Genomic DNA, 57,671 nt, shown 5'->3' on the forward strand with positions numbered 1-57,671 from the left:
GTTATAATCCCCGCCACTTTTTTGCAACTGAATCAAGTTATGGTTCTACTGCTGAGTTGAAAAATTTAATTGATGAGTGCCACAATAGAGGCATTCGGGTAATTATTGATGGTATTTATAACCATTCAGAAGCATCTGCTCCCTTAACACAAATTGACCACGATTATTGGTATCATCACGAACCTCGTGACCCTGATAATAACTGGGGGCCTGAGTTTAATTACGAACATTATGACGAAAAATTAGATGTTTATCCAGCGCGGAAATTTATTGGTGAAACAATCCGTTTCTGGATATCAGAATATCATCTTGATGGTATTCGCTATGATGCCGCACGGCAAATTGCTAACTATGACTTCATGCACTGGATTGTTCAGGAAGCCAAAAAAACCGCTAGCATGAAGCCTTTTTACAACGTTGCAGAACACATTCCTGAAACTACCAGCATTACCAATGTAGACGGGCCAATGGATGGTTGCTGGCATGATAGTTTCTATCACTGCATTCTAGAACATATCTGCGGTGATACATTTGATTTAGAACGTCTCAAAGATGTCATTGACTGTAAGCGCCAAGGCTTCTTGGGTGCTACTAATGTGGTAAATTATCTCACCAACCACGACCACAACCATATTATGGTGGAACTGGGAAACCGTGAGATTTTTGACGAAGAAGCCTTCAGGCGGGCTAAGTTAGGAGTAGCCATTTTGATGACTGCTGTTGGTGTACCTCTAATTTGGATGGGAGAGGAATTTGGTGAGTACAAACCTAAACAACCTGAATCAGCCAAAATCGATTGGACACTATTAGGTAACGATCTCAATCGTAGTTTATTTGAATCATACAAAGGTTTAACCAATCTGCGTAAAAGTAATCACGCCCTCTACACAGAAAATATTGATTTTATCCACGAAAATCCAGAGGCAAAAGTATTAGCTTATACCCGTTGGAATGATGAAGGTTCTCGTGTAGTTGTGATAGCAAATTTCTCAGAAAATTTCCTAGCTGGCTATCATGTTCCTAACATTCCTAGCGCTGGTACATGGCACGAGTGGACAGGTAATTATGATGTCGAAGCTGGTGACGATGGTATCATAACTGACTTAGGCCCATACGAAGCTAAAGTGTTTGTGTGGCAGTAATTATATACACCACTGCTGATTCAGTAATTTAATAGCAACAAAAAGGGGGAAATATTCTCCCTTTTTCAGTTATTACTAGGAGTTACCCAAATAATAGCCAAAACCCTTACTTTCAGATAGGGGCGATTCTGTTGTTTTGCATAAGCATAAGTTATAATTAGCTTATTTAGGTACAGTTTAATTAGCAATTTGTCAAGTAAAAAATAAGCTATTTTAAAATTTCATCGGTTTATGTTACACTTTTGAGTTGAAGTGCGTATATAAAATTTTCAAAGCATCCCTATGCACAACAAATTACTTAATAGTAATATCGACAACGCTAACATCGAGAACGATCGCATTTTATTAACTCCTAATGAAATTAAGTCAAAATTACCTTTAACACAATTAGCTGAACAAAGAGTTTTAGAATACAGGCAGGAAATAGAAGCTATCTTAGATTTTCAGGATCGGAGAAAGTTTATAGTAGTTGGCCCATGCTCAATCCACGATCCCAAAGCAGCACTTGAATATTCTGAAAAGCTGAAAGCATTGTCCGAACAAGTTCAGGATAAACTGCTCCTAATTATGCGAGTGTACTTTGAAAAACCAAGAACAACTGTTGGCTGGAAAGGATTAATCAACGATCCAGATATGGATGATTCTTTCCATGTAGAAAAGGGTTTATTAATTGCACGGGATCTGTTATTAAAAATTACAGAATTAGGATTACCTGCCGGTACAGAAGCACTAGATCCAATTATTCCTCAATACATTAGTGAACTAATTACGTGGTCTGCTATTGGCGCACGGACGACTGAATCACAGACTCACCGCGAAATGGCAAGTGGACTTTCGATGCCTGTGGGTTTTAAAAACGGTACTGATGGCAATATTCAAGTAGCTTTGAATGCCTTGCAATCAGCGGGAAATCCGCATAATTTTCTGGGAATTAATCAAAACGGACAAGTCAGCGTCTTTCAAACTAAAGGTAATGGCTATGGACACGTAATTTTAAGGGGTGGTAATCAACCCAACTTTGATACAGCAAATGTCAAACTGGTAGAAGAGAAGTTGAAACAGGCAAATTTACCACCGAGAATTGTGATTGACTGTAGCCACGGTAATACTAATAAAGATTACAGATTACAAGGTGCTGTTTTAGAAAATATTATTCAGCAAATAGTGGATGGAAATACATCAATAGTTGGCATGATGTTGGAATCACATTTATACGAAGGTAGTCAACCAATTACTGGTAAAGAAGAATTAAAATATGGTGTTTCTGTAACTGATAAATGTATTAGTTGGGAAGAAACCGAAAAAATTATTTTGGCTGCTTACGAAAAACTTAATTGAAAGAGGCACAAGGCAGGAGAAGCAAATCAGTAGGGTATTTTCCACGCGAATTTTTTAAAGCCATTGCAGCAAAAATAGTTAGCCTTTATTTGTATCTAACTGCATCTAAAGTTTTATGTGTCTCTGGTTCAAAACAGAGCAGCTATTGTCTTGTTATTTTGGTAGATCCCTTTGCAAAGTTAATTTTATTACCTGCAATAGCAATAGATTTACTAATAATCTTTAAGAAAATTATGCATATATCAACTTCAATGAGACAATCTGACCTAATCTTCTCAACCTAAAGGAAGACATGAACGATCGCACAAAGGCTCTCCAGGCTCTCGCGGCTGAACGTTGGCGAGTATCCCTGATTCTCAGTGGAGCCATGATGTTTATTTACTTTGGCTTTATCTTACTAATCGCATTCAATAAGCCTCTGCTAGGGTCATTAGTAGTTCCTGGCCTCAGTCTGGGAATTTTACTAGGGGCGCTGGTAATTGTCTCAGCATGGGTATTAATTTTTATCTACGTGCGTTGGGCAAATAGCAGTTACGACGATCAAATCGCAAGATTGACACGTAAATGAAAATTGGGCATGGGGGAGCGGGGGGCAGGGGGCAGGGAGCAGGGAGAAATAATCAATGCCCAATGCCCAATGCCTATTAGCAATTTTTAGTCCATAATCCAAAATACTAAACCAAAAAAGCATGAATAGTGTGTGGTTGGATCTGCCACTCGCGGCGGATATTACCAGTCTTGGTAAGTTTAACCCGTTAGCGATCGCTTTCTTTTTTCTCTTTGTTGTAAGTTCTTTAGGCATTACCTATTGGGCGGCAAAGCTTACCAAAAATACTGCCCACTTCTACACAGCTGGCGGCAAAATCAGTGGTTTCCAAAATGGGCTAGCCCTAGCAGGAGACTTTATGAGTGCAGCTAGCTTTTTAGGTATCGCTGGGCTGGTGGCACTCAACGGTTTTGACGGCTTAATTTATTCAATTGGCTTTTTGGTAGGCTGGCCGATTGTGATGTTTTTGATTGCGGAACCACTACGTAACTTAGGCAAATATACCTTTGCTGATGTGGTGGCTTATCGCTTACAACAAAAACCTGTACGCATCGCATCTGCAATTGGAACCCTAGCAGTGATTAGCTTTTACTTAATTGCCCAGATGGTAGGGGCTGGGGAGCTAATTAAACTGCTGTTTGGCTTTGATTATGAATTAGCCGTGGTCATCGTCGGTTGTGTGATGATGGCTTATGTGATTTTTGGCGGGATGATTGCCACCACTTGGGTGCAAATTATTAAAGCAGTTCTGTTGCTTGGCGGAACAATCTTGCTAGCTATCTTAGTATTAGCACGATTTGGTTTTAACCCACTTGCTCTTTTCGCCGCCGCCGCAGATAAATATACAGGTGTATTAGCTCCAGGTAAACAGGTTTCCGATCCCTTTGATGCTATCTCCTTGGGGATGTCGTTAATGTTTGGCACTGCCGGATTACCCCACATCTTGATGCGTTTCTACACAGTACCGGACGCTAAAGCAGCGCGGCTCTCTGTTACTTATGCTACAGCTATTATTGGCGTTTTTTATCTCCTTACCTTCATCCTGGGCTTTGGAGCGATGGTGCTGGTAGGGCAAGATGCCATCAAGCAAATTGGGACTGGTGGTAACATGGCTGCACCGATGTTGGCAGAATTCCTCGGTGGCGATGCTTTCTTAGGCTTTATTGCTGCTGTTTCCTTTGCAACGATTTTGGCGGTTGTAGCGGGGTTGACACTCTCAGGAGCGGCTGCACTGTCTCATGATTTGTGGGTGAACGTGGTGCGATCTGGTCATGCTGACGAGTCAGAACAACTGAAGGTAGCTCGCGGTGCGACAATGGCTTTGGGGTTAGTAGCGATATTTCTAGGTATTTTATTTAAAGGGCAAAACGTCGCTTATATGGTAGGTTTAGCATTTGCGATCGCAGCTAGTGCTAACTTCCCAGCGTTGCTACTATCAATGCTTTGGCGGCGTTTCACTACTAACGGGGCGGTTGCGAGTATGTTAGTCGGAACTTTCTCCTCGTTACTGCTGATTTATTTATCACCTACTATTCAGGTGACAATTCTCAAGCACGCTTCTGCACCTTTCCCACTCAAAAATCCGGGATTAGTCACTATTCCCCTAGCATTTATTGTGGCGATTGGCGTTTCCCTATTGACTACTGAACAACAAGCACAGGAAAAATTTGCAGAAGTTGAGGATCGCATTCACATTGGTTCTGGGATGTGATTTTGTCATTGGGCATTGCGAATGGGGAATGGGGAATTGGGAATTGCTTATTTCCCCCCTGCTCCTCTGCTCCTCTGCCCCTCTGCCCCCCTACCCCCTCTGCCTACTGTCCAAGTTCTTTGATGTTTTTCATCACTTGTTCATATAAATCGTTGTTACCCTGACTTTGAAAAATGTTTGCTGCTTGTTGTAAGTCCTTGAGTGCCCCTTCTTTATCTCCATTAGTGGCGCGGGCGTTTCCTCGATTATTGTAGGCAGGGGCAAAGTTAGGGTTGAGGCGGATGGCTTGATTGTAATCTGCGATCGCACCCTGTGGATCTCCATTGGCAGCACGGGCATTGCCTCGGTTATTATAGGCGATCGCGTATTTGGGATTAAGACGAATAGCTTGACCGAGATCGTCTATTGCCCCTTTTCTATCTCCATTGGCGGTGCGGGCATTTCCTCGGTTATTGTAGGCTTCGGCATAGTTGGGATTCAGGCGAATTGCTTCACTGTAATCTTTAACTGCTTCTCTGTTACCTCCTAGCGAGGCGCGGGCATTCCCCAGGTTATTGTAAGCTTCAGCGTCGTTAGGGTTGATGCGGAGGGCTTGATTGTAATCTGCGATCGCTTTTTCTTTGTCTCCCAAATCAAAGTAGGCTAATCCCCGCCCGTTGTAAGCAGCGCCATATTGAGAGTTTTGCTCAATTGCTTTACTATAGGAAGCGATCGCAGCTTGTAAATCACCGTTTAAATGCTGATTCTTTCCCTGAAGATAGAATTCCCCACCTCTGGCTGCTGTCGCTGAACGACGGTTAGGTGTATTAACTCCTATTTCTGTCACCAATACACTCTCATTCTTGCTACAAGAAACACTGCTAATTGCTGTCAATGTAGTAAAAATAATTATGGTAAATACTTGATTTACTTTTGTTCGCTTTTGCCTAAATAAATGCCATCTCATAATTTAATATTAACTGTCATAACACCTGAACACACTTAGTAGCAAAATCTAGATTTTAATTCTTTAAGTCAATAGTCATTTTAACTTTTGATAGACGTTTAAACTCAATTAACAAATTTATCAGATATTCAATATATTTATCGAACAGAATTCAGGAGTTAGGAGTCAGAATGGGCTAAACGCCCCGCTAGCGCTAACAGCTTGGGTATTCTGTATGACTGGCGGATAGCGACGCTGAAAGCGAGTCCGCGATAGCGCAGCGTTAGCGAGTCTTGCCTACGGCACGCTGCGCGAACGAGCGTCGCGTCTTGATTTTGACTCCTGAATTCTGACTTCTGAAGTCTTTTTCAATTCATAGTTATATTAAATAAAAAATCTGAATTATAAAGTATAAAAATTATCAATACTAATTTTTGCTATTGTCATCTCTCTACTTCTCGACAATGCATTTATGAGCAGCAAGCTACTGTCGCTCATGTTTTTTACAATACTTTTTGAAAAAAATATATTGGAAATATTAAGATTTATTCTAAATAATCACTCCATAAATTCTGGCATTTGTAGCTTTATGGACAATTTACTCATCTTCTGTTTCATCTTGAGTTTTGGGAGTTAGCCGCCAAGAGGTAGTTTTTTCAATATCTACAGATAGTTGTTCCAGATTTGTCCCTAAATCTTTTTGGAGTTTCTGCGTTAGTGTGATAGGGAAATCCAAATCAATATCTTGGGTTTGGGCTAGCCTTGCCAATTCTGAAAAATTAGCTTTAACTGTAGTGCGATCGTAACTAGTCAGCTTATGATAAGAAGTTTCAGATATATTCTGAGCTTGCATAGCTTTTTTCATGCGTTCTTGCAAATGCTCAAATTCTGAATTCAACAACTTGTATTGTTGCTCAATTTGTGAATATCTAGTACTTAGTGATATTAAATCTTCTGTGGCAGGTTCCGGGCTAGCTTGGGCTTGTAAACCTAACAAATTTAAGTGGATTTGAGCAAGATAAATACAATCTAAGTAAGCATACTCTATCTGTTCTTCAGTTAGGGGGCGTTTTGCCCAATCGCTTGTTTGTTCTTGTTTGTCGATATTATTAAAGCTACAAAGTGCGGTAGCTATGGTTTTGAGTTGGTAATTAGGTAATGGCAAGAGATAGTAGGGAATTTTTTTTGCCATTTCCAGAGTGCAAGTAATATTTTTGGCTTTCTTGTTACTGAGAAATTTTAGATCGTAACTGGCATTGTGAAAAACTTTTTCAATAGCTGAATTCATCATAATTTTTTCAATAAATTCAGCTATAATATCAGGCTTATCTAGGACATCTAAAAGGTAGACGCGATCGCCACTCATATCTTGAGGATCGTCTAATACCTGAATCAGCGATAGTCTAGGATTACGACTTTTATAGTCGGCTACTTCTGTATCTATCCACAGCGTTTTTGCGTTGGTATATTCAGCAACAATGGCACTAATTTCGCTGACGGAAGTAAGGTATGGCATTGGCTAATATTCCCTGATATTTAAGGCATTGTAAATAAGCCATAGTTTTCTAAAGTAACATTTTGTTGGTAATTTTGCTGGCATGGAATTGCAAAAACGCTGATCTTTTGAGTTGCATAAGCGTAGACATCGCCAAACTGACTTAAATCTGATAAAATGAGTCACTAGTATAAGGCTGCATAGTCTATCATTCAAAAAGCTCCTCAGCATCTACATGAAATTCATAGGAGCTTCAGACCGTATGCAGACTTATCCTAATTAGCAACCGTCAAGAAAATTGAGTTGGCGCTTCTCAAAAATGGCTGCAAAATCTTAGCCTCAAGAATTGTCCAAGCTTCAATTTTCAGTAGCCTGAGTTATTGCTTAGGCACTTTTGCTACTTCACATTTAATTGCTTTTTAACATCTGCTCCTCACCATGACACACAAATTAATTGCTTCCAGTAATCAATTCGGAGATAGATAATGAAAAAGCTAATTCTATTACTAGTTAGTAGCATTTTGGTAGTTGGTACTTTTGGCTGCCAAGAGGCTCCTAAAACTGGTTCGGAAACTCCTAGCACTACTAATGAAGCTGCTCAAGTACCAGCAAAACCAGCTTCTGTGACAAATGAAACTGCCAAACTTCCAGCAATACAAACAACTCCTTTAGCAGCTGGCACAGATACTAAAGTTAAAACCAGTTCTGAAAAAACGGCAGCAACAAAAGTTAAGAGCGATTTAAAAACTGAAGTTAGCACCAAGTTGAATAAAGGCTTACCAGGCAATAAGTTACAAGTTGAAAACAAAGAGGGTGAAATCATCCTCAAAGGCACAGCGACTTCTGCTGAAGAACTTAAGAAGGCTGAAACCTTGGCTAAAGAAGTTCAAGGTGTGAAGACGGTGAAGATAGAAGCAAAAGTTGAAGCTGTGAAAAAGCCATAAAAGAATAACTGAATCTTTCAGTTAACATCGGCATCAAAGCCAAACAGGACTTACATCTGCGTAAGTCCTGTTTTTGAGAATAAAGTTGCACTCTGAGGAATACCCACTATCAAAGCTTGGCGAAATGCTCCCGTAACAAGTCGTGTTTGAAGCGATAGCGCCCACCAACTTGGATGATAAACCCTCGTTCAGCCGCATAGCCAAGGAAGTTGGCATAGTTCCAGGGAATAGAGCCATTACGCCAGAGAATAAAGCGCAGAATACAATGTTGGATGACAGAAAGACCTCCAAAATTAAATCCAAGTGCCAAACCTAAAACAAGGCCAATAATCAGAATTTCGATTGCTTCAAACCTTATTCCTCGAATTAGCCTAATCTGTATATTAGTCATGGTCAAAATAGGAAAAGTAATCATGGCAATAATTAAACCATTTTTGGCAGATTTCCAAATACCTTGGTTGGGAATTGTTCTGTTTTTTATATCAGCTTCTAGCCCATTAATTAGCCCCATAATCAGGCCAACAATCAGCCCAATAATCAATCCAGAAATCAGGTTACTAATTATAATACCAGTAATCAGCCCAAAAATCAGCCCAGTAATCAGCCCAATAATTAGCCAAAAAATCAGCAATTCAATTATTTTTTTCCAATTATCTTTTATTTTTAACCAAGATATTTGGAAGGCCTCTTGAGGTTCTATACTTTTATCATCCAGCCCAGTAATCAGCCCAAGAATCAGCCCAATAATCAGCCCAAAAATCAGCCCAAAAATCAGCCAAGTAATCAGCCCAAGAATCAGCCCAGTAATCAGCCCAATAATCAGCCCATATAGGAATTTTGATAAAAAATTATCTAATAAATGAGGCTGCATTTTTTCAATTAAAAACTCTGTCTGCTTATTATCTTTTAGCTTCTTAGCCAACCACACTAACCAAAACTTAGTATTTTCTTTACTTGGCTCTTTTCCTACTTTATATAACTTGCTTGGTTGTGTCTCATCTAACTTAACTTTGATATAAGCATCGAATAAATCATCAAGATAAGACTGACAACAGGCTTCAGGAGAACTGAAGTTTTGCAATTTTCTAGCTGGGGCTTGTTTATAAGCCTCTACCATAAACTTCAACAGCAGAGGCGACTGTGCTAACTCCAATAAATCAGGGTTGCTTTTAATTCCATTCCACAAATATGAACGATTTGCAAGACTAAAATATACTTCAATCTGAGATTGGTTTAACGGTTGGACACATACTGCATTCAGCCGCAGCAGTGTATTACCACTATCGTATTCTTGGGAGCGACAGCAAACAACTAAATGGAGCGGTTGAGGCTCTTGATTGATAAAATTATTAATAGCATGAATACACTCTACTTGATCTTCTTTCAATTCATCTAAACCATCAAAAAAAGGCAAAATTTGATTAGTATTGAGCCATTCTTTAGCAATATCTTCAGAGATGCTATATTGATATTTGAGTTGCTCTACTAGCCAATCAGTAATTTTTTGTTTCTTTTGCCAGTTAGTTAGTTCAAACACCACCGGGATAGGTTTATTTTCATCGACTTCAGCAGTCGCGATCAATTCCTTTGCCAGTTGCAGAAGCAATGTTGTTTTGCCTGAACCTGGTGTACCCAAAATTAATAACTTACCTTCTTCTTGACTAAAAATATCAACAATTTTTGTTTCTGGAGGCAAAGGAGTATTTTGTCCATTGCTTATCCAAGATAAAAAAGGTTTAATTACAGTTAATAGGGGATTGACTTGTTTGTTTTGATTCACTGCCTGGGGAAGTGGTGACTGATTCCCTAGTTGTTCTATATTAAGGGGAATGAAAACTGTGTTGTTGTACAACAATTTTTCTAGCCGTTCCTCAATATCCCCTTTTAAAACCCTTAAAAACTTACCTCGTGAATCTTTGAGTAATTGGGGAGTAACTCTGTTAATAGGTCTTTGTGTCCCACTGTTGCTATTATTCTGAATTAGCCAGCTTAAATAAGCAAACAGCACCGACATCATGAAAGCTAGCAGCCAGATTACATAATTTGGAATTACATCTTTCCATTTATATCTGTCTGATAGTTCATTGAGAAGCAAACTCAGACAATTATTAACGAGTACAGTCAGCAAAGCAATAATAAATAGCCAGATTAGCTGCGAGTTACGTGGCTGCATATTTACAACATAAGCACTAGTTAATTAATATACATTATTAATTAAGTCCAGTCTTTACTCAACTTTCCTCCTTTCTCTGCGTCTCTTGCCTCGTGCGGTTTGATAATCCCTAATTTTCCGCTACCCTCTTGCGAATTTTTAATTACTTGATACACTTGTTCTTCATTAGCCCAGTTAACCAGCGCCTATGGTTCATATCAAGCGCGTGGAACTTACCAACTTCAAATCCTTCGGCGGTACTACCTCAGTCCCTTTGCTGCCGGGGTGTACTGTCATATCTGGGCCAAATGGTTCGGGTAAATCTAACATTCTCGATGCACTGCTATTTTGCCTCGGACTCTCCAGTTCTAAGGGAATGCGAGCCGATCGCTTGCCAGATTTGGTAAATAACACCCAAACATCTAAAGGACGGGCTTCTATTGAAGCTAGCGTCACTGTAACGTTTGATTTGTCGGGGGAGGATATCTTACCCAAAACCGCAAAGGTGCAAAGTGAAGAAGATGTAGAGACAGTTGAGGAAGCAGAGGAAGAAAATCCAAAATCCGAAGTCCAAAATTCCAAATCAGCAGAGTGGAGTGTCACTAGAAGGCTGCGTGTCACTCACCAAGGAAGTTACACGTCAAATTACTATATCAATGGTGTCTCTTGCACCCTGACGGAATTACATGAGGAATTAAGTAACCTGCGGGTTTATCCTGAAGGCTACAACGTTGTGCTGCAAGGAGATGTCACCAGCATTATCTCGATGAATGCGCGGGAACGGCGAGAAATTATTGATGAATTGGCAGGAGTGGCGGCGTTCGATCGCAAAATCATTCAAGCCAAATCAACTTTAGATGAGGTTAAGGAAAAAGAAGACAGCTGTCGGATTATTGAGACAGAATTAACTGCACAACGCGATCGCCTTTCCCAAGATCGGGCAAAAGCTGAGAAATATCAAAAACTCCGCACAGAATTTTTAGCGAAACAATCTTGGGAAGCTGTACTATCATGGCGATCGCTACAAGCACAACAAGAAAAGTTAGTTCACGAAATTCAAACAGGCGATCGCAATTCTAGTGAACTCTCAACCCAACTCACAAATCTAAATTCCGAAATCGTCCAAAAAACTGCTGAACTCGAACAACTCAATGCCCATGTCAAAGCATTGGGAGAAGATAAACTTTTGGCAGTACAATCTACCCTCGCCACCCAAGAAGCAGAACGAAAACAACTCCAGCGTCAGCTAACAGAATTAGAAACAGCTTCCCAAGAAACCGCCAAACGTCTGCTTCAAACTCAGCAAGAAATTCAAAAACACCGTCATTCCCTAGAAGAAATTGCCGAAACCCAAATTGTAGAGACGCGATTCATCGCGTCTTCTTCACAACAAAGAAACGAAGCGCATCAAGCCTTAGAAACCTCCCGCGAAGCCGCCGCCGAAATCGCCTCAGCTTCCGAAGCGTGGGTGCAGCAACAAACGGCATTCAACCGTCAAATTGAAACTCTGCTGCAAACTCTCGAACCCCAACGCACAGAAAAAGCACAACTAACAGAACGCAATAATCAGTTACAGCAATTAATTTCAGAGCAAACCCAGCTAATTGAACGCGACGAACCCCTATTAGCCCAAAAACAAACTGAATGTAGTCAAATTGAAACAGAATTTAACACCTCTAGCGAACCCATCCAAAATTTAGCCCAAAATCTCTCAGCCACAGAACAAGAATTACAAATCCAACAGGAAACCCAAAAGCGGTTACTTTCTGAACAACGGGAAAAACAACGCCAATTGGATAAAATAGAGGCGCAAACGCAAGCACAGCAAGAAGTCCAAGGAACCCAAGCGAGCAAAGTTATTTTACAATCGGGAATGCCTGGACTTTGTGGCTTAGTTGTGCAGTTAGGAAAAGTGGAACCCCGCCATCAGCTAGCTTTAGAAATGGCTGCCGGTGGACGCTTGGGACATATTGTGGTAGAAGATGATGGTGTAGCCGCCGCCGGGATTGAACTGCTCAAACAGAAGCGTGCTGGGAGAGCGACTTTTTTACCACTTAATAAAATTCACGCTCCTAAATTTACTCAAGATGCAACCCTGCGTTTTGCCAGTGGCTTCGTTAACTATGCTGTTAATTTAGTTGATTGCGATCGCCGTTACAAAGATGTATTCAGCTATGTTTTCGGTAACACAGTCGTATTTTCCAGCCTGGAGACGGCGCGGAAAAATTTAGGATTGTATCGCATCGTTACTTTAGACGGTGAGTTGTTAGAAACTAGCGGTGCAATGACTGGTGGTAGCAACACCCAACGTTCAGCCTTGCGGTTTGGTACTGGTGAAGCGGCGGAATCTGATGAAGCGATCGCTTTAAGAAGTCGTTTGGTGGATATCGAACGAGTTTTAGAGCGTTGTACAGAAGCGATCGCAACTTTGTCAGCCAGAACCAAAAAACTCACCCAAGAACTCGCAGAAGCGCGTCAGGCGCGGCGCGAACAGCAGTTGCAATTGGAACAGTTGCAGAAAGACATTAAGAATTTAACAGCGCAATTAGAGGGGACGCGATCGCAACTCGCCCAAAACACCGAAAAATTAGCCACCGCTCAATCCCGATTAGAAATCTTAGATCGGGAATTACCGGGGCAAGAAACTCGATTGCAACAATTGCGACACGCTTTAGCCGAGTTAGAAGCATCCCAAACCCCCAGTGAATGGCAACAAATCCAGGCGACAATTAAAACTCAAGAGCAACAATTACAACAACGCGAGACAACATTACGCGAAGCCGAACAAAGATTAAAAAATTTGGAAAATCAGCAACAGCGATCGCAAGAAAAAATCCAAGAAGCAGAAACCCGCATCACCGAATACGAAACCCAACAAACCTCTTGTAGAGACGCGATTCATCGCGTCTTGAGCCAAATCACAACGATAGACGACCAAATCACCCAAACCCGTTTATCGTTAAGTCAAATGGAGCAAAATTTAGGAGAAGAAAAACAAAAACGCGACGCAACAGAACAGGAAGTGCGATCGCACCTTTTACGCCAACAACAATTGCAATGGGAAATCGAAAAACTCAAAGAAACCCAAGAGAAGCGGCGGGAAGAACTAATTGCACTGCAAAGCCAGTTACGGGATGTGGGAGCAGAATTACCAAATCCCTTGCCAGAGGTTCCAGATAAGGTAGATTTAGAAGAATTGCAAAAAGAATTGCGATCGCTTACCAAACGCTTACAGGCAATGGAACCTGTTAATATGCTGGCGTTGGAAGAATACGAACGCACTCAAAACCGTCTCCAAGAACTGACGCAAAAATTAGAGACACTAGAAGGGGAACGCACCGAATTACTTTTGCGGATTGAAAACTTTACTACATTACGGCAACTTGCCTTTAAAGAGGCTTTCGATGCTGTTAACGAAAACTTTCAATCAATTTTTGCCATTCTTTCCGACGGCGACGGCTTTTTACAACTCGAAAATCCCGAAGATCCCTTTAGCAGTGGACTAAATTTAGTCGCTCACCCCAAAGGTAAACCCGTACAGCGCCTAGCTTCCATGTCTGGGGGAGAAAAATCACTTACAGCCTTGAGCTTTATCTTTGCCCTCCAACGCTACCGCCCATCGCCCTTTTACGCCTTTGATGAAGTGGATATGTTCTTAGATGGGGCAAACGTAGAACGATTAGCTAAAATGATTAAGCAACAGTCGCAACAAGCGCAATTTATAGTTGTGAGTTTGCGTCGTCCGATGATAGAATCAGCCGAACGCACAATTGGCGTTACTCAAGCACGAGGAGCTTACACTCAAGTTTTGGGGATTAAATTACAATCATCCAATACATCTGCTTGAGTTTTTGTTAATAATAGTGTATAGACAAACCGGATTCGAGATCAGGACTCGGTATAGAATGACCTCCGAACAGATAATTAGACGTTCCGATATATTAAACACTCAGGTGATCACCCGCGACAACGGCAAGCGGCTAGGCATCATCAGTCAAGTCTGGGTTGATATTGATCAACGAGAGGTAGTGGCTCTTGGTTTGCGAGACAGCCTGATCTCCATTTCGGGCATACCGCGCTATATGTACCTCAACAACATCAGCCAGATCGGTGATGTTATCTTAGTTGATAACGAAGATGTCATTGAAGATATCGAAGTTGAATCTCTCAGCAATCTGATTAACTGGGAAGTAATTACAGAAACAGGTGAAGTACTAGGTAAAGTTCGGGGCTTCAAATTCAACGGCGAAACCGGGAAGCTTAACTCCATAGTCATCGCTTCTTTAGGATTGCCCCAAATTCCCGATCAATTTTTGAGTACTTACGAGTTCTCAGTAGATGAAATTGTCAGTACTGGCCCCAATCGGTTGATTGTGTTTGAAGGAGCCGAAGAACGGGTGAATCAGTTGACAACTGGTTTACTAGAGCGTTTGGGTATCGGCAAAGCACCGTGGGAGAGGGATGCAGAAGAAGACTACGGCTATACTCCACCACGCCAAGTTGCACCAGCTAATCAACTGCCTAGTGGAGTGCCATTGCAGCCACCGAGACAAAAAGTTCGCGCCCCCGAACCTGTAGCGCGGGAAGAGGAATGGACAGAAGACTATGTGGAAGAAGAAAGGCCACAGCGTCAGGTAATGAAGGCGCGGCAGTATGAATCTATTCAATACGAAGAAGATGAGGAAGAAGATAACTGGAGTGAAGCAACAGGTAGCGACAAGTATCAACAACCTCAGCCGCTAAAGTATGAAGCCAAGCCTTATAGCAAGCCTTATGTTGATGAATACGATGATTATGACGACGTAGACGGCGATGCTTGGGAAGATGAGCCGAAGCCTGTGAATATTCCTAAGAAAGTTAAGGAAAGACAGCCAGAATACGAAGAAGAAGGCGGATATTAATTCGTAATTCGTAATTCGTAATTCGTAATTCAACCGGAAAATTAGGAAGTATTTTAAGATTAATTCAGCCTTTTCCTTACTTACAAGGAGAGGGCTAATTTTTTAGCGAGGTTCGAGCCAGTTTTCTACTTTTATAGCAAGGGACTGGGCAATACGTTTCGGATAAGCATTAGACTTCTTGCAAAAGTCGGGAAAAGGGGAAGGGGGAAGGGGGAAAGGTTTGTTATTTTCCCTTTCCCCTTTAACCTTTTCCCTTTCCCCAGAAAAGTGCTTTTTGCACTTTTGCAAGAGGTCTATTTTTCATTTTCCTTGTGGTTTGGGGAATGGGTTTGCGGGTAAAGGGTAAAGGATGTATTCAAAACCTTTCCCCTTCCCCTTTAACCAAACCGTATTGGGGGACTATCTAAAATTAGTTCAAGTTTTTCTAAGTAGGTAGTCTGAAAGATGCGACGCGATCGCTAGATTGAGCCACTTACTCGTGCCAGTGGATTATCAATCAATCACAGTATCCGCAGGTAGAAACTCTTTGAGCGCTTCGGCCTCAGCAGCTTTCGCTACTGCAAGAGAAAGGGGTACTGAACTGGCGATCGCAAATAACTGTTCTAGTTGACTCAAACCTGTCAAGCTACCACATAATAATACTTGGTCGCCGACTTGCAAATCCATGCCACCATCGGGATAGCGGATAAATTTACCATCTCGCCGGATCGCCTGTATCTGTACTCCAAATTGCTTGCTATCTAAATCTGCAAGGGTTTTTCCTAGTGTCGGCGCATCTGCATTGACTGTAACCCACTGGCAGGCACTATTTTCTCCAGGAACCGCCGCCTGTCCCTTAGCGAATTCTGCTAAAGCTGCTAATTCTTCATCTGCTCCCACTACTAAGAGGCGATCGCCTGTTTCCAATTTGGTTTGATTCTTGGGATAATCGATTTCATCGCCGTTAGCGCGGCGAATCGCCATCAAACTCGCTCCTGTTAAGTAGCGCATATCTGCTTCTTCTATAGTCATGCCAATTAAAGGCGAATAATCCGGCAGAGGATACCAGCGCTGATTTAGATCGCGAGTCGCTTGACGTAAATCACGAGCAACTTCAGTTGCAGAACGTTCTGGCCGAAAATCTAAATAATGATCGTTGCGGATTTGCTGCATTTCCTTTTGGACTACATCGGGCGACAACAAGCCTAAGCTAGTTAATAAATGAGTTGCCATTTCTAAGCTGGCTTCAAACTCTGGTTGCACAACTTCTTTGGCTCCCAATTGATACAGCACTTCAATATTTTTATCCTGGGTAGCACGGACAACCAAATCTAATTCTGGGCGCAATTCCAGAGCGCGTTTTAAGCAAAGACGGGTACTTATGGGATCGGGGAGTGCGATCGCCATTCCTTTGGCATGATTCACGCCCGCGGTTTCCAGAACATGTAAACTGACGCAATTGCCATAAACATAAGACACCCCAGCCTCACGTAACTGCTGAATTCTCCTCTCTGATTGGTCAATTACCACCACAGGTAAATCATGTTGCAGCAACAACTTCACCAAATTCTTGCCGACTCGCCCATAGCCACAGACTACTACATGGTCTTTAAAGGGCAAATCTTCTGATACATCGAGCGCTTCTTGTTCTTCTAAGTACGGTTTCAACCAAGGCATTGATTCGGCAAGGTTAAATAAAAATGGCACTAACCGCAATACAAAGGGAGTCAGCATGAGAGTAACTGCGGTGGTTCCCAAAATTAATAAGTATACCTGGCGGGACACCAACCCTAAAGATTGCCCCTCACTAGCCAGAACAAAGGAAAATTCTCCAATTTGTGCCAGTCCCAAACCGGCGATTATGGCTGTTTTTAAAGGGTAGCGGAATAGTTTCACTAAGGGGGTGACAATCAAAAATTTACCTACGAAAACTAGCGCCACCAACCCTAAAATCAATTCTAGGTTGTTCCACAAAAACACTGGGTCAATTAACATCCCAATGGCGGCAAAAAATAAACTGGCAAAGATATCTCGCAGAGGTTCCACATAAGTCAGGGTTTGATCGGCGTACTCCACCTCAGAAATCATCAAACCCGCGACAAATGCCCCCATTTCAATGGACAGCCCCAAATGCTCTGTCAACAGGGCAATGCCCAAACATAAGGCTACAACCCCTAATAAAAATAATTCTCGGCTTTCGGTACGGGCTAACAGTTGCAACAAAGGCGGTATTATCCACATCCCCGCAGCTACCGCACCAGCAGCAAATAAAGCAATCCACAGTAGCGCTGTCAGTACGGCGATGCCAATAGTTTCTGCTGGTTGGTTAAGGGCTGGTAAAACTGCTAACATCAATCCTAGTGCCAAGTCCTGTACTACCAAAATTCCCAGCATCACTTGTCCGTGAGGGGTTTCTGTTTCATTGCGTTCCATCAAGCACTTGAGGACAACCGCCGTGGAAGACAAGGAAAGAATGCAGCCCAAAAACATCCCCTTAGCGGGTAAAGCTCCCCAAGCCCCGCTTAAACCGCACACCACAACTGTTACCAAAATCGTTAAAGCAATCTGGAGTCCACCTCCACCAAGAGCGATCGCTTTTACTTTCTTGAGTTCCGCAAAGGAAAATTCCACACCCAAGGCGAATAACAAAAAGGCAACCCCAAACTGTGCCAGAGTCTCTACTTGAATAACTTCTTTAATCAATCCCAGTCCGGCTGGCCCGATAATCATCCCGCCGATGAGATAGCCTAGCAGCACGGGTTGTCGTAAAAGTGCTGCCAGCAGTCCGCCACAGGCTGCAACGCCCAAAACTAAAACTAAATCAACAATTAGCCTAAAATCTTCTTGCACCAGTTTTAAAAGAACTATTTATTAAGACCTATTAATTCAGCATACAAAGTTTTGGGCATTGGGCATTGGGCATTGGGCATTGGGCATTGTTCACAAATATTAAAGGTGGATTCATCCAGTTCAAATACTAAGTGTCAGGTACGTTATATCTGCCCCAATTGCGATCGCAAACAATTAGTTTGCAATACTTAATATTAGATAATCTAATAATTAGTATTTCATGATATTGTGTTGGTCAGTACATATTTTTTTGTATGCAATCGTGTAGACTCTATCTGCAAAGTAAAATTGCTACATAAATTTATGGTAGTTCGAGCGCCAAGCAGCAGCAACCTTATTGCTGTGCTATTAACCTAACTTACAGACAGTTTGGTTATTTCATTCCATGTAAAGCAACTGAAGCGTAAATTTAGTTGCTTTGAAAGCATTCAATTATTACATTTCAGTATTGAGTTAGCAGTAAATGCTAGCCAAAAGCTTTGTATGGAAAGATTTGAGTAATCTGCCATCAGAGTCTTTTTTTGCTGGATGTCAGTAGTTGAAAGTAAGCATATTGTTGTCTACTCATCAGACATTTGCCACGTAGCCATAATTTGACAAACAGTTAGGAAAAAGCCAAAGCCTTGCGATCGCACGCTGAGGTTACATAAAAAACCATTAGTTATACGCAAATCAGCAATCAACTATAGAAAAGAAAAAGCATGAGTACAACACGCAAGTTTCGTTTAGGTGCATTCATTCAAGCCACCGGTCATCATGTTTCCTCTTGGCGACACCCCGATGCACAAGCAGATGCTGGATTGAATTTCGAGCATTACAAGGAAATTACCCAGACTGCCCAACGCGGCTTGTTTGATGCAGTTTTTCTCGCAGATAGTCCAGGAGTCTGGGGTGGCTCTCCAGAAACTCAGTATCGTAACGGTAAAATTGCTCATTTCGAGCCGGTCACTCTCTTCTCGGCCTTGTCCTCCGTTACCCAAAATATCGGCTTCATTTCCACCGCTTCGACTACTTATGAAGAACCCTACACCCTAGCTCGGAAGTTTGCCTCTTTGGACTACTTGAGTAACGGCCGCGCGGGCTGGAATGTAGTGACCACAGGCAATGAGAACGCTGCCCGTAATTTCGGACTTGAGCATCACCCAGAACATAGCCAGCGTTATGAACGCGCCGAAGAATTTGTGGAAGTGGTGAAAGGACTGTGGGATAGCTGGGAAGATGATGCTTTCATCCGTGACAAAGAATCTGGTGTCTATTTCGACCCAGATAAACTGCATACACTCAACCACAAGGGCAAATATTTTTCTGTACAAGGCCCTTTGAACGTCGGTCGTCCGCCTCAAGGCTACCCCGTGATTGTTCAAGCTGGAGCCTCAGAATCGGGGCGGGACTTAGCTGCACGTACCGCCGAGGTGATTTTCACTGCCAATCAAACCCTAGCTGATGCCCAAGAATTTTATGCTGATGTCAAAGGGAGACTAGCACAATATGGGCGATCGCCAGACGATCTTAAAATTATGCCTGGTGCTTTCCCAATCATTGGCCGTACTGAAGCAGAAGCTCAAGAGAAGTACGAATTCCTGCAATCTTTGATTCATCCCGATGTCGCTTGGGGAATTTTAAAGAACTATTACAAAGGTGTGGATCTATCTAAATATTCTTTAGATGATGTGGCTCCTGAATTGCCTAGCGACACCAACACTAACAAAAGTCGTCTCAAACTAGTCAGAGATTTGGCGACTCGTAACACTCTCACACTGCGTCAGTTGTATCTCTCTCTTGCCACTGCACGAGGACATCGCACCATACTTGGTACTCCCGAAACCATTGCCGACCAGTTAGAAGAATGGTTCAACAACGGTGCAGCAGATGGCTTTAATATTATGCCGCCAATCCTCCCCACAGGATTAGATGAATTCGTTAACCTGGTTGTTCCGATCTTGCAAAAACGCGGATTGTTCCGTACCGAATACGAGGCCAGTACTTTGCGTGAAAATTTAGGGTTGCGTCGTCCAGTCAATCGTTTTGCTGCAAAACAAGTGGATAAGAGTCTTGTGTTGGCGTAAATAAATTTTTCACAGATGGTTAAACCATACCTTTTAAACTGCACCTTCTGTAGATCGCCGCCCTACGGAACTTGAAATCCTAGTTAAAGACGCGATAAATTGCCGTCTCTACAGAAAATCTATTCGTCAATAGCAGCATTGATGCTAGAGAAAACCTTGTAATTTTTTAAAGGAAAAAACATGACTGAATACAGCCGATTAAAAACCTCACGTTCCGCCGCAATCAGAGCAACCCTTGATTATCCAGTAATCGACACCGACGTTCACACCAATGATTTCACCCCAGCTTTTGAAGATTACATCGCCCAGTACGGTGGCGTGAAACTCGTAGACGAGTTACGTAAAACCGAAGCCTCCCGTCTCAACTCCAAAAGCAACGGTAAAGACTGGTATCAACAAACCCCTGAAGAACGTCAATACAACCGGACAATCCGATCGCCTTGGTGGGCCAGAGTGACCAAAAACACACTGGATTTAGCTACTTACACCCTGCCCGGACTGCTATATGAGCGTCAAGCGGAGCAAGGATCGGACTATTCGGTGCTGTTTCCGAATAATGTCCTAGCACCAGCTGGAGCAAGTGCAGAGAATCGTCAGGCGCTGCAACGTGCAGTCAATCACTATCATGCTGATATTTATCGGAAATATAGCGATCGCCTGACACCGGTAGCTGGTATTCCCTTAACTACTCCCCAAGAAGGCATTGAGGAGCTAGAGTTTGCAGTAAAAACACTTGGTTTGAAAGTAATTAATATCACTGGCGGAGTGAAGCGACCGATTAAAGCGATCGCTGATAAATATCCAGCCGATAAATTCCCCGAAATCGCCAAGTATGCTTCTTATATCGACTTCTACGGATTAGATAGTGAATACGACTACGATCCCTTCTGGGCGAAAGTCGTGGAATTAGGCGTACCCGTCACCACCCATTACGGCAGTCAGGGTTGGACTGGACGCTCCTCCATCAGTAACTACATGAACAACCATATCGGTCACTTTGCCGATGGTTCAGAAGCCTTTGCTAAAGCGTTGTTCTTCGGTGGTGTTACCAAGCGTTTTCCCCAGTTGCGTGTAGCGATGCTAGAAGGTGGGGCAGATTGGGGTGCGCGTGTCTACATCCATTTGGTAGATCGGTTCTTGAAGCGCAATATCAAGGCATTGGAAAACTACAATCCAGCATTGACAAATGCTGATGAGCTATTTGAAATATTTGAACGCTATGGTGCAGAAGTTACTCAAGGGCATTCCCTCGACAAGGACGAATTGACCAAAACTGTACTAGGAGCTTCATTTAGCCGTCATAGCCGTGCGCCCATTGGTAGCGAATTGGACGATTTTGCCGCAGCAGGGATTGAAACAATTGAAGATATCCGCGATCGCTGGGTAAATAGTTTCTTCTTTGGTTCCGAGTCAGACGATCGCACAATTGCTACGGCATTCAACGATAAAGCCAATCCGTTGGGAGTCAAGATCAACGCCATCTATTCCTCCGATGTTGGTCACTGGGATGTACCAGACTTGACTTCCCCCTTGGCTGAAAGCTGGGATTTAGTTCAAGAAGGCGTTATTTCCGAAGCCGACTTTAAATCTTATGTATTCGCTAATCCCTACAAGTTTTACACCCAAGCAAACCCCGATTTCTTCAAGGGTACTGCGATCGAATCCAAAGTCGGTAACACCGAATTTAAACAAGTAGACAAGAGTCTGGTAGTGGCGTAAAAGCCGACATGAGGGCGTGGGGGGGGAGATGAGGATAAATAATCAATGCCCAATGCCCCATGCCCAATTCCCAATTAAATTAGGAGTCACAAGTATGCCAGTTGAACAACGTTCCCACGACACCAGTAATGGTTCCTTGCCTTATCTTTTCTCGCCTGTTTCTGATAATGCCAAGCAACCTGCACCCTTAGTTTTGTTTCTGCACGGAGGACGCGATCGCGGAACGGATCTGAATGTGCTGCTGAAATGGGGTCTACCTCGTTTCGTAGATTTATCCGACTCATTACCTTATGTCTTCGCCGCACCCCAGATTCCAGAAGAACAGACTTGGGCAGATCGAGCAGATGATGTACTTGCTTTACTTGATGAACTGATCGCTTCCCAGCCCGTCGATCCAGCGCGGGTGATATTAGCCGGGTTCAGCTTAGGCTCGGCCGGTATCTGGCATATCGCGGCTTTGCAGAGCGATCGCTTCGCAGGACTAGTACCTGTATCTGGACGTGTACCCAAGACATTAGGAGAAAGCGAACTAGCTGCACTCAAAGACATTCCCGTTCAGATATTCCAAGGTGGACAAGACAAAAATCTCCCAATTGAGGACACAGAGCATTTTGTTGAGCGCTTACGCAAAGTAGGCGGAAAAGTTGATTTGACAGTGCTACCAGAAGGCGATCATTTTATTGCAGATGAGGTATACGGCGATCCGAAGTTACAACAATGGCTAATTTCCCAGAACCGACGTGAAATTTCTGTAGTCGCTTGAGGTGAAATGTTCAAAAACTAACTTGCAATATTCAGTGAGATAGGCAGCGTCTTGCCTGCCTAACATAACAATATATTAATATCTTCTAGTAGTTCGCTTTCGTGACTTGGCGGGGTAAAGGGTAAAGGGGAAAGGGGAAAGGTTTTAAATCCCAAACCCAGTACCCCCGCCCCTTATCCCCAGAGGGGGCCCCACCTTCCCCTTTACCCAGCCCTCACCCTGCATTTTTGGGTTGGCAGACCACTAGAATCATGAACATAATGCTTCTTCTCAAACCAAAACCGAACTATTTCGGTAAAATTCAGTTGAATTATGTCAGATTCTCGCAAAGAAATCAGAATTTGTTTTATTGGTGAATCCTTTGTCAATGGCACAGGCGATCCAGAGTTTCTAGGTTGGACAGGTAGAGTGTGCCGCAATGCTGAGTCAAGAGGATACGCTATCACCCATTACAACTTGGGGGTGCGGGCAGAGACAAGTCGGTATCTCAAACAACGTTGGTACTCGGAAGTCTCCTATCGTCTCCCAAAAGAATCTGATGGTCGAGTAGTGTTTTCTTTCGGGGCAAATGATTCAGGATGGGCGGGTAAACAGCAAGGAATCGAACTTTCAGAGTCGATCGCAAATGCTCGCAATATCTTAAGCCAAGCAAAGCAACTCTATCCGATCTTGATGGTTAGTCCGCCACCCTGTGGTGATCTCGATCAAGAAAAAAGAAATCAAATTCTTGCAAATCTGTCAAAGGAATTCGCGTTGGTTTGTAATGAACTAGATGTTCCTTATCTTAATGTGTTTTCTAGTTTGGTGAAGTCACCGATCTGGCTAGCGGAAGCAAAAGCTAATGACGGCGCTCACCCAAAAGCTGATGGTTATGCAGAATTTGCTGCGATCGTCCAAAACTGGGAAGGTTGGTTAAATTGGTTCACACCTTAAAAATGCCGACATCGGGATAATCATGGCTTAGTCGATGTGTCCTATAGGCTTTTAATTTTGCGTTAGCAAAGCGGGGCGGAACGCACATCGCATTGCATTCTATTTAAAAATTTCAAAACTTTCTCAATCAACAACATTTTTATGACTTTACCAACTACTAATCTCGGTAAAACTGGATTGACCGTTTCGCGTCTCTGTCTCGGCACTATGACCTTTGGTTTGCAGACTGACGAAGAAACTTCTAGAGATATCCTCGACACCGCAGCCGATGGCGGAATAAACTTTTTAGATACAGCTGATGTTTATCCACTTGGCGGGGGACTTACTACTGCTGGGCGTACCGAAGAAATAATTGGGCGCTGGCTCAAAGGCAAACGCGAACATTTTATTTTAGCTACCAAGTGCGTCGGCCGGGTTGGCCCTGCACCTTGGGATCAGGGTGCTTCGCGCAAACATATTCTAGATGCGATCGATGCTTCCCTACAACGTTTGGGAACCGACTATATCGACCTGTACCAATTGCACTCCGACGATGCTTCCACTCCTCTCGATGAAACCCTGGAAGCGCTGGACGCGATAGTTCGTGCTGGCAAGGTACGCTACATTGGGGTTTCCAACTTCTTAGCCTACCGACTCGCCCGCGCCTTGGGTCGCGCCGAAACACGCAATCTAACCAAGTTCGTCTCAATTCAGCCCCGCTACAACCTGTTGTTCCGCGAAATTGAGCGAGAACTATTGCCCCTAGCTAAAGAAGAAGGACTGGGTGTAATTTCCTACAATCCCTTAGCGGGTGGTCTGCTCACGGGGAAACACATTCTCGCTCAAGGCCCCACCTTTGGTACACGTTTTACGTTAGGTGCTGCCGCAGAACGTTATCAAGAACGCTACTGGCACGATCGCGAATTCAATACTGTCGAAGAATTACGCACAATCGCGGATCTCGCCGGATTTTCCCTCACCACCCTAGCAGTAGCTTGGGTTTTATCTAATCCCATTATCACTGCCCCAATCATTGGCGCTAGCCGTCCACAACAACTTGCTGACAACCTCAAGGCAGTAGAAGTAAAACTCGACGACAGTTTAAAACAAAAGTTAGACGACCTAACAGCTGAATACCGAAGAGGAGATTCTCTTCGTTAGAAATTATGGAAATGACAGTGGATTGCCTCTCATGACGAAAAAGACCAGACAATTCAAATCTTTTCAACGTGCTGCTGATGCACCAAACCTGCCATCAACTCCATTCAGGTTCATTTTGTATTTCGTTAACCAGTTTCGCTGGTGGTATGTGTTAATGGTGTTCCTGGAGATGGTACACGCAACCTGTGGCATTATGTTGCCTTATGCTATTGGTGAGATTATCCGAGGCGTGACGAAATCAACGGGCGATAGCCAGCCCATTTTTGATGCCATTAAGCAACCCCTAATACTTTTCACTGCTTTAAGTGTAGGTGAAGTGATATTCGGGCGATCGGCTGGACTCTTGCAAACCATTCTTCATCCAATCCACCGACAGCATATAGTGCGATCGCTATATGCATACTTGCAACACCATTCGCATCGCTACATGAGCAGCAGTTTTTCTGGGGCATTAGCACATCGAATTAGCGAAACTTCTCTGGGTGTTACCCAGACGATGCAAATGCTGATTACTGAATTTATGCCAGTAATCGTTGTGTATAGCGTCGCCACGACGATATTGTATCGTGCCTATCCTCCCTTAGCTGCACTCGTGGGCGCGTGGGCAGTTCTCTTCATCACTATTTCATTCTGGCTGGCAACTCGCTGCCGAATTTACTCTCGGAAAGCCGCAGCCGCCAGAAGTGAAACAACTGGCATCATCGTAGATTCGGTAACAAATCTCACCAGCAGCCGACTGTTTGCTCGTTTGGATTTTGAACGACGCTATTTGAACGAGCAATTAAGGCGCGAAATCAAAGAGGTGAGAAAATCCAATTGGTACTCGGAGCGAATTCGCTGGTTTCAATACCTTTCGGCAGCCATACTCAAAATCAGTACCCTATATTATTCACTCTCCCTCTGGAGTCAAGGGAAGATTGCAACTGCTGATTTCGTCGTTGCAACCAGCTTATCGCTATTGATTATCAGTGAAGCCCGGAATTTGAGCCGCCGCTTTCTGGAATTTTTTGAACATATCGGCAATGTCGCCAATGGTGTTTTTATCATCGTTCAACCCCACGAGTTAGTGGATTGCGATCGCGCGATCGCCCACCCAATTACCCAAGGTAAAATTGAATTTCGGCGGGTGAATTTCAACTACACAGAAGAGAAGAAAGTTTTCACCAACCTTTCTGTCACCATTCAAGCGGGACAGCGTGTTGGATTAGTAGGCTTTTCTGGTTCTGGAAAATCTAGCTTTGTCAATCTAATTCTGCGTTTGTTCGACCCCCAATCTGGACAGATTATTATTGATGGGGTTGATATTCGAGATATGACTCAGGATGCCCTACACGCTCAAATTAGCTTGATTCCTCAAGATCCATCTCTGTTCCATCGCACTTTGCTAGAAAATATTCGTTACGGACGCTTAGATGCAACCGATGAGGAAGTCTTCGAGGCGGCGCGAAAGGCTAATGCTCACGATTTCATCATTCAAAGTCAGGATGGTTACAATTCTCTGGTGGGCGAACGTGGTGTCAAGTTATCTGGAGGGCAGAGGCAGCGAATTGCGATCGCACGGGTAATCCTCAAAGACGCGCCGATCCTGATTTTAGATGAAGCCACCTCCAGCCTCGATTCAATCACCGAAAAAGCGATCCAAGATACCCTCGACTTAGCAATGAATGGTAAAACGGTCATTGTGGTAGCTCATCGATTATCTACCATCGTCCATCTAGACCGGATTTTGGTGTTCGACAAAGGTCGGATTATCGAAGATGGTTCCCACGCTAAATTGCTGGCACTTGGCGGCGCTTACCACAGGTTATGGAAAATGCAAGCAGGTGGATTTCTCCCGGAGAATCTCGGCGAGGAACGCATACATGAGGTTCACAGTGGTACAGACAATCTTCAAAATGGAATAATCGCTTGACAAAACACGAAAGGAAAGATTTTTTCGTTGGAACATGAAGGTTTTCGGGTACGTTTGAGCGACTATACCAAAAGTCCAGAAAATGCTGTGTTACTTACCAATACCTCTGCCAATTTACGAGGGTTCAACGCCTGTAGAAACGGGATGAATACGTCCTAAAGAAGTAAGCTTGGCAAAAATCTGGGTTAATAAAATAGGCTCAGGGATTTCGGGAAACATTTTTAACATTTCACTGTCCTCAAACGAGTTCATGATACGGGAAATCAGGTAAAGCGGTTGCACACTATTTGGATGGATGGAGGATACCGAGGCGAAGAATTTATGCGTTGGCTGATGGATATGTTTCGCTAGATTGTGTAAATTGTGCATCAATATTTTTAGGTACTTAATGATAAATTAGCTAAGTTAAAAGGGAAAACTAGCAAATTTCCTACCAATTGTAGATTTATTTAACTTAAGATTGCGCCCACAGAGGGTAGCTTGGAAACCCCGCTTAAACAATATAAGAATAAATTTCACCCTTTAACTCAGCCGATGGTGCGATGACAAAAGCCGAGCTATTAAGTCAATATATTTCATAGATAGATATTATTAACCTATCTGTGCTTACTATAATTTGAGAACTAAAATTTTACAGAAAACTTCAAGTATTACTTGCTTGTTGATTTAGGTACTGCAATGAAAAAATTGATTAAAGGTTTGCGCGAGTTCAAAAGTAGTTATTTTTCAGCCAATGAAGAACTGTTTGAACAACTTTCTCATGGACAAAAGCCCAGAGTACTATTTATTACTTGTTCCGATTCGCGTATCGATCCCAACCTGATTACACAAGCTGGGTTAGGTGAATTATTTGTTATCCGCAATGCAGGCAACATTATTCCGCCATTTGGTGCGACTAATGGCGGTGAAGGCGCAACAATTGAATATGCTATTCAAGCATTAGATATTCAACAAATTGTAGTTTGTGGTCACTCACATTGTGGTGCTATGAAAGGGTTAATGAAGTTAGACAGTTTGCGGATAGAAATGCCGCTTGTACATGACTGGCTCAAGTATGCAGAGGCAACCAGACGACTGGTGAAAGACAATTATAGCAACTACGAAGGGGAAGAACTCTTAGAAATCATTATTGCTGAGAATGTACTTACCCAAATTGAAAATTTACGGACTTATCCAGTAATTCGCTCTAAGCTCCACCAAGGGCAAATCAGTATTTATGCTTGGATTTATCAGATCGAGACAGGAGAGATTTTGGCATACGATGCACAGAAGCATGCCTATGTATTACCCCAAAATCGGCTTCTTCCATCGGAGATAGATGAGACTTTACCTAGCAATGTGGAAATACATTTCACTAAAACTCAACAAAGGGGATTTGAATCGTCCGAGGAACTCCCTGTCTCCACACGTGAATGGTTTCCAATGACAGTGCTTTCTCCAGAGCAAATGGAGCGAATTTATCGAGGCTCGACAACAAAGTGAAAATGTAGAGTAAATAAATAAGTGGGTTAAATATAAAACCTCACCCTGCCTCCGGCTTCCCTCTCCAAAGTATCGGAGAGGAATTGAGGGTGAGGTTTGCTCTTATATTTAATTACGCCTACCTACTTATGAAAAATTTTTTCGCAGAGAAGAACTAAAAGTGAATTGTCCATCACGAGGAAAATTCAGCCTTAGAACGCTTGAAACAGCTGTTGGAAGAATCATCTGGGTTTCAAAGCTATGGTCAAGTTCAACAATATCTCAAGAGCGGATTAGGGCTTTCGATTGCCTACAAAACTGACCTTACTCTAGAAGTGCCGCGATCGCAAGCGAGCTTCCGGTTAAAATAAGAACACCAAATTTTCTTGTTTTGTGGCTCCTGCCTCCTTCAGGAAGAGAGATTTTGCATTAGCTAATACCATTTCACTACTTTACACCTGGCCGAATATGGTTTTGCAAGAGGTCTATTGATTTGTAAGCAGCTTACCCTAAGCGACGTGAAACCATTAGTAACTTAAGTTTTCTTACACTTGCCAATGTTTGTTGTGAAATTGAGTACTGGTTGCTTTTTTTACTTTTTATTAAAAAATAATTACTTAACCAATGGTGGATGCCAAAATCTATGAGAATACAGTGTAATTAAATTGCTAATTTTTTAACTGCTGCTTTTTGCTTGCATTATCTTTTGCTTACATGATTTTGATGCTAGCTTTACATTATCCTTTAATTGTGAGTGTGAGATAATACACAATATACTCTTTCCTTAGACAATGCGTATTATCATGCTTAGTATTAGACAAAAACCTCATCAAAATTACCCGCTTAACACTTATGAATAAAAAATCATAGAGTACAATAACTGAATATTGGTTAAATATTTTTAAAATTCAAAGTAGGATTTTTTAATGATCGCCTTAAGTAATTCAGAAAACGGTACAGCTAGCAGCACAGCAGCCACTAAGAGGCTGGCAAGGGCAATGATGGTTTCTAGTGGTGAATTCTCGCTGATATTAGCTTGTTGTAATTGTGTTGAAAGACAGCAGCAAGTGCTGAATGTGTTAACAGAATTTTCATCAGCTGACATTCACGAAATCCTGCTCTCACCTGTGACAGACACATTGTATACAACTATTACAACTGGGATTGGTGCTAATCAACCCGAAGCTTTGATGATACGGGGTTTAGAATCTGTAGTTGAAATTAACCAACTAATCATTAGTACCAACATTATGCGAAATGAGTTTCGCCAACAGTTCCGGTTCCCGCTGGTGTTATGGGTCAATGATGAAATTTTACGCAAGTTAGTCTGGCTAGCACCAGATTTCAAAGACTGGGCAGCTAGCACCATTAGATTTGATATACCTCAGAATCAGTTTATTGAAGTTGAACAACAAGCCATTAGCGCTTAATATTGCCTGAGATTACTTGCGAAATCGCACACAGGCTAATGGCTTTTTTGTCAATACCTTTTGCACGTCACACATTATTGATAAAGTTAACAAAGTAAAACTATTGCTTCACAAAGATTTCAGTGATAGCGATCGCTTTGTGAAAAAATGGATAAAGTCGAGCTTACAGTTATTCTACGCTCAGGCCAAAGGTGATAAAGCAGTTTCGGAAAACTAGCACCTTTTGCAGTACTGCGTGCAGTTATTTTACTACCATCAATTTAATAACTGTAACGCTTTAGCGATCGCCAATCAACAGCCCACTTTGGGAGAGTCCAAGAGTAAAGCGAAAGCGACGGGAAAGAATTTTATTACTGGTAAGTGCATTGAGCGTGCTGTTCTCCCGATTTGCTAAAGTTACGCTCATTGCAATTAAGTTTTAGGTCATTAGTATATCTGTGCTTACGTCCGTCATTACCAAAAAATTTTGTAAAAGAACCTGACGCTAAAGTGAATTAAATTCCTAAAGGTTTTAGTAATGTTCGTTAAGCACGTACAATTTAGGTCGGTTATTACCCATATCGGCCTGATTGTTATTAGTCAGAATGTAGTGGTGCAATATTTTATTGCACTCTTACAAAAGCTAAAGACAGAGGTAAACTATGTTTCCTTTTTGGGGTAATTTTTGTTATGGAAGCGAACCCATTTCGCACAAAAGTAGCTTAGAGCGGAAATTAAAATTCTTAATTTGGATGCGAGATGATTTAGAGTCCAAACTTGCTGGTATTAATGCTTCTATTGATACCATTCGCCAGCAAATTGAACGCTCCGACTCAGCTGTTTAGAACTTAATTCTTGGAGACATTTGTACTTCAGGCAATTATAACTCTTTTGTGACTGGGCGCTGTAAATGGGTGGAATCTAGGTTGTAAGCCTTTGTTCAGCGCTTTGTCACAAAGGAGCGCACAAAAGAGATAATCTTGAAAAACGAACCCCAGTTTTTAGTACTGGTAAAACTAACTGCGAACCAATAACTTAAGGCAAAGATGCAATACAAAGGTTCCCATTCATATATGGTACAAGATTATATTGCTAATTGTAGGGAAATGGCACTACTGCGCTTACAGGTGTACCTCACGGAAACGAGAACCGCTACAAGTAGAGTTAATTAATATCTGAAAGTTAGAGCCGTAATCGTTACTTAACGCGCCAAAATTATAAAAATGAAAAATATTATCTCCATTGGTTGGAATAGCTGGTTAAAACAACACAAAGAATCTGTTTTACTATTTGACTCAATTGCTGCCGCTAGTGAAATTGCCCTTATGCTTAACGGTCAGTGGGATGGCTGTAATGGTGTGATAATTGCTAAGTGCGATGAGGTAGCTGTTAACACTGCTGCCAAACTATTAGAAGCTACATGGTGTTATCAAGGCGCTGAAAAAGCTGTTTTAGAGAGAGTAACAACTGATGAAATTTTACGCCGTTATGCAATAGGAGAAAGATATTTTATTAATGCTAACTTGAGGTGTGCAGTACTTGCTTCAGTAAAACTAAATGAAATTAACCTAAGTTATGCTTCGTTGAGTTGTGCAGACCTAAGTCAAGCAAATCTAAGTAAAGCTGATTTAACAGCAGCAGACTTAAGCCAAGCTAATTTAAGTGGGGTCAATTTGAGTAAAGCATATCTAATGAGGACAAACTTAACCAAGTCAGACCTGCAACAAGCTTCGCTGAAAGGGGCTAACCTAAGTAGGGCTAACTTAAGCGAAGTTAACCTCACTAATGCAGATTTAACAGGAGCTAATTTATCATTTGCAGACCTAAGAGGGGCAACTTTTCACTTTTGCAATTTGAGTGGGGTTAACCTCACTGGTACTAAGTTAATTGAAAGTGACTTAGCTTTTGCTCTCCAATGATCTTGGTTGGAGGCAATTGCAGATGTTGTTTTAATGATCAATATCAATATATTATACTTTGGCTCTTGCTTATCACCTCACTAATTCTGTAATTCTATGAGAAAAATTATTATTGGGGTCATGGGCAGGGGAGAAAATGCGACAGCAAATGATTTGCAAAATGCTTATACAGTAGGTCAACTTATTGGCAAACAAGGATGGGTTTTACTTACTGGCGGTAGAAATGTAGGGGTAATGGATGCAGTAAATAAAGGTGCAAAATCTGCTGACGGTTTAACTATTGGTATTCTTCCGGGCGATTGTAATCAGGATGGGATTTCCTCTTCAGTGGATATTGCTATTTTCACAGACATGGGTAATGCTAGAAACAATATTAATATTCTCACCAGTGATGTAGTAATTGCCTGTGGTATGGGTGCAGGAACTGCTTCAGAAATTGCTCTAGCTTTGAAAGCAAATAAGCAAGTAATTTTATTGACTGACGATGAAGAAGGCAAACTTTTCTTCAAAAAGCTGTCGCCAGAAAATGTTCATATTGTGGAGAGTGCGGAAAATGCGATCGCTACCGCCAAAACAATCTTATACTAATTTGTAATTAGTGAGCTACCTTGATCAGTCACTAGACCTCTTGCAAAAGTGCTTTTTGCAAGAGAGGGAAAAGGGTAAAGGTTAAAGGGGAAGGGGACGATACAGAACTTTTTCCCCTTTCCCCTTCCCCTTTTCCCGACTTATACAAGAAGTTTATTATGGGTATCTTGCTACGCGCAGCGTCTCATAAAAAGCTGTTTGATTTCGAGCAAGTAAATTTTCATCCAGAATTTCTATAAGGAACAAATAATCTGTCCATCAGCGTCTGTCTTTATATCTGTTTCAGAAGACATATACTAAATTAATTCCAACTGGTGAAGTCATGGAATTATATATTTTATTGTCTATTAGTGACTAGACGCTATTTTTGAGTTATAAAACTCTTGATTAAGATTCCTCTATTACTATGAAATCCATGCTGAAAAACTACTTAAATAACAACCAAGCACGAATTTTTACTGCTTTGATTCTGACTGGAATTTTATCTGTTGCTAGTGGTTTAACGCTAATAAAAGATGCTAGTGGTGCTTCTGCTAACTTCTCCCTAGAAACAAGCAATGAAGTTCTCAAAGACAATATTAAACGAAGCCGCTTGCCACGTCCAGTAGCTAACGCAGTACTGCAAGATTTAGCCCGCAGACAGGGAATTTCAACCAGACAATTGCAAATTACTGATTATAATCAACAGACTTGGCGCGATGGCTGCTTGGAACTACCTCAATCTGATGAATTCTGTACCCAAGCGTTAGTTCCTGGTTGGCGGATTGTAGTATCTAATGGCAGACAAAATTGGGTTTATCATACTAATAGTAACGGGCGATCGCTACGTTTAGCTTCGGACAATACTCCCTCAAACAATCTACCAGATAAATTGCCTACGGCTGTAAAAAATGTTGTTTTGCAAGCCGCCTCCAGACGTTTGCAAGAGCCAATTTCTAAATTAACCATCATTGAGGCTCAACAGCAAACTTGGAGAGATGGGTGTTTAGAATTAGGTAATCCTAATGAACTCTGTGCCCAAGCTTTGATATCAGGCTGGGAGGTAGTTGTCCGTGGGGTTGACCAAACCTTGGTTTATCATACTAATGAAACAGGTTCGGTAGTCCGGCTGAATGAAAATACTAGCGAAAGTACGCTGTCTCCTGTGCAAATTCCAGCTAGCGAGTTACCGCCACCGTTAGATAGAGATATAGTATTTCGGCAAATCTCCAGTGGTGGTTTTGCTGGCAGAACTTACGAGACTGTTTTACTCAAAGATGGGAGATTGATTCGCGTGCGGATTGGTGATGCCAATGATTCTGAACGTAGTGTTCGCCGTGTTTCCAGGCAACAAGTCCAACAATTTCAAAGATATTTAGAACGTTCTAAATTTAGGAAATTCAAGAATCTGAGTTACCCAGCCCCCAGTGGTGCTGCTGACTATATCACCTTTACTCTTACAAGCGTTGAAGGTACGGTTCAGTACAACGATATTTCTCTCAATAACCTGCCAAAAGATTTACAAGCAGTAGTCAAAACATGGAATCAACTCACAGCTAACGCCCAATAAGAGACTTCCAAATAAAAAAATATCCCATCCCTACGGGACGCTACGCGAACGCTTTTAGGGCAGGGGGCAGGGGGCAGGGAGCAGGGGGAGAAAAAATCGTTTTGATGCGGTGAAATTGAATAATTTATTTCTTGGAAGTCCCTAATAAACTTCAGTGATGGGATTAAAACAATTCGTAATTGCTTGTGATGGTCATTATAAATTACGAATTAGTAATTAATTAAATAGCGATTGTTTTAGCGTTTACAATCTAAGCGATCGCTATTCTTGCTGATTGTTCATAATTGGATAATGTCTATAGCAAATGATGAAAAGGTTTGTCAAGTGGTGCGTTAATCCTACTTGGTGGAATATTCGCCAAAGTAAATCGGGGTTGTTTGCCGTTATAGTTACCCTGAGTTTGGTAACTACAGCGATGTTATCGTTCCCCTTAAAAGCTCAAATTATTCCTCAGAGAGCGTCATCATCTGAGTTAAGAGGGGTGTGGTTAACAAATATTGATAGTGATGTGTTGTTTGAGCGCGATCGCCTCAAGGGATCTTTGCAACGCCTTGATGAACTCAATTTTAACACCATATATCCGGCGGTTTGGAATTGGGGATATACATTGTATCCTAGCAAAGTTGCCCAAAAAGTTATCGGGCGATCGCTCGATCCCACACCCGGATTACAAGGACGAGATATCGTTAAAGAAATTGTCGATGTGGGACATCAAAAAGGGTTAACAGTCATTCCCTGGTTTGAATTTGGCTTCATGGCACCAGCAGATTCCCTATTAGCTAAAAATCGTCCCCAATGGCTCACCAGTCGCAGCGATGGGACGCGGATTGTTAAAGATGGGAAAGATAATCGCGTTTGGCTAAATCCCTTTCGCCCGGAAGTACAACAATTTATCCAAGATTTAATCATTGAAATTGTCAGAAATTATAATGTCGATGGCATTCAATTTGATGATCATTTTGGCTTACCATCAGAATTAGGATACGATGCTTACACAGTGGCACTTTACAAAAAAGAACACCGTGGGAAAGCTCCCTCCAAAGACTTTAAAGATCCAGAATGGGTGCGCTGGAGAGCTAATAAAATTACCGACTTTATGAAACGGGTATTTACAGCAATTAAAGCGACTAAAAAAAATTGCCTAGTTTCCGTTGCTCCTAATCCTCAACGTTTTTCCTACGATTTCTTCTTAGCAGACTGGCAGAAGTGGGAACGGATGGGAATTATTGAAGACTTAGTTTTGCAGATATATCGGGATGATTTGAATGTTTTTATCAGCGAATTAGAGTATCCAGAAGTAAAAGCTGCAAAAAGCCATATCCCCGTGAGTGTGGGTATTTTGGCTGGGTTGAAAAACCGATCTATACCGATGCAACAAATTCAGACACAAGTGCAAAAAGTACGCGATCGCAATTTTGCCGGAGTTTCTTTCTTTTTCTATGAAACCCTCTGGAATATGAGCAAAGAAAAACTCCAAGAACGTCAAACTGCCTTTCAGAAAATCTTTCCCACACCAACGGCTTACCCGAACCTGCTAGCCGGTTGGAAGCCGTTCAGTTAATTTTCTGGCGTTGCATAGTTTGCAACGCCTATTTTCCTAACAAACTGTTGGTGAACAATTTAACGTACAAAATTCATTCTGCATTCTGACTCCTGACTCCTGAATTCTGTTTGGATAAACACTATCCTATTCCCAAACGCCCAGCCAAGCCAGGAGTCAGGGGTAGAAGCGTGGTAATCATCAAGAATAGAGCCAAAAGACCTAAAGCGGCTCTAGCATCATCAGGTTCAGTGATTTCATTCAAACTGGGGCGTTCTTGATCCCGTTGCAAGAAGAAAATCACGATCGCCCAATACATGGCAATCATATTACCAAGAGACACAAGCGCTAGTAAAATTAAAGTTGCGATCGTAGCGCGTCCTGCGGTTTTGCGTCCATAAATTGCCTGAACAATGCGGCCACCATCTAGTTGTCCTGCGGGCATTAAATTCAAAGCGGTAATTATTAATCCCAACCAACCAATTATTACTAGGGGATGAACGCTTACTAGAGGCGACTGCAACGCCGAACCAAGGACAACTCGCGCCAAGCTTCCTACCAAAATCGACCCTTGGAAAAACTGATTGGGTAATTGAAATAAACTACCTGGGTGGGAAATTAGTAAGCCTGTCACCAGCATTAACAAAGAAACAATACCACCTGCGGCTGGCCCTGCTAAGGCGATATCAAATAATACCTTACGGTTGGGTAACAGAGATTCAAAGCGGGTAATTGCACCAAAGGAACCAATTTGCACAGCCGGTAGAAAGAAGGGCCAGCTAAGGCGAATTTTGTGGCGTTTAGCAAGTAACCAATGACCGATTTCGTGAGCTACTAAAATTGCAAATATTCCAGCACCTATGGGCAAAGCTTCTTGAAACCGCCCTGGATTGCCAAAGAAATCAAAATTCAGCAATAAGCCCGCAGCTTCTAAATTTGTGGCAATGGTTGCTATCAATAGAATACCTGCAAAAGCTTTTTGTGATAACAACATCGGGCGGGGATCATTTCGGCTTGGTAAAACAATCACTACTGGTCTACCATCCGTATTTTCCACCAAAAACAAGCGATATTGCTCACCAAGACGTTGCTGTAAACTAGCAGTTAGACGATTGTGAGTTTCTTCCGGTTCTCCCCGCAAATTGCCTTTGAAAATTGCTCCATCTTGGTAGGCGATGGTTTCTGTGGCAAAAAATGTATCGATACCAAAGATACCTTTAATTGCATTCAAGTCTTCTTCTGGTATCGGCGGAATTTCCGCTTTCAGTTCTCCTACTTTTGGTTGTGGAGAATTTGCTTCAACTAAGGAATCAGCAGCGAGTCTTTCTGTTGCACGTTGCTTGAGAATAGTATCTTGCCCAGCAGCGCGTAACTGTCTGCCCAAGTAGATGTACAATCCTGCGGAAGTCACTACTAACAACAATATACCCGCTATATTGATGTAAATTCCTGCGGCAAACAATCCAAAAAACAGGAGCCAGGGAGTCATCAGCACCACCGACTGTAACCAGGCTAAGATTCCCAGCTTACCAAAAGGTCTGGCGCGATAAAAGCCCCAGCCCAAAATTCCTAAAGCCACCAGTAGGGTTGTTGCCAGGATAGAAGTTTCTGATAAAGTAAACATCTCCAAACCTTTGCTATTGAGACTAAGCCAGAACAAGTCCGGTATTGCAGATACACTTATTAATGTATAACGCCGCTTGTCGTCTGCCCAAATTATGCGGTTTTGCCTAGTGGCTGCTCACTCCGCCTATAGCCAAGTTTAGAGACTTTACTTTCTTCGCCTAAATGGATGGGCTGCGTCTATTTGATGCAGCCCAGTTTAGTACTATAGGACTCATATTTGATTTTTGAACAAAACTCAGTACACCTTTATTCCTTCTTCCCAGTCCTCAGTCCCCAATCCCCAGTCCCTTACCTTTACAAGTGATTCAGAAATCAAATAGTAATCCTATATATAGCTTATGAAAGTACTGGTTGTGCTTCCAGTTTCTCGGCTTTTTGCTTGAAGACAGTTGGTACTTCTGAACTGAACGCCTCACCTTGAACCACTTCTGAACGGAAACCATCAACGCCAACTGGAACATCACCAGTAATGGTGGTGCGATAGAGAAGACGCTCAACATCCAAATGATCCAAATCTTGAGGGGCTAAATGCACTGTGGCGCGGTTGTCCCAGAACGCGATATCACCATTATTCCAACGGAAACGGGTGGTGTAAGCAGGCTTGGTGACTTGGTTAAAGAACAACTCTAGCAACAGTTTGCTCTCTTGTGGTGATACGTCAACAATGTGTGAGGTGAAACCAGGGTTAACGAACAACGCACGCTCACCAGTCTCAGGATGAACTCTGACTACTGGGTGGATTGAGACTAAAGGATTGACAGCAATACGCTCGGCGAACTTGCTGCTAGACTGATGCCTACCTCCATTGAAGCGATGTTCAGCTTTCAATGTGTCTGCTAGCGCCCGAAGAGGTGCTGAAAGACCCTCATAAGCTGCAACTAGATTACTCCATTGGGTGTCACCACCGAAGCTAGGAACATTAACTGCACGTAGAATTGACGCTGCTGGTGGGTTGACAGCCGCCGTTACGTCTGTATGCCAAGGGCCTCCACTGCGAAAACCATATTGCTTTTCATAGAGCCTACGGTCTACGGGTTTAATCTGGGGAAATCCCGGAACTGGTTCAGGTTCTCCGAGGGGATGGGCGAAAGTCACTTCGCCAAAACGAGATGTGAACTCAACCTGGGCAGCATGATCGATGTTCTGACCACGAAAGAATACAACTTTCCACTTCAATAGTGCTTTACGGATTTCTTTAACTTGATCGTCAGAAAGAGGACGCGAAAGATCCACGCCGCTAATTTCAGCACCAATGAAACCAGCTACTTGTTTGACTTCAATATGCTTGTAGCCCATATAGACTCTCCAAAATATTCATCAGGTGATGTTTGTACTCGCCCCTTTCTTTGGAATATTGCTTGCAGCTGATAGCAATATTCCAAAGAAAGCAGTCGTAGTTTTTACTATAATACATTAAGTCGATCAATTTACCGGAGTATGCAATGACTATATTTTTAGACTGCTGGAACAACGGGAATGTGAAAGTGCGTAGTTTACCGCCGTAGGCATCGCCATATTTATCTAAGCTTATTCAAGACTTAGCCAAAAACCTGATTGGGCATTCAGAACGGAATACAGAGTACGCTTTATCGCAGTTCCAACTAGAGCAAATATTATTTCGCAATGCTTAATGTTTGAAAAACTAACAATTAGTGTATCATGTTAGCAGTAATTTGCTGTACGCATTCTTTGTATAGGAATCCGGTTTGATTTGGAGAAAATATCCGTAGGATGTGTTAGCGACAGCGTAACATATCAAACCCGTGATAATAGTGCGTTACGAACTCCGTTCTAACACACGCTACAATACCTAATTTCGTTCAAAAATCAAATAGTAATCCTATATATATTTATGCAAATATCTACTGCATAAGTAGCCATCATGAACTGTGTAGACCAGGACAGATGATAAAGAGACTAGTACAGCAAAGCGGAATTCAAAATTAAAACCTCTTAGTGGTGAACGGGCTAGGGACTCAGCACCCTACTACCGTTAACAGAACTTTTCCAAGTCAAATAGATGAAGTAGGAGGACAAGGAATTGCTAACAGCCTATAGTGAAAATGAACTGCAATTAACTGCTGACGTACTGGTAATTGGTGGTGGGCCTGCCGCAGCATGGGCAGCATGGGCAGCCGCATCACAGGGTGTCAAAGTAATCATTGTTGATAAAGGTTTTTTGGGTACGAGCGGTGCAGCAGCAGCTAGTGGCAATGGCATCATGGCTCCTTCTCCAGAGAATTGGGACAAAGTTTTATCGGAGCGTTATCGCGTCGGAAAAAACCTAGCTAACTTACGTTGGATTGAACGTGTTATCGAAAAAACTTGGCTGAGTTTGCCCCTAGTGGAAAAGTGGGGCTATCGTTTCCCCAAAGAAAATGGGGAATCTGTGCGTCAGAGTTATTATGGCCCTGAATATATGCGGATACTTCGCAAAAACCTCTTGCGAGTTGGGGTTCAGATTCTCGACCAAAGTCCGGCTCTAGAGCTTTTATTGGCTGATGACGGCTCAGTAGCTGGAGCAAGAGGTGTGCAGAGACAACATCATCGTACCTATATTGTTCGTGCTGGTGCAGTAGTCCTGGCTAATGGCGGTTGTGCATTCTTGAGTAAAGCATTAGGATGCAATACGAATACAGGTGATGGAATGCTGATGGCAGTAGAAGTTGGCGGCGAACTCTCCAGTATGGAAGCTTCTAATCACTATGCCATCTCGACTGCTTTCAATGCCACAGTAACACGGGGGGTTCCCTTTGGTTGGGCTAGTTACAGCGATGAAGCAGGTAACGATCTTGGTGGCTATGTGAATGGTCGGCGCGATCCATCGTTCCTTCCCAATGCCCTCTTGAAAGGCTCAGTTTATGCCCGTTTGGATCGAGCTACACCAGAAGTCAAGGCAGTAATTGAAAAGTCTCATTTCATCTCTTTTCTACCCTATAAAAAAGCTGGCATTGATCCCTATACAGAACGAGTACCTGTAACACTGATTTTAGAAGGTACAGTTCGTGGGACAGGTGGAATTCGGATTGTGAATGATAGTTGCGGAACAAAGGTTCCTGGCCTCTACGCCGCCGGTGATGCTGCATCGCGGGAGTTTTTAGCAGGTTTAGCTTCTGGGGGTGGTGGCCCTAATGCTGCCTGGGCAATCTCCACAGGACAATGGGCTGGAGTTGGCGCGGCTGCGTTTGCCAAGAGTCTGGGCGCTCATCCTCATGAACGGGTGGCGCATCCTGCTGGTGAAGCCGGATTGCGATCGCCTACGGTGGACAAAACGCCATCTTCCGAATTTGATAGCGAAGCGATCGTGCGCGGTGTACAAGCGCAGATGTTTCCGTTAGAGAAGAATTACTTGCGTTCTGAGCAGGGACTCCTGGATTCTCTCGCCAAACTAGAGACGCTGTGGCAGCAGGTACGGGGGAACCCGAAACAAGATACAGTGCGCGATGTAGAATTTTCTCGGCGAGCGGCTGCTCTCACGGCTGTAGCGCGATGGGCATATTTTAGCGCTTTACATCGCACCGAAAGCCGCAGCGAACATATTCGTATGGACTATCCCGAAACCGATCCAAATCAGCGTTATTATCAAGCAACCGGCGGCTTAGATCGTCTATGGGTGAGGCGTGATTGGCTAACGGATGCTCCTGCTATACCAGCAGTACCAACCACTCAAATCACACCCTCTGTATCAAAGTTGTAGCAGGAGCATTATCATGATCGAGCTTGTCAGCCATAAACTCTGTATCAATTGCAACGTGTGCGTCCAAGTCTGTCCTACCAATGTCTTTGAGTCTGTACCTAACCAACCGCCTGCGATCGCTCGGCAAGAAGACTGTCAAACTTGTTTTATGTGTGAGGCATATTGCCCTGCGGATGCACTCTATGTTGCGCCCCAATCTCATACCAATGTTGCAGTCAATGAGGATGATTTAATTGAAAGTGGCATCATGGGTGAATATCGTCGCATCTTAGGTTGGGGATATGGCAGAAAAAACAATAGTGAATTGGATACTGCTTATCAACTACGCCAACTACCGCGCCCCTATCAAAGTTAATTTCGGTATTTAATCGAAGTCGCTAGCGCACTCAATCTGCTTATGCTGCTCATTACCCACTCCCAACCCCACCCTGCTAAGATTCACTTCTAAACCAAGTCAGCATTCAAAACCGAGAGGGATGAGAGGGATACTCATCCCCCTAACTTTTGGCAATTCCCCATCCCCCATTCCCAATTTCCCAATTGCCTAGTAGTCTGCCAACCCAAAAATGCGCTTGTGAGGGCTGGGGAAAGGGGAAAGGGAAAAGGGTAAGGGATTTAAACCCTTTCCCCCTTCGCCCTTACCCTTTACCCCGCCAAGTTCCCTTGGCGTACTACTAGAGTCAAAAATTGAGGGATTGAAACCCACAAAGATAGCTTTTGCCTGTATATTTGCGGTTCCTAACCACCCTTTTTACTAAATCCGCCTTCCCGAGTCCGTAATTCTGCAATCATTTTGCAGTAAAATTAATCGTCAAGATAGAGGAGGGCTTTCAGATGACTCGTGTCATCATTGTGCGCCACGGTCAAAGCGGTTATAACACCGAGCGGCGTATTCAGGGACGCACTGATGCGTCAACATTAACCGAGAAAGGTCGTAACGATGCTAGTAAAGCTGGCAAAGCCCTCAGCAATATTGTATTTAATGCTATTTATAGCAGTCCCCTGCAACGAGCGAAACACACAGCAGATATTATCCATAGTCAGTTAGCTACTCATGCTGAACAGTCTGCTGTAATCCAAGTTTCAGATTTACTACTAGAAATCGACCTCCCTTTATGGGAAGCACTGTTAACTGCTGAAGTCAAGCAGAAGTTTACCGAGGACTACCGCACTTGGCATCAACGCCCTGACGAACTGCGGATGCTGCTAAATGATGCACAAGGGACAAGAGAACATTTTCCTGTTCTTGCTTTATACGAACAAGCGCGGCAGTTTTGGCAAGAAACTTTGTCCGACCATCAAGGCGAAACTATTCTGATAGTGGGGCATAACGGCATTAATCGGGCCCTGATTAGCACAGCTTTGGGAATTCCTGCAAGTCGCTACCATTCAATCCAGCAATCTAACTGTGGCATCAGCGTACTTAATTTTTCTGGGGGATTAGGCGAACCAGTCCAGCTAGAATCCTTAAATCAGACGCAACATACAGGAGAGACTTTACCCTCGTTGCGACCAGATCATCAAGGAGTACGGTTGTTGCTAGTGCGTCACGGCGAAACCGACTGGAATCGCCAAACTAGGTTTCAAGGGCAAATTGATGTCCCTCTCAACGACAACGGTAGACAACAGTCGCAAAAAGCAGGCGAATTTCTTAAAGAGATAGCGATTGATTTTGCTGTCAGCAGTACAATGCTGCGCCCTAAAGAAACAGCAGAAATTATCTTAAAACAGCATCCTAATGTAGAGTTAGACTTGCAAGATGGTTTAAGAGAAATCAGCCACGGACTCTGGGAAGGAAAATTAGAAACAGAGATAGAACAAGAGTTTCCCGGAGAGTTGCAGCGCTGGCGTTTAGTACCCGCCGAAGTGCAAATGCCTGAAGGGGAAAATTTGCAAGAGGTATGGGAACGCAGCGTTGCAGCTTGGCAATCAATTGTGGAAGCAGCATTAACTAGTCAATTTAAAACTGTATTAGTGGTAGCGCATGATGCTACTAATAAAACTCTACTTTGTCACATTCTGGGTTTATCGCTCGAAAATTTCTGGAATTTCCGTCAGGGTAATGGCGCAGTCAGCGTTATCGATTACCCTTCTGGAATCGATGGTTTTCCAGTATTACAAGCGATGAATATCACCACTCACTTCGGTGGAGGCGTACTAGATAAAACAGCAGCAGGAGCTTTGTGAGTGCTGAGTGCTGAGTAAAGAGTAAAGAGTGAGGAATAAAGTTAGGAGTGAAAAAGTATGAGTGATGAATAAAGTTAAAAATGATGAGCGAGGAACAAATAACTAATAACTCCTAACTCATAACTAATAACTCCTAATTCCTAACTTTATTCTTAGCTTCTAACTAAAAAGTTTTATGGCTGAACTGCTGCAAAAAGTACGGGTGATTGACCCAGTTTCTAAAATCGACGAACTCTTTGATGTGCTGATTGCTGATGGTTATATTAAAGAAGTAGCTTCACACATTGCTGATATTCATTCCGATACTCAAATTAGAGATTGCCAGGGATTAGTTCTTGGGCCTGGGTTAGTGGATTTGTACAGCCACTCCGGTGAACCAGGGTTTGAAGAACGTGAAACCCTCTTGTCTCTTTTACAAGCTGCTGCTGCTGGCGGCTTTACCAGAGTTAGCATTTTACCCGATACATCTCCAGCTATTGATAACCCTGCACTTGTGGCACAGTTGCAGCAGAAGAGGGCTGAGGGGCTGAGGAGCAGAGGGGCTGAAGGGCTGAGGAGCAGAGGGGTAGAGGAGAATTTATCTCCCTTGCTCCCCTGCTCCCCTGCTCCCCTGCTTCATATCTGGGGCGCTATCACCCTAGATGTTGCTGGGAAGCAAATGACGGAATTAGCAGATTTAGCGTCTGCTGGAGTGATTGGTTTTAGCGATGGTAAACCTTTTGAAAATTTGGCGCTGGTGCGGCGAGTGTTAGAGTATCTCCAGCCGTTGGGTAAACCAGTTGCATTTTGGCCTAGCGATCGCCAGTTAACAGCAAATGGTGTAATGAGAGAAGGGCCAGATGCTCTCCGTTTTGGTTTACCACCCATACCCGCCAGCGCAGAAACCACTGCGATCGCAGCTATGATTGAATTGGTTGCAGCCATCGGTACACCAGTCCATATCATGCGCGTCTCCACATCTCGCAGTGTGGAATTAATCGCCTCAGCCAAAGCTGCTGGTTTACCCATCACCGCCAGCACCACCTGGATGCACCTTTTACTTGACACAAAAGCAGTTAAGAGTTATAATACCAGCTTGCATTTAGACCCGCCTTTAGGCAATCCCAGTGATATGGCGGGATTGCGTGCAGGGGTACGTACAGGGGTGATAGATGCGATCGCGATCGATCACACACCCTACAGCTACGAAGAAAAAGTCCAAGCCTTTGCCGAAGCGCCTCCAGGAGCAATTGGTTTAGAGTTAGCATTACCTTTGTTATGGCAATATCTAGTTGAAACTGAAGAATTTACCGCTTTAGAGTTATGGCGGGCATTGAGTACTAGTCCAGCAGGGTGTTTGGGGCAAGAAGTCAGTGCGATTCTTCCTCACCAACCAGCAGAACTTACTCTATTTGACCCCCAGCAAACCTGGAAAGTCGAGCGAAAAAGTCTTTATACACTTTCACAAAATACACCTTGGTTAGGACAACAATTGAAGGGTCATGTTGTGCAAACCTGGTGTTGAAAAAATTGTACTTCGTGGTTAAATTCATCTTGTCAAATATTTAACTTTATAAAATTCCATGAATATAGTGCAAATACAGTTCAGATAAGACCAAAGCACTTGTAGAGACGGCGATTTATCGCGTCTCGAAAACCAAAATTTTTTTACCAATAGCCCTTAACTGAACCGTATTGGAATATAGTGTTTTATGATAAAAAATACTAATTTTGCTATAAATTGTGTGAGCGTGTAAAAATTTTAATCATCTTAAGATAGATTGCCCTCGCTGCTTAAATTGGTAAATTAAGAATTGATGTAAAGCAGAAAAGGTTGATAGAAAATTGAAGTCTGTAGCTGTGAATAAAAAGATTAGTCTAGCTGCGATCGCTATGTTAGCAGCAGGAATTGCAGTCGGATGTTCTAAACCAGAACAACCCCAGGCGGCAGAACCGAATCTAACCCCGGTTCCCACTACACCTCTACAAACAAATCAGCAAAATCCAGAGAGTGTTGTACCTCCTTCTACCCTTGTAACAGCGACAAGCAACCAAGTTCAACAGCTTCTATCTACCAAAAAATGTCAAGGCTGTAACCTCCGAGGCGCTAACCTAGATAAAGCCGACCTCAACGGAGCCGATCTAAGTAATGCCATCCTGATTGATGCTGACCTAGATGAAACTAATCTCAGTAATGCTAACCTGAGTGGCGCTGATTTAACTGATGCAGACTTAGGAAAGGCAAATTTGACAGGAGCAAACCTCAGCAAAGCTAATTTTACGAAAGCCGATCTAGAGGATGCAAATTTGACCAATGCTAATGTTACCAATGCAATTTTTACAGGGGCAGACTTAGAGCGGGTAATTGGGTTGCGTCGCTAAGGTGCGTTGGCATCGCCACTAATTACGCACCTATGCCTAATTCCAATTCCTACCTTTCTTGATTTTTTTTGTTAAACTTCTCTACCGCCTGTGTGTGAAGAAGTCAGCGTCAAGAAATAGCCATCGGGCCCAGTCAAAGTAAATGAACTGTGGATTCTGCCTGTTTCGATCTCAGAAACAGTCAGTCCCCACTTCCTAAAAGTATCTCTGATGGCTACAACATCATCTACCATCAGATCGAAAGGCGCATTAATTCCAGGAGCGATCGCTTCTGAACTAGTCCTCAAAACTAAGTGCGTTCCCCCCCGTAATTCCAAAACAGCTAATTGTTCCGATTGGGTAATCAAGCGCAGCCCTATCTTGACAAAAAAATCGCTAGCCTCCGGTATATTACTCACATATAATCTCACATGCCCAATCGCCACAGGAGGGCGGGCATCTTTTTGTTTTGCAATAGTTTCAGGTAGTGACATCGTTTTAATCTAAGAATATTTCGTTTATTTACACCTACTTACTTGAACGAGGGACTGGGGATTAGGGACTGGGGATTCAGATCCCAACCAAGTTTTGTCCCTTGCGCGTCTCTAAAAGTTGAAAACTATTTCTAGTCCCCAGTCCCCAGTCCCCAGTCCCCAGTCCCCAGTTCCAGAGCGCCATTCCTAAGAAACAAGATAACGCCGAAGTCGGAGAATCCTGGCACGACCCGTTAAAGATAAGAGATTAACAGCCACTAGTAGTACGCCAAGGGAACTTGACGGCGTAAAGGGTAAGGGCGAAGGGGGAAAGGGTTTAAATCCCTTACTCTTTTCCCTTTCCCCTTTCCCCAGCCCTCGCTTAGCATTTTTGGGTTGGCAGACTACTAGCTTACAACACAGCAAGAGTGCAAGCATTAATCAAAAAATCTTTTTGTAAGATGCTTGATTCTTCTGGCTGTCTGTGATAGGTTTCTCTTTAAGCCTTAAAACTATAAGTCTATCGATTTACCGTAGTTTATTAGATATCATTAACTTTAGGGACTTCCAAACAAAAAATATCCCACTATTTATTGTAGGGCTAGTGTATCTTTTACCTTTGATTGTGAGCGCTCATGTTGCCTACACCACAATATTGGATAATTTATTTTTTGGAAATCCCTTAGTTAGAGGGATTTTGAACTAAGAAAAAATCACTAACATAATGGAGTTGATCTATTGCAGGCAGTACATTACAAACCAACGATTTAGAAATTAATCTTTAAGCCAGGGCAACCTTATGAGTAAAATACGTGCTGTAATTGTTGATCCTAACGTGGTTGGGCGTTTGGCCCTGAGTGAAGTGACTGCACCAAAACCTGCCCCAGATGAAGCTTTAGTCAGGGTAGCGGCGATCTCTCTGAATCGGGGAGAAATAAAGCGTTCAACCACTGCTGAGGCTGGTTGGCAACCTGGTTGGGATTTGGCAGGTGTAGTGGAAACCCCTGCTGCTGATGGGTCTGGGCCTCCCCAAGGGGCGCGTGTAGTTGGCTTGCGCCGTGCTGGTGCTTGGGCAGAACTTGTATCTGTTCCCACGAATGCCTTAGCAGAAGTGCCACCATCAGTATCTTTTGCTCAAGCTGCTACCCTACCTGTAGCGGGTTTAACTGCCTATCATGCAGTGCTGAAAGGTAGTTCACTTCTAGGTCGTCCAGTTTTGGTTACAGGTGCATCAGGAGGCGTTGGTTACTTTGCTATCCAATTGGCGCAACTGTCAGGAGCGCAAGTTACAGCACATATTCGTCAAGCTGGCTATGAAACTTTAGTTAGAGAAGCAGGGGCAAAATCAGTGGTGATTGGCGAAGACCTTTCACCTGCCAGCGAGTATGGCCCCTATCATCTAATCATAGAATCAGTTGGTGGCAAGACTTTGGGGGTAGCCCTTAGCTTACTGGCACAAGATGGAAAAACTGTACTGTATGGAGTCTCTGGAGGAGCAGAAGTGACATTCAACGCTGCCCAATTTTTCGGGACTGGTAGCGTTAGCTTGTATGGTTTACGTCTGTTTGATGAATTGAGATTTGAATCGGCAGCAGTCGGTTTAAAACGGCTTTTGAGTTTAGTGGAAGCCGGTCAGTTGCATCCTCACATTGATTTAGAAGCTTCTTGGACACAAATAGCTGATGTCGCACAACAACTACTTGACAGACGTTTTCCTGGTAAGGCTGTGTTGCACGTTTCCAATTGAGAATTACCAAATAATTATCTTTCGTTTATCCACTGGATTAGGGATATTTACAAGATACTCAATCTGGAGATGGAAATAATATTGATGTTTGGATAGGTAGCTTGTTGAATCAGACAGTAACTGCCGTCATTTGTAGTGTTGATTTAGCAAAGCGGGATACAGAAATCAAGATACTTCTAGGTTGTACATCAGAGGAAAGACAAGCGATTTTAGATATCCATAATACAGGCTCTCAATCGGCAATATTATTGGTTCGCAAGTAAATTAAATTTATAAGGGTTATAAGGGTAAATTTGTATGAGTTTAGAACTAAAACTATCAGGTAAAACAGCGATCGTCACAGGCGGAAGTGCAGGAATTGGGTTAGCTACTGCCAAAGCCCTTTATAGTGAAGGTGTGAATGTTGCGATCGCAGCCCGCAATCAAGAAAGACTAGAAAATGCAGTAGCTATCATCCAATCTCTACCTACCCCAGGGGCGAAAGTTATTGCCATCAGTGCTGATTTAACCAAAGCAGAGGATATTGAGAAAGTTGTTTCAACTACCTTAGCCCAGTTTAATCAGATTGATATCTTAATTAATAACGCTGGTTCAGCCCGTGCTGCATCTTTCCTTGAATCCACTGATGATTTATTTTTGGATGCTTGGAACCTAAAATTATTGGGCTACATCCGCCTAGTTAGAGCCGTTGTTCCCCATCAAAAAAGCCGGGGTGATGGACGGATTGTGAATATAGTTGGCGGTGCAGGACGTACACCTCGCCCTAACTTCCTTGCTGGTGGTACAAGCAATGCGGCTTTGCTCAACTTTACAAAAGGCATTTCTAAAGAGTTAGCTGAGTATAAGATTCGTATTAATGCCATATCGCCCGGTGCTACAGCTACTGAGCGTGCCGAGACTTTAGCTCGGCAAAATGCTCAAGCGCAAGGGATTACCGTGGAGGAAGTGAAGGCACAAAGTATTCAAAGTATTCCTTTAAAAAGAATTGCCCAGCCAGAAGAAATTGCCGCATTAGCTCTATTTTTGGTGTCCGATCTAGCGGCATCAATTACAGGAACAGAGATTATCGTTGATGGCGGTTCTACCCCTAGTATTTAGCAGATGAAAGGAATTAAAAATCAGCAGATTTTTCCTTCAATCCAAAATTGAATGATTGCTGACAACCTAAATAAAAACATTAGCCCTTTTAAGGTGACTTGTAAAATCTCTTTTTTCTCTCTGCGCCCTCCGCGTCTCTGCGGTTAAAAATCTTTTCTTTAACCACAGAGTCAGAGAGAACACATTAAGAGGTTAAAGAAGAGTTTCTTTAGCCAAATTTTCACTCAACTTGAAAAGGCTAGTCCCAAACATAAACTTATTGGAGAGAAAAACATGGGTTCTCAATACTTTGATATCAAACCAGTTGCAGGACGTATCGGTGCTGAAATTATCGGTGTTAATCTGAGTTCTAATCTCAGCGATGACATTATTAGCGATATTCGCAAGACTCTAGTCAAACACAAAGTGATCTTTTTCCGAGGTCAGCAACAACTTGATGCTGATGGACAGGTTGCCTTTGCCCGTCGTTTTGGTCAACTTACAACAGCCCACCCCACTGTACCATCGCTGCCAGAAAATCCAGAAGTTTTAGACCTGAATTATGGCCGCACCACTTCCCGCGCCAATAGCTGGCATACCGATGTGACATTTGTAGACCGTCCTCCTCTCGGTTCTATCTTACGAGCGCTTGAAATTCCTCCGACGGGTGGCGATACAATCTGGGCAAACTCTGTGACTGCATACCAAGACTTACCTACCCATTTGCGTAACCTCGCAGATCAACTTTGGGCAGTACACAGCAACGCCTTCGACTATGCAACTGGATTCGATCTATCTGAAGATACTAAGGCTTACCGGGCTGTCTTCACCTCGACTGTATACGAGACTCTGCATCCAGTTGTACGCATCCATCCCGAATCTGGGGAGCGTGGACTATTCATCGGCGGATTTGTGCGCCAGTTCCGTGGCTTATCGACAACTGAATCAGATGATATTCTCCGGCTGTTGCAAGCATACATAACACGTCCTGAGAATACAGTCCGTTGGCGTTGGCAAGTTGGTGATGTAGCCTTTTGGGATAACCGAGCTACTCAACATTATGCGATCGCAGATTACGGCAACCAGCCCCGCCACGTTCAACGAGTTACAATTGTCGGCGACCTCCCATTTGGCATCGATGGTAAACAAAGTGAAGCCATCAAAGGAGACGCTTCTGAATACAACCGACGTGAAGCGGTGACTGCATAATAGGATCTTTGACAGAGAAGGGGCACAACTAGGTGTGTGCCCCTTGATGGCATATCATTATTAAATCCTCTAAATTTATGGAACAGAATTCAGGAGTCAGGAGTCAGGAGTCAGAATTCAGAATTCAGAAATGTTTTCTGTACGAGTGGCGGATAGCGCAGCGTTTGAATCCCCCACTGATTTATTCTGACTCCTGAATTCTTCTTCAATTATGAAGATTCTTTTTGCCTCCTTAAAAATTACGAATTACGAACTATAAGACTCCTATTTGATTTGTGAAAAAAACTTGGTACATTTTAATTTGCTAGAATCCTCTTGTATCTTTCCTCCTACCTAATAAGCCAAGTAATTTCACGAATTAAACCGGATTACTATAGTATAAAATATGTTTTTCTCCGCTATACTTTTTGATTTAGATGGGACATTAACAGATCCTAAACTTGGTATTACTCGCTGCATTCAATATGCTTTATCTGAACTTGGTTACAAACCACCGGATGCTGATGAATTGCATTGGTGCATTGGCCCACCATTGAAAGACAGCTTTTCGCAGTTACTGAAAACCCTAGATGACATATTAATTGAACAGGCTATTTCACTATATCGTCGTCGCTTTGCCACTATTGGATTATTTGAAAACTCACTTTATCCCGATATTCCAGAAATCCTAAAATCAATTCGTTTTGCTGGTTATAAAACGTTTGTTGCAACTTCTAAACCATATATTTATGCTACCCAGATTATTGAGTATTTTGGCTTATCGTTGCTTTTTGATGGTGTTTATGGTAGTGAGCTAGACGGGACACGGAGCAGAAAAGGCGACTTAATTCAACATATTTTGCTAACAGAAAAATTTTTACCCTCTAATGTGGTGATGGTAGGCGATCGCTCTCATGACATAATTGGAGCCAAACACCATCATCTTGCTTCAATTGGTGTTACCTATGGCTATGGGACTGAAGAAGAATTAAAAGCTCATGGTGCTGACTTGATTGCCCATTCTCCAAACGATATTCCTGGATTAATAATTCGTAATTCTAAAGGCGCTAGATAAGCCGCCAGTAAACCCCCTGTGATAGACCAAACTGGATGAAAAGTGCTGAGTGCTGTAAATAATCTCTTAGCTTTACTACTCTGTACAAAAAATAAAAACCAGTATTTACTCTGATGATAGCTGTAAAACAGACAGCCATCATAACTAATGATGCATCACTCGTTACATTCTGGTATCGGGAAGCAACTAGTTGAAAAAGAATTCAGAGATCAGAATGGGGTAAACGCCCCGCTAACCCTAAGAGGAGTCAAGATCAAGGCTAATAAATCAGCCGATCATGGGTCTTCAACCCTTTTATTTAGAAGCTCAGAGACTTACTACCGCTACGCCATCCACTTTTTCGAGCGGAATAACCAACTGAATTCTGACCGGAGAATACAGAAAACGTTTTTGGCTCTGCTCCTGATTCCTGAATTCTTTTTTAGTAAAACTTAAGGAGGAGGGTTTCAGTGAAGCTAGTTATTATTGAAAAATCTAGTATTAAATCAGTATTTTCTACGCAACAAATATTTAATAATTATCTAAATATTATCTCTGAACTGCGACCTTTGGCATTTGGGTTTGCTTTAGCAGCAGTATTGTGTAATTATCAACAGGCCAATGCCCAAACACCCAATCCTGAGACTTTACCACCTGGTCGGTTAGAAGAAGTTCCTGTCACTCCCTTACCTGCTAATGTGTTGCCGAAGCCAACAGATAGCAATCAATTGTTGCCTTTACCAGCAATCCCAGATGATTTAATTCCGAGCCAAGATGACTCTAATGTTAAATTTCGGGTCGATCGCATTGAAGTTGTTGGTAGTACAGTTTTCAAACCAGAACAATTTGCCGCTATTACCAATCCCTTTGTGGGAAAAGAAGTGACATTTGCAGAATTATTGCAAATTAAAGATGCAATTACCAAACTTTACACTGATAACGGTTATGTGACTACAGGAGCATTGATTACACCGCAGACACTAGAAGCTGGAACAGTCAAGATTCAGGTGATTGAAGGCAGTCTGCAAGAAATCAAAATCATTGGTAATAGACGATTAAGTAGTAAATACATTCGCGATCGCATCAAACTTGGCGCTGGTAAACCTCTAAACGTACCCCGCTTACTAGAAAAACTTCAACTCCTCCGCCTCGATCCACGCATCCAAAACCTGTCAGCCGAATTGCAGACAGGTGTGCATCCGGGAAGCAATGTGTTGCAAGTTGAGGTTGAAGAAGCAGACACTTTTAAACTGACAGCAAGCCTAGATAATGGGCGATCGCCTAGTGTGGGTAGTTTTCGCCGAGGAGTGGATCTCCAAGAAGCCAATTTATTGGGCTTGGGCGATACCCTGAGTGTGGGATACGCCAATACTGATGGTAGTAATACAATTGATCTCAATTACACCTTACCGATTAATGCCCATAATGGCACTGTATCCTTTGGCTTTAGTCAAGGATGGAACCACGTGATTGAAAAACCGTTCAGTGTCCTTGATATCCAGTCAAATTCCCAGTCTTACGAATTGGGCTATCGGCAACCACTGATCCAAAAACCAACCCAAGAGTTGGCAGTCGGGCTGTCATTTTCGCGCCAGTCGAGCCAAACTGAGTTGGGTATTGATAATATTGGGCCATTTCGCCTCTCCCCAGGTGCAGACGAGAACGGAAAAACTAATATTTCGGCTTTGCGCTTTTTTCAAGAATATACCCAGCGAAGTAACCAGTATGTTTTTGCGGCGCGATCGCAATTGAGCTTTGGCGTAGATTGGTTCGATGCCAATGTCAGCGATAATGAACCAGATAGCCGCTTTTTCGCTTGGCGGGGACAAGCGCAGTGGGTGCGGCAATTAGCACCAGACACATTATTTTTAGCTAGGGGCGATTTCCAATTATCAGCAGATTCCTTAGTGCCTTTAGAGCAATTTGGTCTTGGCGGACAGCTAAGTGTACGGGGCTATCGCCAAGACGCATTACTCACAAATAATGGTCTGTTGTTTTCCGCAGAATTTCGAGTCCCCATCGTCCGCGCTTCTAAGATTAACGGGCTGCTGCAACTGACACCCTTCATTGATGTAGGTAAAGGCTGGAACGTCAACAGCGAAAATCCATCAACCAGTACCCTTGTTAGTACTGGGTTAGGGCTGTTGTGGAAACAGGGCGATGACTTGTTGGCCCGCCTAGATTGGGGTATTCCTCTGATTTCAGTGGATGGTGAAAAGCGATCGCTCCAAGAAAATGGGTTGTATTTCTCGATACGCTATTCACCGTTTTGAAGCGATCGTTTCAAAACTATGCTGTTTTGGGCATCCTCAAATATAAGGTATAAATAAAGGCTTGGCGATGAATGCGACCTCTGTTTGGTTGGTTCTGTGCGGTGGAATAGTACAGTTGATGGTAACGCCAATTTGGTGCGGGTTTGCTAAAGCTCAGGTAACTCCTGATAGCACCCTCAACACCACTGTCTCTCAAAGTGGCGATAACTTTACCATCACTAACGGTAATCGAGTTGGCAACAATTTATTCCACAGCTTCAGTCAATTTTCAGTTCTCAGCAACGGCTCGGCTTTCTTCAACAATGCCGCAGATATCCAAAATATCTTTAGTCGTGTGACTGGAGGCAGTGTTTCCCAGATTGATGGTTTAATTAAAGCCAACGGTAGTGCTAATCTGTTTTTGCTCAATCCTAGTGGAATTATCTTTGGAGCAAATGCCCAACTTAATATTGGCGGCTCCTTGATTGGGACAACTGCAAATAGCATTAAATTTAGCGATGGTATTCAGTTTAGCGCCATTAATCCCCAAAATAGCGCGTTATTGAGCATTAATGTTCCCATTGGTTTGCAATTTGGTAATAATCCAGGTGCGTTGGCGCAGCCCGCCGCAGGCATCGCTGTTCAAGGGTCAGGACACAATGCTCAACTAGGTGACTCACTTCAGGTTTCTGGATTAAACCTCGGTACGAGAGGATTACAGTTGCAACCTGGAAAAATGCTGGCATTGCTGGGTGGGAATATTGCCTTAGATGGAGGATTGCTTTCCGCACCAGGAGGGCAAATAGAACTTAGTAGCATCACTAACGGCAGCGTTGCTCTCAATTCCATCCCTGAAGGATTTGCGCTGAGTTATCCTAATGCTTCGAGTTTTGGCGATATTCAGATAACCCAACGAGCTTTAGCATCTACACGCGACCTTAGTGGGCAAAGGGGAGGAGCCATTCAAATTCACGGTAAACAGGTCAGCATTCGAGATGGTTCACTAATAGTAGTGCAAAATCGCAGCAATCAACCTGCTGGTGATATTGCAATCAATGCCACAGAGTTCCTCCAGATTATCGGCAAGTCTCCTGATTTTAAAAGTTCTAGCAGTTTAATTAATGAAACTATATCCCCAGGTGCAGCAGGGAATATTATCGTTACCACCCCACAGTTGAATATTGACGGGGGTGGGTATATCTTAAACCGTACCTTTAGCACAGCACTGGGTGGCAAGATTGCAGTAAATACTGATGAAATGCGGGTGAATGGTTTTGCATTTGGCGATCCTTCTCCTTTTCGAGCAGTCAGCCAGATATTAGCCGCTTCCTATGGGGCTGGAAAAGGTGGAGATGTCAACATTTCCACTCAAAACCTGTCTATTTTAGCTGGCGGCAATATAGCAGCAAGACCCTACCGTTTCGGTAATGGCGGCGATCTCATTGTCAAGGCAGATACAATTCAGGTGACAAATGAGGGAGCGCCAAAGGGTTTGTATTTTAGTCTGTTGTCTACTGCCACATTCGGGTTTGGTAATGCAGGGGATTTGAAAATCGATACCCGCAAGCTGTCGGTTCAAGCTGGCGGCAGAGTGTCAGCTTCTAGCATAGTTGTAGGAAATGCGGGTTCACTGACTATCAATGCATCTGAATCAATTGATGTGAATGGTTTCAAAGATGCAGCAAATCCCAGCTATATTGGTACTGCTGTTCGTCCTGTTTTTGGAGTTTCCAGCGCTACTTCAGGTAACACCACGATTAACACCCCACTTCTTAACATTAGTAATGGTGCAACAGTTTTTGTCCAAAACCTTGGCTTTGGTAAAGCTGGTACTCTAAACATTCAGGCAAATACCCTACGACTCGACAATGGGGCCAGTATTTCAGCATCCACAAAAGCAGGCGGTGGTGGTAACACTAATTTACAACTGCGGGATCTACTACTGATGCGTCATGGTAGCTTTATCAGTGCAGAAGCAGAGGGCAGTGGTAATGGTGGCAATATCACGCTTAATGCTCCGAACATCGTGGGTTTAGAAAACAGTGACATTATTGCCAATGCAGTCCAAGGAAAAGGTGGCAATATTCAAATTACTACCCAAGGAATCATTGGGCTGAAATATCGTCCTCAACTGACTCCCGAAAACGACATCACTGCCAGTTCCCAATTTGGAGTCAACGGTACGGTTCAAGTTAATACTATTGGTGTCGATCCCAATTCTGGCTTAGTGGAATTACCAACGAATGTCACTGATTCATCACAGCAAATAGCCAGTGGTTGTTCTGCAAATCAAGGCAGTCGCTTTGTCGCCACGGGACGGGGTGGTGTACCGCAAAATCCAAATCAGGAAATTAGGAGCGATGTCTACGATGGGCTACGCCTACGCACTTGGTCTGATCTGCGAGATTTATCAAATTACCGCAAAACAAGTCAAGTAAGCGCCCAAATCACCCAATCCCCACAGATTCTTGTCCAAGCTACTTCCTGGCATCGCAACGCCCAAGGCAAAATTGAATTAATTGCGGCTCAACCCAACCATGTACAACCATCTTTAACCTGTGCTGCAATGCCAAACTAATCAGTCTTGATACTGACTGCTAATCAGGTTTTTGATTGTACTTTGTAGAGCCGTTTTGGGTATCTTAAAATACAAAGTATCAATCAAGGCTTGGCGATGAGTACAACCTCTCTTTGGTTAGTCATGTGCGGTGGAATAGTACCGTTGATAGTAATGCCATTTTGGAGTGGCTTTGCCAACGCTCAGGTAACTCCCGACAGCACCCTCAACACCACTGTCTCTCAAAGTGGGGATAATTTCACCATCACCAACGGTAATCGAGTTGGCAACAACCTTTTCCACAGCTTTAGCCAATTTTCAGTTCCCAGCAACGGCTCGGCTTTCTTCAACAATGCCGCAGATGTGCAAAATATCTTCAGTCGCGTCACTGGGGGTAGTGCTTCCAACATTGATGGTTTAATTAAAGCCAATGGTAGCGCTAATCTGTTTTTGCTCAATCCTAGTGGGATTATTTTTGGCGCAAATGCTCAACTGAATATTGGCGGCTCGTTTGTTGGGACGACTGCTGAGGGGATTAAATTTAGCGATGGTGTTGAGTTTAGCGCCATTAATCCCCAAGCCAACCCCTTATTAAGTATCAATGTTCCCATTGGTTTGCAAATGGGTAGCAGCCCTGCACCGATTGCTGTTCAAGGTACAGGACACTCCTTAACTACAAACAGTGGATTGGCTCTGGCTCCCCTGAATCGAATTCCCAGTCCGACAAAACTGCAAGTGAAACCTGGAAACACCATAGCGTTAGTAGGTGGGAACTTACATCTGAATGGAGCTACCTTGAGTGCCGAACAAGGACAAGTAGAATTAGGCAGTGTAAGCGGTGTAGGATTTGTTCGCCTGATATCAGACCCACGAGGCTACACACTAGGGTATGGAGATATACAAAACTTTGGCAATATTCAGCTAGCAAAGCGATCGCTATTAGATGTAAGTGGACTAAACGCCGGTTCTGTGCAAATCCAAGGCGAACAAATTGAATTTACCGATGGATCTCTGGTACTATCCCAAAATTTAGGTAGTCTCCCTGGTGGTGAAATTCATTTACAGGCAACAAAGGCCATTAATTTAGTAGGCACAACACCCAATGCCGCAATTCGGAGCGGAGTTCGTAATGAAGCTTTGGGTAGGGGAGCCGGTGGAAATATCAGCGTCATTACCCCCAGCTTGACTCTCAAACTGGGAGCGGGTTTGAATAACTCAACAATGGGAATGGCTCCTGGTGGCAATATTCAAATTGAGGCGATGGCGATCGATCTATCTGGTTCTTCACCCATTAATCCTACTGTGATCACCTCCATCAACAGTACCACTTTAGGTAGTGGAAATGCTGGTGATGTCTTCGTCAATGGGAATAATCTACTGGTATCAAACGGTGCTTCACTCTCTTCAAGTACATTTGGCAATGGGTCTAGCGGGAAAGTAACGATTCGCAACACCAATACCACGATAATCGGAGAAAGCCTTCCAGAGCTTTATAGCAATATTAGTATAATTACATTTGCCACCGGAAATGCAAAAACCTTAACGTTGAATACCGCTAACTTGCAAATTCTGGATGGAGGAGCAGTTGCTGCAACCGCATTTTTTGTCGGTAATGGAGGAAATTTAAGCATTAACGCCAGCGAATCAATTACAGTTAGCGATCGCGGCAGCGCAAATAACAGCAGCATCAATGCATCCACCATTCGACCTAACCCTCTATTGCGGAAGCGATTTGGTTTACCAGATATGCTGACGGCTAATGCAGGTACTGTGAGTATTATCACCCCAAAGTTAACCTTGACTAATGGCGGAACGGTTAGTGTCACTAGTCAAGGCAAAGGAAATGGTGGCAATCTGAAGATCGATGCAGATACGCTTCAATTAAATCATCAAGGCTTTATCCAAGCCCAAACAGAATCTGGGAATGGCGGTAATATTACCTTACAAACTACAAAACTGTTGTTACTACGAGATAATAGCCTAATTACCTCAACAGCTGGCGGTAATGGTAATGGGGGTAATATCAATATCAATGCACCCATTATAGTGGGATTAGAAAACAGTGATATTGTTGCTAATGCAGTGCAAGGTCGTGGTGGTAATATCCAAATTAGTACTCAAGGTATCTTTGGTCTGAAATTTCGTGACCAGCTTACACCAGACAATGATATTACTGCAAGTTCACAGTTGGGTGTGAATGGTAATGTGCAAGTCAATACCGTTGGTGTCGATCCAAATTCTGGCTTAGTTGAACTACCAGCGAATGTCAGCGATTCATCGCAGCAAATAGCCAGTGGTTGTTCTGCAAATCAAGGTAGTAGTTTTGTCGCCACGGGAAGGGGAGGAATACCGCAAAATCCCAATCAGCAAATTGGGAGCGATGTCTACGACGGGCTACGCCTACGCACTTGGTCTGATATCCGCGATATTTCTGCATATCGCAAAAAAGGTCAGGTAAATGCCCAGATTCCAGCATCATCAGAGGCTATC

At 43.0% G+C, this 57,671-nt stretch carries 42 protein-coding genes (2 of these 42 running past the window's edge); 33 read left to right on the forward strand and 9 right to left on the reverse strand.

Annotated elements, in window-relative coordinates:
* From RMZ41_RS06555 to RMZ41_RS06570, 4 genes are all read left to right on the forward strand, one after another.
* Positions 1-1,142, forward strand: partial view of an alpha-amylase family glycosyl hydrolase gene (locus RMZ41_RS06555; RefSeq protein ID WP_322640271.1) — the 3' portion only. The gene continues 517 nt to the left of window position 1, outside the view; only the last 1,142 of its 1,659 coding nucleotides appear in the window; its start codon lies off the left edge, out of view; it ends in the stop codon at positions 1,140-1,142.
* A 282-nt stretch (positions 1,143-1,424) separates the two neighbouring features.
* Positions 1,425-2,480, forward strand: coding sequence for a 3-deoxy-7-phosphoheptulonate synthase (locus RMZ41_RS06560; protein ID WP_322640270.1), 1,056 nt, complete (start codon positions 1,425-1,427; stop codon positions 2,478-2,480).
* A gap of 292 nt (positions 2,481-2,772) precedes the next feature.
* A complete protein-coding gene (locus RMZ41_RS06565) occupies positions 2,773-3,048 on the forward strand; it encodes a DUF485 domain-containing protein (protein WP_096536625.1) in 276 nt (91 codons plus the stop codon).
* A 121-nt stretch (positions 3,049-3,169) separates the two neighbouring features.
* Positions 3,170-4,738, forward strand: coding sequence for a sodium:solute symporter family transporter (locus RMZ41_RS06570; protein ID WP_322640269.1), 1,569 nt, complete (start codon positions 3,170-3,172; stop codon positions 4,736-4,738).
* A gap of 103 nt (positions 4,739-4,841) precedes the next feature.
* Here RMZ41_RS06570 and RMZ41_RS06575 read toward each other — a convergent pair whose 3' ends face one another.
* Together RMZ41_RS06575 and RMZ41_RS06580 are read right to left on the reverse strand one after the other, a co-directional pair.
* Positions 4,842-5,684 carry a tetratricopeptide repeat protein gene (locus RMZ41_RS06575; protein WP_322640268.1) on the reverse strand — a complete coding sequence of 281 codons (843 nt, stop codon included), beginning with the start codon at positions 5,682-5,684 and terminating at the stop codon, positions 4,842-4,844.
* A gap of 577 nt (positions 5,685-6,261) precedes the next feature.
* Positions 6,262-7,179, reverse strand: coding sequence for a ribonuclease D (locus RMZ41_RS06580; RefSeq protein ID WP_322640267.1), 918 nt, complete (start codon positions 7,177-7,179; stop codon positions 6,262-6,264).
* 464 nt (positions 7,180-7,643) lie between these two features.
* On the opposite strand from RMZ41_RS06580, the gene RMZ41_RS06585 reads away from it, so the two are divergent.
* Positions 7,644-8,102, forward strand: coding sequence for a BON domain-containing protein (locus RMZ41_RS06585; RefSeq protein ID WP_322640266.1), 459 nt, complete (start codon positions 7,644-7,646; stop codon positions 8,100-8,102).
* Between the two features lie 109 nt (positions 8,103-8,211).
* On the opposite strand, the gene RMZ41_RS06590 is transcribed toward RMZ41_RS06585, so the two are convergent.
* On the reverse strand, positions 8,212-10,275 hold the full coding sequence (locus tag RMZ41_RS06590; protein ID WP_322640265.1) for an NACHT domain-containing protein: 2,064 nt from the start codon (positions 10,273-10,275) through the stop codon (positions 8,212-8,214).
* Positions 10,276-10,462: 187 nt separating this feature from the next.
* Between RMZ41_RS06590 and smc the strand changes: the two genes are divergently transcribed.
* Positions 10,463-14,101, forward strand: a complete 3,639-nt coding sequence (gene smc / locus RMZ41_RS06595) for a chromosome segregation protein SMC (protein WP_322640264.1) — start codon at positions 10,463-10,465, stop codon at positions 14,099-14,101.
* Positions 14,102-14,159: 58 nt separating this feature from the next.
* Positions 14,160-15,155 carry a PRC-barrel domain-containing protein gene (locus RMZ41_RS06600; protein WP_322640263.1) on the forward strand — a complete coding sequence of 332 codons (996 nt, stop codon included), beginning with the start codon at positions 14,160-14,162 and terminating at the stop codon, positions 15,153-15,155.
* A 492-nt stretch (positions 15,156-15,647) separates the two neighbouring features.
* On the opposite strand, the gene RMZ41_RS06605 is transcribed toward RMZ41_RS06600, so the two are convergent.
* Positions 15,648-17,984, reverse strand: coding sequence for a cation:proton antiporter (locus RMZ41_RS06605; RefSeq protein ID WP_322640262.1), 2,337 nt, complete (start codon positions 17,982-17,984; stop codon positions 15,648-15,650).
* Positions 17,985-18,685: 701 nt separating this feature from the next.
* Here RMZ41_RS06605 and RMZ41_RS06610 point away from each other — a divergent pair.
* The 6 genes from RMZ41_RS06610 to RMZ41_RS06635 all read left to right on the forward strand — a co-directional run bounded on the left by RMZ41_RS06610 (position 18,686) and on the right by RMZ41_RS06635 (position 26,517).
* Positions 18,686-20,050: an LLM class flavin-dependent oxidoreductase gene (locus RMZ41_RS06610; protein WP_322640261.1), complete on the forward strand. Its 1,365-nt coding sequence runs from the start codon at positions 18,686-18,688 to the stop codon at positions 20,048-20,050.
* 180 nt (positions 20,051-20,230) lie between these two features.
* A complete protein-coding gene (locus RMZ41_RS06615) occupies positions 20,231-21,769 on the forward strand; it encodes an amidohydrolase family protein (RefSeq protein WP_322640260.1) in 1,539 nt (512 codons plus the stop codon).
* A 94-nt stretch (positions 21,770-21,863) separates the two neighbouring features.
* Complete coding sequence (locus RMZ41_RS06620) at positions 21,864-22,532, forward strand: dienelactone hydrolase family protein (RefSeq protein ID WP_322640259.1); 669 nt, start codon at positions 21,864-21,866, stop codon at positions 22,530-22,532.
* Positions 22,533-22,844: 312 nt separating this feature from the next.
* A complete protein-coding gene (locus tag RMZ41_RS06625; protein WP_322640258.1) occupies positions 22,845-23,465 on the forward strand; it encodes a GDSL-type esterase/lipase family protein in 621 nt (206 codons plus the stop codon).
* Between the two features lie 141 nt (positions 23,466-23,606).
* Positions 23,607-24,605, forward strand: coding sequence for an aldo/keto reductase (locus RMZ41_RS06630; RefSeq protein ID WP_322640257.1), 999 nt, complete (start codon positions 23,607-23,609; stop codon positions 24,603-24,605).
* Between the two features lie 31 nt (positions 24,606-24,636).
* Positions 24,637-26,517, forward strand: coding sequence for an ABC transporter ATP-binding protein (locus tag RMZ41_RS06635; RefSeq protein ID WP_322640256.1), 1,881 nt, complete (start codon positions 24,637-24,639; stop codon positions 26,515-26,517).
* A 114-nt stretch (positions 26,518-26,631) separates the two neighbouring features.
* Here the strand turns inward: RMZ41_RS06635 and RMZ41_RS06640 are convergent, their stop codons facing one another.
* Positions 26,632-26,886 (reverse strand): hypothetical protein, encoded by a 255-nt coding sequence (locus RMZ41_RS06640; protein ID WP_322640332.1) that lies wholly within the window; start codon positions 26,884-26,886, stop codon positions 26,632-26,634.
* Between the two features lie 309 nt (positions 26,887-27,195).
* Here RMZ41_RS06640 and RMZ41_RS06645 point away from each other — a divergent pair, with 309 nt between their 5' ends.
* From RMZ41_RS06645 to RMZ41_RS06655, 3 genes are all read left to right on the forward strand, one after another.
* A complete protein-coding gene (locus RMZ41_RS06645) occupies positions 27,196-27,999 on the forward strand; it encodes a carbonic anhydrase (protein ID WP_322640255.1) in 804 nt (267 codons plus the stop codon).
* A gap of 200 nt (positions 28,000-28,199) precedes the next feature.
* The gene (locus RMZ41_RS06650) at positions 28,200-28,349 is read left to right on the forward strand and encodes a hypothetical protein (RefSeq protein ID WP_322640254.1); all 150 of its coding nucleotides are present in this window, start codon (positions 28,200-28,202) and stop codon (positions 28,347-28,349) included.
* A gap of 555 nt (positions 28,350-28,904) precedes the next feature.
* Positions 28,905-29,408 (forward strand): hypothetical protein, encoded by a 504-nt coding sequence (locus RMZ41_RS06655; RefSeq protein ID WP_322640253.1) that lies wholly within the window; start codon positions 28,905-28,907, stop codon positions 29,406-29,408.
* 277 nt (positions 29,409-29,685) lie between these two features.
* Here the strand turns inward: RMZ41_RS06655 and RMZ41_RS06660 are convergent, their stop codons facing one another.
* Positions 29,686-29,814, reverse strand: a complete 129-nt coding sequence (locus tag RMZ41_RS06660; protein WP_322640252.1) for a hypothetical protein — start codon at positions 29,812-29,814, stop codon at positions 29,686-29,688.
* A 235-nt stretch (positions 29,815-30,049) separates the two neighbouring features.
* Here RMZ41_RS06660 and RMZ41_RS06665 point away from each other — a divergent pair, with 235 nt between their 5' ends.
* The 5 genes from RMZ41_RS06665 to RMZ41_RS06685 all read left to right on the forward strand — a co-directional run bounded on the left by RMZ41_RS06665 (position 30,050) and on the right by RMZ41_RS06685 (position 35,004).
* Entirely contained in the window at positions 30,050-30,232 is a 183-nt protein-coding gene (locus tag RMZ41_RS06665) for a hypothetical protein (RefSeq protein ID WP_322640251.1), read from the forward strand.
* Between the two features lie 378 nt (positions 30,233-30,610).
* Positions 30,611-31,306 (forward strand): pentapeptide repeat-containing protein, encoded by a 696-nt coding sequence (locus tag RMZ41_RS06670; protein WP_322640250.1) that lies wholly within the window; start codon positions 30,611-30,613, stop codon positions 31,304-31,306.
* A 96-nt stretch (positions 31,307-31,402) separates the two neighbouring features.
* Complete coding sequence (locus RMZ41_RS06675) at positions 31,403-31,894, forward strand: cytochrome (protein ID WP_322640249.1); 492 nt, start codon at positions 31,403-31,405, stop codon at positions 31,892-31,894.
* Between the two features lie 406 nt (positions 31,895-32,300).
* The gene (locus RMZ41_RS06680; RefSeq protein WP_322640248.1) at positions 32,301-33,443 is read left to right on the forward strand and encodes a hypothetical protein; all 1,143 of its coding nucleotides are present in this window, start codon (positions 32,301-32,303) and stop codon (positions 33,441-33,443) included.
* Between the two features lie 307 nt (positions 33,444-33,750).
* Complete coding sequence (locus RMZ41_RS06685; RefSeq protein ID WP_409874860.1) at positions 33,751-35,004, forward strand: glycoside hydrolase family 10 protein; 1,254 nt, start codon at positions 33,751-33,753, stop codon at positions 35,002-35,004.
* A 121-nt stretch (positions 35,005-35,125) separates the two neighbouring features.
* Here RMZ41_RS06685 and RMZ41_RS06690 read toward each other — a convergent pair whose 3' ends face one another.
* Positions 35,126-36,607 carry a site-2 protease family protein gene (locus RMZ41_RS06690; RefSeq protein WP_322640246.1) on the reverse strand — a complete coding sequence of 494 codons (1,482 nt, stop codon included), beginning with the start codon at positions 36,605-36,607 and terminating at the stop codon, positions 35,126-35,128.
* A 338-nt stretch (positions 36,608-36,945) separates the two neighbouring features.
* On the reverse strand, positions 36,946-37,905 hold the full coding sequence (locus tag RMZ41_RS06695; RefSeq protein ID WP_322640245.1) for a TauD/TfdA dioxygenase family protein: 960 nt from the start codon (positions 37,903-37,905) through the stop codon (positions 36,946-36,948).
* Positions 37,906-38,650: 745 nt separating this feature from the next.
* Here RMZ41_RS06695 and RMZ41_RS06700 point away from each other — a divergent pair.
* From RMZ41_RS06700 to RMZ41_RS06720, 5 genes are all read left to right on the forward strand, one after another.
* The gene (locus RMZ41_RS06700) at positions 38,651-40,306 is read left to right on the forward strand and encodes an FAD-binding protein (RefSeq protein WP_322640244.1); all 1,656 of its coding nucleotides are present in this window, start codon (positions 38,651-38,653) and stop codon (positions 40,304-40,306) included.
* Positions 40,307-40,319: 13 nt separating this feature from the next.
* Positions 40,320-40,661, forward strand: a complete 342-nt coding sequence (locus tag RMZ41_RS06705) for a 4Fe-4S binding protein (RefSeq protein ID WP_322640243.1) — start codon at positions 40,320-40,322, stop codon at positions 40,659-40,661.
* A 479-nt stretch (positions 40,662-41,140) separates the two neighbouring features.
* Positions 41,141-42,493 carry a histidine phosphatase family protein gene (locus tag RMZ41_RS06710; RefSeq protein WP_322640242.1) on the forward strand — a complete coding sequence of 451 codons (1,353 nt, stop codon included), beginning with the start codon at positions 41,141-41,143 and terminating at the stop codon, positions 42,491-42,493.
* Between the two features lie 175 nt (positions 42,494-42,668).
* The gene (locus tag RMZ41_RS06715; RefSeq protein WP_322640241.1) at positions 42,669-43,997 is read left to right on the forward strand and encodes a dihydroorotase; all 1,329 of its coding nucleotides are present in this window, start codon (positions 42,669-42,671) and stop codon (positions 43,995-43,997) included.
* A 335-nt stretch (positions 43,998-44,332) separates the two neighbouring features.
* Positions 44,333-44,854: a pentapeptide repeat-containing protein gene (locus tag RMZ41_RS06720; protein ID WP_322640240.1), complete on the forward strand. Its 522-nt coding sequence runs from the start codon at positions 44,333-44,335 to the stop codon at positions 44,852-44,854.
* Positions 44,855-44,925: 71 nt separating this feature from the next.
* On the opposite strand, the gene RMZ41_RS06725 is transcribed toward RMZ41_RS06720, so the two are convergent.
* Positions 44,926-45,327, reverse strand: a complete 402-nt coding sequence (locus tag RMZ41_RS06725; RefSeq protein WP_322640239.1) for a VOC family protein — start codon at positions 45,325-45,327, stop codon at positions 44,926-44,928.
* A 778-nt stretch (positions 45,328-46,105) separates the two neighbouring features.
* Here RMZ41_RS06725 and RMZ41_RS06730 point away from each other — a divergent pair.
* The 7 genes from RMZ41_RS06730 to RMZ41_RS06760 all read left to right on the forward strand — a co-directional run.
* Positions 46,106-47,053: a zinc-binding dehydrogenase gene (locus RMZ41_RS06730; protein ID WP_322640238.1), complete on the forward strand. Its 948-nt coding sequence runs from the start codon at positions 46,106-46,108 to the stop codon at positions 47,051-47,053.
* A 297-nt stretch (positions 47,054-47,350) separates the two neighbouring features.
* Entirely contained in the window at positions 47,351-48,151 is an 801-nt protein-coding gene (locus RMZ41_RS06735; RefSeq protein WP_322640236.1) for an SDR family oxidoreductase, read from the forward strand.
* Between the two features lie 273 nt (positions 48,152-48,424).
* A complete protein-coding gene (locus RMZ41_RS06740; RefSeq protein ID WP_322640235.1) occupies positions 48,425-49,339 on the forward strand; it encodes a TauD/TfdA dioxygenase family protein in 915 nt (304 codons plus the stop codon).
* A 385-nt stretch (positions 49,340-49,724) separates the two neighbouring features.
* The gene (locus tag RMZ41_RS06745) at positions 49,725-50,393 is read left to right on the forward strand and encodes an HAD family hydrolase (RefSeq protein ID WP_322640234.1); all 669 of its coding nucleotides are present in this window, start codon (positions 49,725-49,727) and stop codon (positions 50,391-50,393) included.
* Between the two features lie 506 nt (positions 50,394-50,899).
* Positions 50,900-52,645 carry a ShlB/FhaC/HecB family hemolysin secretion/activation protein gene (locus RMZ41_RS06750; protein WP_409874862.1) on the forward strand — a complete coding sequence of 582 codons (1,746 nt, stop codon included), beginning with the start codon at positions 50,900-50,902 and terminating at the stop codon, positions 52,643-52,645.
* Between the two features lie 67 nt (positions 52,646-52,712).
* Positions 52,713-55,202 (forward strand): filamentous hemagglutinin N-terminal domain-containing protein, encoded by a 2,490-nt coding sequence (locus RMZ41_RS06755; RefSeq protein WP_409874839.1) that lies wholly within the window; start codon positions 52,713-52,715, stop codon positions 55,200-55,202.
* 96 nt (positions 55,203-55,298) lie between these two features.
* Positions 55,299-57,671 carry the 5' portion of an S-layer family protein gene (locus tag RMZ41_RS06760; protein WP_322640232.1) on the forward strand. The gene runs 114 nt beyond the window's last position, so 2,373 of the gene's 2,487 nt are visible here — the first part of the coding sequence; its start codon is at positions 55,299-55,301; its stop codon lies off the right edge, out of view.

Origin of the sequence: Nostoc sp. DedVER02, assembly GCF_034530675.2 — a bacterium.
Classification (GTDB): domain Bacteria; phylum Cyanobacteriota; class Cyanobacteriia; order Cyanobacteriales; family Nostocaceae; genus Nostoc.

Coding starts and splice junctions, on each gene's coding strand:
- RMZ41_RS06565 (WP_096536625.1), top strand. CDS start 2,773: ATGAACGATCGCACAAAGGCTCTCCAGGCTCTCGCGGCTGAACGTTGG.
- RMZ41_RS06615 (WP_322640260.1), top strand. CDS start 20,231: ATGACTGAATACAGCCGATTAAAAACCTCACGTTCCGCCGCAATCAGA.
- RMZ41_RS06610 (WP_322640261.1), top strand. CDS start 18,686: ATGAGTACAACACGCAAGTTTCGTTTAGGTGCATTCATTCAAGCCACC.
- RMZ41_RS06735 (WP_322640236.1), top strand. CDS start 47,351: ATGAGTTTAGAACTAAAACTATCAGGTAAAACAGCGATCGTCACAGGC.
- RMZ41_RS06655 (WP_322640253.1), top strand. CDS start 28,905: ATGATCGCCTTAAGTAATTCAGAAAACGGTACAGCTAGCAGCACAGCA.
- RMZ41_RS06715 (WP_322640241.1), top strand. CDS start 42,669: ATGGCTGAACTGCTGCAAAAAGTACGGGTGATTGACCCAGTTTCTAAA.
- RMZ41_RS06560 (WP_322640270.1), top strand. CDS start 1,425: ATGCACAACAAATTACTTAATAGTAATATCGACAACGCTAACATCGAG.
- RMZ41_RS06625 (WP_322640258.1), top strand. CDS start 22,845: ATGTCAGATTCTCGCAAAGAAATCAGAATTTGTTTTATTGGTGAATCC.
- RMZ41_RS06755 (WP_409874839.1), top strand. CDS start 52,713: ATGAATGCGACCTCTGTTTGGTTGGTTCTGTGCGGTGGAATAGTACAG.
- RMZ41_RS06740 (WP_322640235.1), top strand. CDS start 48,425: ATGGGTTCTCAATACTTTGATATCAAACCAGTTGCAGGACGTATCGGT.
- RMZ41_RS06635 (WP_322640256.1), top strand. CDS start 24,637: ATGACGAAAAAGACCAGACAATTCAAATCTTTTCAACGTGCTGCTGAT.
- RMZ41_RS06590 (WP_322640265.1), bottom strand. CDS start 10,275: ATGCAGCCACGTAACTCGCAGCTAATCTGGCTATTTATTATTGCTTTG.
- RMZ41_RS06620 (WP_322640259.1), top strand. CDS start 21,864: ATGCCAGTTGAACAACGTTCCCACGACACCAGTAATGGTTCCTTGCCT.
- RMZ41_RS06660 (WP_322640252.1), bottom strand. CDS start 29,814: ATGAGCGTAACTTTAGCAAATCGGGAGAACAGCACGCTCAATGCACTT.
- RMZ41_RS06725 (WP_322640239.1), bottom strand. CDS start 45,327: ATGTCACTACCTGAAACTATTGCAAAACAAAAAGATGCCCGCCCTCCT.
- RMZ41_RS06600 (WP_322640263.1), top strand. CDS start 14,160: ATGACCTCCGAACAGATAATTAGACGTTCCGATATATTAAACACTCAG.
- RMZ41_RS06730 (WP_322640238.1), top strand. CDS start 46,106: ATGAGTAAAATACGTGCTGTAATTGTTGATCCTAACGTGGTTGGGCGT.
- RMZ41_RS06570 (WP_322640269.1), top strand. CDS start 3,170: ATGAATAGTGTGTGGTTGGATCTGCCACTCGCGGCGGATATTACCAGT.
- RMZ41_RS06575 (WP_322640268.1), bottom strand. CDS start 5,684: ATGAGATGGCATTTATTTAGGCAAAAGCGAACAAAAGTAAATCAAGTA.
- RMZ41_RS06690 (WP_322640246.1), bottom strand. CDS start 36,607: ATGTTTACTTTATCAGAAACTTCTATCCTGGCAACAACCCTACTGGTG.
- RMZ41_RS06745 (WP_322640234.1), top strand. CDS start 49,725: ATGTTTTTCTCCGCTATACTTTTTGATTTAGATGGGACATTAACAGAT.
- RMZ41_RS06630 (WP_322640257.1), top strand. CDS start 23,607: ATGACTTTACCAACTACTAATCTCGGTAAAACTGGATTGACCGTTTCG.
- RMZ41_RS06585 (WP_322640266.1), top strand. CDS start 7,644: ATGAAAAAGCTAATTCTATTACTAGTTAGTAGCATTTTGGTAGTTGGT.
- RMZ41_RS06580 (WP_322640267.1), bottom strand. CDS start 7,179: ATGCCATACCTTACTTCCGTCAGCGAAATTAGTGCCATTGTTGCTGAA.
- RMZ41_RS06665 (WP_322640251.1), top strand. CDS start 30,050: ATGTTTCCTTTTTGGGGTAATTTTTGTTATGGAAGCGAACCCATTTCG.
- RMZ41_RS06675 (WP_322640249.1), top strand. CDS start 31,403: ATGAGAAAAATTATTATTGGGGTCATGGGCAGGGGAGAAAATGCGACA.
- RMZ41_RS06705 (WP_322640243.1), top strand. CDS start 40,320: ATGATCGAGCTTGTCAGCCATAAACTCTGTATCAATTGCAACGTGTGC.
- RMZ41_RS06710 (WP_322640242.1), top strand. CDS start 41,141: ATGACTCGTGTCATCATTGTGCGCCACGGTCAAAGCGGTTATAACACC.
- smc (WP_322640264.1), top strand. CDS start 10,463: ATGGTTCATATCAAGCGCGTGGAACTTACCAACTTCAAATCCTTCGGC.
- RMZ41_RS06680 (WP_322640248.1), top strand. CDS start 32,301: ATGAAATCCATGCTGAAAAACTACTTAAATAACAACCAAGCACGAATT.
- RMZ41_RS06670 (WP_322640250.1), top strand. CDS start 30,611: ATGAAAAATATTATCTCCATTGGTTGGAATAGCTGGTTAAAACAACAC.
- RMZ41_RS06695 (WP_322640245.1), bottom strand. CDS start 37,905: ATGGGCTACAAGCATATTGAAGTCAAACAAGTAGCTGGTTTCATTGGT.
- RMZ41_RS06645 (WP_322640255.1), top strand. CDS start 27,196: ATGAAAAAATTGATTAAAGGTTTGCGCGAGTTCAAAAGTAGTTATTTT.
- RMZ41_RS06685 (WP_409874860.1), top strand. CDS start 33,751: ATGAAAAGGTTTGTCAAGTGGTGCGTTAATCCTACTTGGTGGAATATT.
- RMZ41_RS06640 (WP_322640332.1), bottom strand. CDS start 26,886: ATGCACAATTTACACAATCTAGCGAAACATATCCATCAGCCAACGCAT.